The organism is Streptomyces sp. NPDC008317, assembly GCF_042955955.1.
In the GTDB taxonomy this organism is placed as follows: Bacteria; Actinomycetota; Actinomycetes; order Streptomycetales; family Streptomycetaceae; genus Actinacidiphila.
Genome location: NZ_JBIBFQ010000006.1, coordinates 341,782 through 398,546 on the forward strand (window position 1 = coordinate 341,782; position 56,765 = coordinate 398,546).

A 56,765-nucleotide genomic window follows, 5' to 3' on the forward strand; every position below is an offset into this window, starting at 1 on the left:
CTCCAGCGCTTTGGCCACCGCGCGGGGACGCGGTGTCGGTCGCGTAACGATTCGGTGATGGTCCGCTATGCGGCGTCCTGTTCCTCCAGACGGGCGCCGAACTCGCGGACCACGGGCTCGGCCGCGTAGGGCTCCAGGCGGCGGCGGAAGTCGTCCAGGTACTCCGCGCCGCGGTTGGAGCGCAGACCGGACAGAAGGGTGACGGCGCGGGTGCCCGTGTTGCATGCCTCTTCCAGTTCGCGCTGCTGCACCTGGGCGTCGGCGAGCAGCAGCATGTCGATGGCACGGCGCCTGGTGCGCGATTCGGGGTGCGCGGCGAGCGCTTCCTCCGCGCGGCGCGCGGCGGGCGCGGCCTGGCCGAGGTCGCGGTGACAGTGCGCCAGTTCGTCGGCGAGGTAGGCGTGGTCGAAGTGGGCGATCCAGGGCGGGTCGTCGTCGGGCCGGGAGTGTTCCATGGACTCGACCGCGAGGTTGGCCACGGTGGCGAAGGTGCGGGCGTCGCCGAGCAGCGCGTGGCCGCGGGCCTCCGCGGCGTAGAACATCGCCTCCGCCGTGGGTGTCACCTGGCCGCGGGCGCCTTCCTGTGCCGCGCGGGCGAGTTGGGCGATCTCGCGCGGGTTGCCGAGCGAGGCGGCGAGGTGGCTCATGCTGGCCGCGAGGATGTAGCCGCCGTAGCCGCGGTCGCCCGCCGCCTGGGCCAGGCGCAGCGCCTGGATGTAGTAGCGCTGGGCGAGTCCGGGCTGTCCGGTGTCGACGGCCATGTAGCCCGCCAGTTCGGTCAACCGCGCGACGGCGCCGAAGAGTTCCCTGCCGACCTGGTCGCGGTAGGTGCCCGCGAGTAACCCGGACACCACGCTGTTGAGGTAATGGACGACGACCGGGCGGACGTGTCCGCTGCCGAAGCGGTGGTCCAGGTCGGTGAGCGCCTGCGTCGTCGCCTTGACGGCCTCGACGTCCGACATGCCCACCCTGGCACCGCCGTTGCGGGCGACGCCCTGGTCGGGGCGGGTGATCAGCCAGTCGCGGCTGGGCTCGACGAGGGCGGAGGCGGCGACCGTGGAGCCGGTGAGGAAGTCGCGGCGGCCGACATCGCTGCGCCACAGCTCGCAGACCTGCTCGATCGCGCCGAGGACGGTCGGCGCGAAGTGCAGACCTATGCCGGTGGCCAGGTTCTTGCCGTTGGCCATGCCGATCTCGTCGATGGACACGGCGCGTCCCAGCTTGCGGCCGATCGCCTCGGCGATGATGGCCGGGGCCCGGCCGCGCGGCTGCTGACCCCGCAGCCAGCGGGCCACGGACGTCTTGTCGTACCGCAGGTCGAGGCCGTGTTCGGCGCCGCACATGTTGACCCTGCGGGCGAGCCCGGCGTTGGAGCAGCCGGCCTCCTGGATAAGTGCCTGAAGCCGTTCGTTCGGTTGCCGAGCCACGAGCGGTCGTGCGGCCATCAATTCCCCCACTTCGACGATGCGTACCTCGTCCTGGTGACAGGTGCCCATCTCATCACCGAAAAATGCCCTGTTAGAGCGGCATTTCGTGTCGTTTTCGCCTTTAGCGGAACGAGCGGAACGACACGCGGACCCCAAGTGACTACCCGAATACGGGCCCGGATCGCGCACGCGCCCCCGGGCGTGCACCAGTGCGCCCGCCATGAGCCGAGGGGCCGGCCCCCGTAACTCACGCTGACGAGGGAAGTTGTGCAGCGCGTGGAAGACACCATCGGAGCACCGCGGCAGCTCACCGCCCAACTTCTCGACACGGCCGTCCGATACGCGCAGGAGCGGCACTGGGACGTGCTCCCCGGCTCCTGGATCGAGGACGACACGGGCGGCCCCGCGCTGTGCTCCTGCGCGTCTCCCACCTGCCCTGCTCCCGGCGCCCACCCGACCCGGCCCGACTGGGCGGCGCACGCCAGCGGCAGCGCCGACGCGGTACGGCGCATGTGGGGCAAGCAGCCGCGCGCCTCGGTCCTGTTGCCGACGGGCCGTACGTTCGACGCGGTCGACGTGCCGGAGGTGGCGGGGTGCCTGGCGCTGGCCAGGATGGAGCGGATGGATCTGCCGCTGGGCCCGGTGATCTGCACGCCCGACCGCAGGCTGGTCTTCTTCGTCCTGCCCGGCGCCACCGTCAAGGTGCCCGATCTGCTGCGGAAGCTGGGCTGGGCGCCCGGCTCGCTCGACCTGCGGGTGCGCGGCGAGGGCGACTGGATCGCCGCGCCGCCGACGCGGACGGGGCCGGGCGCCTCGGTGCAGTGGGCGCGGCAGCCGACCGCCCTGAACCGGTGGCTGCCGGACGTCGAGGAGCTGCTGAGCCCGCTGGCGTACGCGTGCGGGCGGGAGTTGGCGGCGGCGAGGGGCCGCTGACCCCTGCGCGGAGGCTCACATTCCCGAGCCCTTCGGTCACTGTCAGTGGTCGCGTCTAGGGTTGTCGGACGTAGACCTTCGCGCGTCGTCCGACCAGCGGCGCGCCGGGGGCAGGGGCGCGAGACGGGGAGAGGTGCCGCCATGTCGGAGCCGCAGAGGTCGCAGGGGGAGCAGGAGTCGCAGCGGAAGCTGACGCCGTACCGGCCGGTGCCGTACGGGAGGACCGCCGAGGAGGTGTCCGAGGCGGCCGGAGACACCGATCCGGTCGCTGTGCGTGTGCGCGGGCTGTGGAAGCGGTTCGGTGAGCAAGTGGCCGTGGCCGGGATCGATCTGGAGCTGCCCGCGGGCCGCTTCATCGGCCTGGTGGGGCCGAACGGGGCGGGGAAGACGACCTCGCTGTCCATGATCACCGGCCTGCTGCGGCCGGACGACGGCAGTGTGCGGATCGTGGGCCACGACGTGTGGACGGACCCGGTCGGCGTGAAGTCCAGGATCGGCGTGCTGCCGGAGGGTCTGCGGCTGTTCGAGCGGCTGTCGGGGCGTGAACTGCTCGGTTACACGGGTCGGTTGCGCGGTCTGCCGGGCGCCGAGGTCGACAAGCGCGCCGGTCAGCTCCTCGACGTCCTGGACCTGTCGGCCGCGCAGAACAAGCTGGTCGTCGACTACTCCACCGGTATGCGGAAGAAGATCGGCCTGGCCGCCGCCCTGCTGCACAATCCCGAAGTCCTCTTCCTCGACGAGCCGTTCGAGGGCGTCGACCCGGTGTCCGCGCAGGTCATCCGCGGTGTGCTGGAGCGTTATACGGAGTCGGGCGGCACGGTCGTCTTCTCCTCGCACGTGATGGAGCTGGTGGAGAGCCTGTGCGACTGGGTCGCGGTCATGGCCGCGGGCAAGATCGTGGCGCGCGGCCCGCTCGCCGAGGTGCGCGGCACCGCTCCCTCGCTCCAGGACGCCTTCTTGTCGCTGGTGGGCGCCGACCGGCGCGACGGGCAGGCGCTCGACTGGCTGAGCGGCGGCAAGTGATGACCACCTCGGCCACCGCCCCGCTCGCCGCTCCCGCGCCGCCGCCCCCGCCCGGTCGCGGTTCCTCGCTCACGCCGGTCTTCGTACGGCTCAAGCTCACCCTCTTCCGCAACGGCCTGCGCCGGTCCACCGGCCGCACGGTCGGCTGGTCCCTCGGCGTCGCCTTCGCGATGCTGTACGCGCTCGGCATGGGCGCCGGAATGGTCGCGCTGCGGAACAACCACTACGCACCGTCCGCCGCCGTCACCGTGACCGTCGTCCTGGTCGTGGGCTGGGCGATCATGCCGCTGTTCTTCTTCGGCGGCGACGACACGCTCGACCCGACCCGGCTGGCGATGCTGCCGCTACGGCCGCGCCCCCTGATAACGGCGCTGTTGGTGTCGTCGCTGATCGGCGTCGGTCCGCTCTTCACACTGCTGGTGTCGACCGGTGCGGTCGTCGCGGTCGCGCACGGCGGGGCCGCGTGGGTCGTCGCGGTCGTGGCCGTGGCCCTGACGCTGCTGCTGTGCGTGGCGCTGTCGCGGGCGGTGGCCGCCGCCAACACCCGGCTGCTGACCAGCCGCAAGGGCCGCGACCTGGCCCTGCTCAGCGGTCTGTTCGTGGCGGTGGGTGCCCAGCTCGTCAACCTCGGCGTCAACTCGCTGTCGTCCGACGGCGGTCTGCACCGGGCGACCTCGGTGGCGTCCGTACTGCGCTGGATTCCGCCCGCGCCCGCCGTGGACGCGGTGCGTTCGACGGCGCGCGGGTCGTACGGCCTGGCCGTCGTGCAACTGGCCCTCACCGTCGCCGTGCTGGCGCTGGTCCTGCGCTGGTGGCACGCCAGCCTGCACCGGCTGATGGTCTCGCCCGACGCGTCCACGCTCCAGGCGGCGCCGGAGCGCGAGGGGTCGAAGGCGCGGGGCGGGGCGGCGGCGGGCCCTTCGCTGCCGGCCCGGCTGCTGCCCGGACGGCTGGTGGGCGGCCGGACGGCCACGGTGATGGAGCGGCAGTTCCGGTACCTGTGGCGCGACCCGAGGTCGAAGGCGGCGTGGGCGACAGGGCTGGCCGTCGGGCTGCTGCTGCCGCTGGTCGCGGTGGTGCAGCACGGCACCGTCTACCAGTGCCTGTGGGCGGCGGGGCTGCTCGGCATGCAGATGTACAACCAGTTCGGCATGGACGGCTCCGCCTTCTGGACGGTGTCGGCGACGATCACCACCCGCAGGGACGCGGCGCTCGAACTGCGCGGCCGGGCCCTGACGTTGGCCGCCATCGCCGTGCCGTACGTCACCGTCGTCACCACCGGCGCGGCGCTGCTGCTCCACCGGGTGTCGGCGCTGCCCGAGACGCTGGGGCTGTCCTTCGCCTTCCTGGGCGCGCTCATCGCGACCGGCAGTTACGCGAGCGTCCGCTACCCGTACGCGCTCCCGCAGGACAACCCGTTCGCCAACGCGGCGCCCGGCCAGGGCGGTCTCGTCGCGCTGAACGTCGTCGGCGGCACCTTCAGCGGCGCGGCCCTGTCGCTACCGGTGATCGCGCTGACCCTCGCCCTCCACTTCAACGATCTCCATTCGCTGCTGTGGGTGGTGCTCCCGGTGGGCGCGCTGTACGGGCTCGCGGTCGCGGCGGTCTCGCTGCGGTTCACCGCTCCGCGGCTGCTCGATCGTCTTCCGGAGATCCTGGGGGTGGTGGCGAAGGCGTGACGGACGGGGCCGGTGGCAGGTGGTCGTTGAGGGCGGTGCCGTCCTTGCCTGCCCGGCCTGTGCTGCCGTCCTTGCCTGCCCGGACTGTGCTGCTTTTCCTGTCGGCGGTGCCGGCCGTGTCGATGCCGTCCGCTCGGTCGGCGCGGCGCCGCGGGCCGCGCCATTCCGCGATCCAGTAGAGCAGCGCGAGGGCGGGCAGGGCGGCGCCGAGCAGGGCCACCGAGGTCCAGCCACCGGCGTGGTAGGCGTAGGAACCAGCCTGTGATCCGACCGCGCCGCCGACGAAGAAGGTGGCCATGAAGGCGCTGTTGAGCCGGGACCTGGCCTGGCCGTCGAGCCGGTAGATCACCTGCTGGCCGAGGATCAGGGTCGTCTGCACGGCCATGTCGAGGAGCACCGCGGCGGCACCGAGCGCGATGACGCTGTGCCGTCCCACCCCGGCGAGGCCGAAGGCCAGGGCCGCGGTGACGAAGGCGACGGCCGTCATCGGCCGGACCAGGCCGCGGTCGGCCCAGCGTCCGGCGAGCGGTGCCACCAGTGCGCCGCCCGCGCCCGCGAGCGCGAAGAGGCCGACCTGCCACTGGCTGTAGTTGAAGGGATCGCTGGTCAGAACGAAGGAGATGGTGGTCCAGAAGACGCTGAAGGCGCCGAACATCGCGGCCTGGTACAGCGCCCTGCGCCGCAGCGCCGGATGGACGCGCAGCAGGCGGGCGGTGGAGCGCAGCAGCAGCCCGTACGACAGCGTGGCGGCGTCGGCTCCGGGAGCGCGGCGCGGCAGGGACCTGCGCAGTACCAGGGTCAGTACGGTCATCAGCCCGGCCGAGGTCAGGTAGACGACCCGCCAACTGGTCGCGTCCGCCAGCAGGCTGCCGAAGGTACGGGACAGCAGGATGCCGGTCAGCAGGCCGCTCATCACCTGCCCGACGACCTTGCCGCGGCTCTCGTCCGGCGCGAGGTCGGCGGCGAAGGGCACGAGGATCTGGGCGACGACGAGCGTCGTGCCGACGATCAGCAGGGCGGCGAGCAGGACGGCGAAGCCCGGTGCGAGACCGGCCAGCACCAGACCGGCGATGGTGAGGGCGAGCAGGACGGTGGCGAGGCGGCGCTTCTCGATGACGTCGCCGAGCGGGACGATGAGCAGCAGGCCGGCGGCGTAACCGAGTTGGGAGACGGTGACGAGGCTGCCCGCGGCGACCGCGCCGATCCCGAACGCCTGGCGCAGCTCGCTGAGCAGCGGCTGCGCGTAGTAGAGGTTGGCGACGGTCAGGCCGCAGGCCACGGCGAGCAGGACGATGAGGCGGCGGGGCGGGCCCGGCACGGGGACCGGTGTGGCGCCGACTGCGTGTCCGGGCCCTGCGGCGGCGGGTCCGGACGCGGGTATGTGCACGGGTTCGGGCCCTGGGGACGGTGCGTCGGACGACGGCTGGGACATCGATACCTCGTCGAAGTGGAAACCGGTTTAACCAGTTCCGAAGGTACCAGTTAAACCGGTTCCCCGGTAGAGTGGCCCGTATGACCGCGAACGGCATCGACGCCTACGCCCCGGCCCTGGACGGCGGCCGTACTCAGCCGCGTTTCCGCGAGGGCGCCGGGCGGCTGTGCCTCGACTACCTGCGGACACTGCGCTACCGGGGCACGCCCGCGGTCACCGAGGAGCTGGCCGATCCGGAGGCGCTGATCGCCTGGGTACGGCAGTGCGGCCCCTGCTCCGACGTACCCGCCACCCCGCCCACACCCGCCCGGCTGCGCGAGGCCCGCGCCTTGCGCGAGGCGGTCCACGCGCTGGTCAGCGCCGCCATGGCCCCCGGCAGGGAACCCGGCGCGGCCCCCGGCTCCGGCCTCGGCGACACCGCCCGCGCCCGGCTCAACCGCGCCGCCGCCCACGCCGTCCCCGCCCCCCGCCTCGCCCCCTCCGGCGACCTCCAGTGGCACGCGGACGACCCCCTCACCGCGACCCTCGCCCTGATCGCCCGCGACGCCCTCGACCTCGCCGCCACCCCCGAACTGCTGCCGCGCCTGCGCCCCTGCGCCTCTCCGACCTGCGGCGCCGTCTTCCTCGACCAGTCCCGTCCGGGGACGCGGCGCTGGTGCTCCATGGACGTGTGCGGCAACCAGGCCAAGAAGACGGCGCTACGAGCGCGGAGCGCGTAGCCGGTGACGTCAGGGGCCGAAGTGCAGGGCCCGCGCGAAGGCGTCGATGTCGTCCATCGCCCGGAGCACCCGACCCGGATCGGGCGCCGCCGTCATCACCAGCACGTCCGCACCGTGCTCGGGCACGCGCCACGCGTAGCGGAGGCCGATGGTGATGCCGTTGTCGTCCGGGTCGACGAAGTAGCGCATCACGCGGATGCCGGTGCCCAAGTGCTCACTGCCGAAGTCCTCGACGATCGGCGGCTCCACGGCGTACTCCGCGTCCGCGTGGGTGAGCTCCCGCAATTCGCCGGGCAGTTCGCCCTCGATGTCGAACTCCGCCCAGTACACGGCCAGCGGATTCCCGCGCGGGCCGTCCAGGTGGAAGTGCAGCCCGTACCCCGGATAGACGCGCGGATACCGCTCCATCCCGTACGTCAGCGCCTCGGCCAACTCCCGTACCTCGCCGGGGCCCGGCGTCAAGGCGCTGTCCTCCCAGTGCGCCTCGGCCATCACCCGCGCGTACGCGGCGGCGTCCGGGAACTCCCCCTCGCTCCCCGGCACCGGCCACCGCGGCGGCACCCACACCCACCGCGAACCGTCCACCCGCCGGGCGTCCAGCCGGCTCCCGCTCACGCGTAGCTCCAACGGAACGTCGTCATCAGCGCGTCGAACAACTCGGCCAGCGCCCTGGTGAATTCGCTGCCCGGATCCCCGTCCCCCACCGTCGAGAACGCCACCGCGAGCCACCGCCCCGCGCCCTGCCTCGGCACGGGGACGACGTAGTCGACATGCCGCGCATACGTCTCCACCGGTTCGCTCTCGCGGAGGGCCGGCGGCTCCACGTACTCCCACCGCACGCCCAACGTCCCCGCGACCTCCCGCACTTCCCCCGGCGCCCCGCCCCGCTCCTCCCCCACCAGCCGCCCCAACACGGCCTCCGCCCCCGTCTCCTCCCCCGCCCACTCCCCCGCCACCTCGGCGACCACGAACGACGCCCCCACCACCAGCCCCGCCCGCGCCTTCACCGGCACATACAGATCCAGCCCACCCCCCGCCCTCGCCTCCCGCGCCATCCCCTCCACCCTCCGGCGCACCTCCGCCCGAAACGCCATCCCCTCATCCCTCGGCACCCCCGCCGGAATCCGCTCGATCCCCCGAAACACCTTCTCGTCCAACGCCGTCGCGGTGCCCGCGCGCAGAGGGATCCGGGCCCAGCCCGGGGGCAGCACGAGGGTGTACCCGACGGGGGTGGCCTCTGCGGTCACGGGGCCGCCTCCGCCGGGGGTTTGCGGCGAAGCCGCACTTTGGCAAGCCAGGCGGTGGCTGGAGCCAGCAAGGGGATGGGCGCGAGGTAGACGATGCCGGTCGACGCGACCGCCAAGGCGTTGAACATGGCTCCGAGCCAGATATAGGCGAGCACGCCGGAGGCCCAGCCGCGAATGCGGAACAGGCCGAACATGCCGCACCACACGAATAGTTGTCCGGTAGCCGACAGCGACAACGTCTCGACGGTGAAGGTGAACCTGCTCGGGCGAAGTAGCGGCGCTGTGACGGCTAACAGGCCAAGCCCAGCAAACGGCACCACGCCTCCAGTCCGAATCAACCTGTCGCTACGTGCCAGGACAGGATCGCCATTCGCGTTGCTCACGTAGAACACGTGGACCTCGTCATCCCGCGCGGCACAGTCACCATGCCGAGCCAACCTCTCTCGTATACCGATCCTTGAAGGCTCCGTACGGACCGTAGTCCGGCTTCTCCGGCAGGGCGTCGCTGTCACCAACGGCTTTATCCGCACCGTCCACGGCGGTGGCCGCAATCCACGTCCCCTGGAACGTGCCCTTGTAGCCCTCAGCCCCCTGGCTGGCCCGCTGCACAGCGGCACTCTCCGGATACGCGGCCCGCATCCGGACCACGTCTTTGTAGAGATTCGCCGTCTCGCGGTCGCCTCCGACAAGCACCGCCTCTCGTTGGGAAGCCTCAGCCATCGGGGTGGCAGCCTCCTCCACGGCCGCGTTGCGACCGGCCCGCTCGGCTGCGGCTTTGGCGATGTTGCGGACGTGGCGGGCCCTGGCACGCGCCGCTGCTGTGGAGCCGCGACGGTTGACGGTGGCGGACGAGCGGTCGAGAACGGACCGGGAGGCCCGCGTGGCGGTGACGGCGGCCCGCTCGTCGGCAGCGGCTTGAGCCGCGAGCTTCGTCGCGGCACGTACGTCTTTGAGACCGTTCAGGGCGGCGCCCCCGATGCCCATCGTCAGCAGGCCGAAGATGTCCATGCCGACGTCAAGCCAGGAGCAGTCGCCTGCGGCGGCGAGGGCGATGTGTCCCGCTAGGACGCCGACCGCGAGCCAGACGGCGAGACCTGCGATCCAACCGGCGGGAGTGGTGAAGATCGCGACGATCGCGATGACGGTGGCGACCCAGCTCATCACATCCGCGACAAGCGAAATCGCCCCCTTCACCCCGTCAATCTCGTTCTTGCGCCGCTCCCACCAACTGTCCTTGATCTTGTCGTTGATCTCGTGCCGGATGCGCGCCGCGTAGTGCGACGCCCGCTCGTCGCGGTGGGCCTCGACCCTGGTCAGGGAGCGGCGGTACTTGGCGAGCGGGTCGTCACCCGAGGCAGATTCGGTGTCCTCAGGGGGAGCCGCCTCGGCGTCGGCGCGCGCGCCTCGCAGGATGCGGTCGGCGTCGGACTGGATGGACTCCAATTCGGCGGCCCAGGCGGTGAGATGGCCGTGGACGCGTTCGTAGCGGCCGGCGGTCTCGCGGAGGTGGACTTCCAGTTCGCGGGCTTCGTCGCGCAGTTTGGTGGCGTAGCGGCCCTTGAGGTCGGCGGCCTCGGCTCTGAGCATGCCCGCGAGGTGCTTCATGTGGGCGACCTCGTCGCGGATGGACTCGGGGTCGCCGGGGGTGGGATCGGTGTCGGTGAGGGGGTGCCAGTCGCGCGGGCGCGGCCTGGTGGTCGTCGCCACGGGGGTCAGCCGCTCTTGGCGAGGTGTTCGTCGGTCTGCTTGAACGTCTCGCGGGCCGCGCCAACGAGTCCGCCGACGGACTCGATGCCGCCGACGAGCTTCTTGCGGTACCACGCCCAGTTGTTGACGAACGCGTCCATCGCGCCCGCTACCGCGCCCGACCCCCAGATGTGGTGCAGGTCGTCCCGATGAGCCTTGATGCTCTCGAACTCGAAGTGCAGCTTCGTCAACAGCCGCTCCGAATCGGCGAGCACCTGATCCGTCACCTTGAGGTCCGCCATCCTCGTACCCCGACCACCCTCGTTGTCGCCGTCATATGCCGTTACCTACGGACTGACAACGACCCCGATCCGCCTCGGGGTTACGGGTGAATCGGATTTGACGGCGCGCGGCGCGTAAGGGAGTGCCTTCCGAGGGTCAGTTGGCGATGCTGCCGCGCCAATCGGGGAGCAGTTCGTCCAGGAGGGCTTCGACGCGGGGCGGGAGGCCGCGGCTGGGGCCGCTGAGGGAGTCGCTGCGGGCGATGAGGGAGTTGGCGGCGGCCTGGAGGCGGGCGGGGTCGCCGGTGGCCTGGGTGGCGCGGAGGAGTTCGAGCCAGAGGCGCTCGTCGTTGGGGGAGACGACCAGGGCCGCCTCGATGGCCGCGACGGCCGCCTTCGGCTTGGCCGCGTCGAGGTGGAGGGCGGAGAGCGCGAGGGCGATCTCGGCGACGAGGACGGGGTGTTGGGCGTCGACTATCTCGTGGGAGAGCCAGCCGTAGCGGCCCGCGGTGCGGTCCTGGAGGAGCGGGCCGCGGGCCAGCGAGAGGGCCTGGGTGAGCAGGCGGCGGCGGGCGGTGGGGTCGGAGGCGGCGCTGCCCTCGGTGGCCTCGTGGTGGAGGGTCTGGAGGACGTCCCAGTCGGAGACGACGGAGGAGGCGAGGACGATCCGGCCGGTGTCGTCGATGGTGAGCCGGGCGATGCCGCCGGGGTCGGTGCCGAGCCAGTCGCGGAGGCGTTCGACGAGGGCGTCGCGTACGTCCTCGGTGACGCCGCGCGGCCAGAGCGCGGAGGCCAGGACGCGGGGGTGGACGCCTTCGCGGTGCAGGAGGAGCAGGGCCAGGGCCTCGTGGAGGAGCTGGCTGCGCTCGGCGGACGGCTCGTCGACGCCGACGAGTTCGAAGGAGCCGAGCAGGCGGGCGTACACGCCGGGCCGTCCCTGGTCGGAGAGGTCCACCATGAACGGCGGGGCGTCGGGGCCCGATCCGGGGCCGTCCTCGCCGCCCGCCTCGGCGAACAGCCGCAGCACGGCCTGGTACTGATCGGCGGGCAGCACCTGCGCTTCGAGGTCGAGGCCGAGCAGCGGGGCGAGCAGCCGTCCCGCGGAGGTGATCTCCAGCTCCCAGGCGGCGCCCGGCATGTCGGGACGGCTGGAGGCGACGAGGTAGCCGATGCCGAGCCGGCCCGCGTCGGAGGCGAGTTCGGCCAGCCGGTTCGCCTCCTCCTCGGTGGGCTCGGCGGCGAGCAGGACGAGGTGCGGTGCCCATTGGGTGTGCTGGGCGCGGCCGGTGCGGCCGGTGAGGACGCTGTCCTGGCCCGCCGTACGCAGGGCGCCCGCCCGCTGCGCGGTCTCCGCGGACATCGTCTCGATGACCTCGGGCACGTCGGCGAGGTGCCGGACGCGGGCGGGGGCGAGGGCCGTGAGGTCCTCGGCGAAGCCGACAAGGGTGACGGTCATCCGGTCCGACCAGCCGTTGGTGGCCAACTCCGAGGCGACGGAGGCCAGTACGGCCTCGCGGTCGGCGGCGGCTCCGGACAGCGAGACGATGCCGGGCACCGCTTCGAGGTTGAGCAGCAGCCGCGCGCCGTCGAGCGTGCCGAGCGCGACCAGGCCGGGGTACGGGGCCGCCGCCGACACGTCCGCGTCCTCGGTGAGGTCGGCGCGGTCGAGCCGCCAGAAGGTCTGGTCCTGGCCGAGCTGCCAGGGGGCCGGCGGCTGGCCCTCGGGCCAGGCCAGTTGCAGGTGCAGGGCCTCGTCGGTGAGCCACGCGGCGTAGACGGTCGGGAGCTTGAGGCCCTCGGCGTCCAGGCGGCCGGACAGCGCGCGCAGCGCGCGGTCGAGGAAGGCGACGGTGTCCTGGTCGGCGCCCACGCGCAGCGCGTCGGCGGCGTCGGCCTGCGGCCCGGTGGGGGTGCGCGGCGTGCGCAGGCCGCCCGCGGTGACCGACTGCCACAGGGCCGTACGACGGCGGCGGCCGAGCGCGGCGAGCAGGCCCGCGGCCAGCAGCGGGGCGGCGATCAGGGCTTCGGACAGGTCGAAGCCGTGCGAGTGGGAGGAGGAGTTCGCGGTGAAGGCGGCGGTGGGCCCGTGCTCGGGGGCCGTCTCGGCGTGGGCCGGGGTGGTGACGGCCGCGTGGCGACCGCCGGACCCGCCCGTACCGCCCGTACCCGTACCGCCCGTGCCCGTACCGCCGGGGCCGGTCTCGGCGGACGCGCTGTCGGTGGAGCCGGAACCGCCCGATCCGCCGCCCTGGGCGCCGGTCCCGCCGCCGCCCTGCTCGGCCGCCGCGTGCTGGGCGGAGGCGTGCGCGCCCTCGGCCGTGGTGTCCTTGGCGCCGCCGTGCTCGGCGTAATGCTGCACGTCGGGCGCGACGTGCGTGGCCGCGACGGGCATCTCCACGAGGTCGCCGCCGTGCGCGTCGGAGGGCATCTCCATCACCCAGCCGGGCCGGATGAGGCTGGCCTGCGACAGCTTGGAGCCGTCCGGCTGCACGCGGTCCTTGTTGAGCTGGTAGATCTCGTTGTACCTGCGGCCGTCGCCGAGGTGGCGCTGCGCGATCTCCCACAGCGAGTCGTGGTGCCGGCCCTCGGGCGGCTGGATCCGGTAGAACTTGGTGTCCTTGTGCGCCGACTGACCCGCGCTCTGGTGCGATCCCGCGGCGTGCTGGGCGGCCTGCTGATGCGGCACGGCGGCGCTGACGGTACGTGCCTGGTGCTGCTGGCCGGGGGTCTGCTGCGCGGTGGCGGCCACGCCCGGCCGCGCCTGGCTCTCGTGCTGGTTGCCCTGGCCGAGCTGGGACAGACCGGGGACGAGGCCCGCGGTGCTCACGCCGACGAGCAGCAGCGCCGCGATCAACTGCCGTGCCAGCAACTGGCTCGGGCCCGCGCCCGGCACCCGGCTCGGCATGCCCACGCCGGAGACCGCCGCCTTGGTCTCGACCAGCACGCACGCCGTGAACTGCGCCCAGGCCAGCCATACGATCACGGCCAGTGTGTTGACGAACGTCTCGCTGGTGATGGGCTGTTGCACCAGGTCGGAGTCGAAGTGGTGCGGGAACGGCGACCCGATGAAGTACAGGAGCGCGCCCGGCACCCCCACCACGAGCACGGCGAGCGCCAGGAACGCGCCGAGCGCGCGCACGAAGTCGCCGAACGTACGGTGCCTGCGCGGCGGGCGCGCCGCCGCCCCACCCTGCTGCGTACGGTTACGTCCCGTGGCGGTCGTGCGTGCCATGGCTGCTTCCTCTGCCTTCGGTTGGAGCGGCTGGTGCTTCGGCTGAACGGCTGATGCTGAACGACTGCTGCTGTACGGCTGGTGCTGTACGAATGCTGCTAAGGGCTGCTTGTCACGGACTAGTTGGCCGGTCCCGTGACGGACTCGGCCGCCGCCGTACCGTGGACGACGATGTTGTGGTCGTAGAAGAAACCGGTGAGCATCGGCTCATACGTGAGCTGGACGGTCACCTCCACCCGGTTGGGCAGGGCGGAGGTGCAGTAGGAGGCCATGACGTCGGCCGGGCTCAGCCCCGACTGCTCGGCGAAATTCCTGACCCTGCCGGTGCAGGCCCCGGTGTTGATCACGGGCTGGGTGCCCGCGGGAGCGTTGCGCAGCGCCTCGACGTCGATGTCCTGGGCCGCGTAACGGGCCGCCTGCTCGGCTATGTCGGCGGCGCGCTCGCGCTTGGAGATCGACAGTCCGCCGTCGACGACGAAGGCGGCGAGCGCCATGAACACCACGGCGAAGATGAGCATCGCGGCGGTGCCGGAGCCGCGGTCGGGGCGGCGTACCACCCTCCGCGCCACCCTTCCTACGAGGCGCCGTACGACATGCCGTGTCGCGTGCATCGGTCACTCCGCCCGTCGGTACGGGTCGAGCGGTGAGGCCGCCGTCGACGTGATCGTCTTGTTGATCTTGAGGCCGAGCGAGGCGAGGCCGCGGATGGTGCAGCTCACCTCGACCCTGAAGAGGGTGTCGGCCTCGAAGCCCTCGCTGGTCTTCTTCACCGACAAGGTGCCGGCCACGCAGGTGTCGCCGAGGTCCGCCCGGGCCGCCGCGATCGCCTCGGACATGGCGACGCCCTGACTGCGCTGGATCGACCCCGCGCGGGCGGCGTCCCTGGCGGCGCCGTCCACCGCGCCCCGGCCGTCGACGAGTTGGCCGAAGGCGACCAGGATCAGGATGAACAGGATCATGATCGGGGCGAGGATCACCACCTCGATGGTGGACAGCCCTCCGTCGGCCCGCTCCCCCACCCGTCTGGTGCGCAGTGCGGTTCGCAGTCGGGTACGCATCGGATCAGCCCCCGTTGTCCGGTACGAAGCGCTCCACCGGCCCCTGGGAACTCTCGTTCACCTTGAAGTGGAAGCCGGGGAAGATGGTCGGTACGTCGGCCGTGACGCGCACGCCGACCGTGGCCGCGTCCGGCTGCAAGGACGTCACCTTGCGGCCGTCCAGCAGATTCGGTCCGAGCTGGTCGATACGGTCCTCGGCCGCACTGGTCGCCTTGCCCGACCAGCCGCCGGGATCGGCGTCGGCCTCCGCCCGCGCCTTGCGGGCACCGGCGTGCGCTGCCGCCTGCGCGACATGGTCGGCGAAGGAGTACAGACCGAACTGCACCGTCGCGAAGATCATGAAGAACAGGACCGGGGTGAGGAAGACGAACTCGATCGCGGTCATCCCGCGGTCATCGCCGGTAGGCGCCCCCGCGCCGCTTACCGCTCTCGTGCTCGTACGGCTGCCCACGCCGCTGTCGCCGCGGGCGGCGTCCAGCCTGCGGCGTACGGCGTGGTGCAGCGCGTCGATTCGTCGTTCCATCACGGATATCGGTCCCGGCCTCAGCAGGTCTTGCTGTCCGTGGTGTTCGAGATGCAGTTGCCGACGTCCGATGCCTTGCCCTTGAGGGCGCCGTTGATGATGACGGCGACCACGCCGACGACGGTGACGACCACCGCGGAGATGATCACCCACTCGACGGCGGAGGCACCGCGGGACAGGCCCTCGGAACGGGCGCGCTCGACGCGCCCCTTGAGGAAGGTGAGAAGGAAGTCGACAGCCGGATGGCTGACCTTGGGCAAGCGGTTCATGGTTCAAGTCCTCTCGACTCGACGCTCGGCGTTTCGATGACAGTGGTGCTCAGGAGGGACGGTGACGATCGGAGACAGTGGTGCTCAGAGACGTTGGTGGTCAGACCTGGAACACGCGCATCGCGGCGGGAAAGATCAGGAAGACCAGGAAGCCCGCGCACAGCAGGAGTTGCGCGACGAGCATGGACTGGGACTTCTCGCCCGCGGATCCCTCGATCTCGGCGAGTTCCCGGTGCCGCATCGTCTCGGCGCGCGAGGCGAGCGACTCGCGGACCTTCGCGCCGTCGTCGGCCACCAGGCCGAGTGTGACGGACAGGTCCCTCAACTCCTCGACGCCCAGCTCGTCGCCGAGTCTGCCGAGGGCCACCCACTGGCTGGTGCCGGTGATTCGGGCATCGGCCAGGCAGTTGCGGATACGGGTCAGGGCCCAGCCGTCGCTGATCTCGGCGGCGGCCATCAGGGCCTCGGGCAGACCGCGGCCGCCCGCGAGGTTCATCGACACCAGGTCGAGGTAGGCGCCGATGACCCGGCGCAGGTCCTTGCGCTTGTCGGCGGCGTCGCGGCGCACTTCGAAGTCCGGCAGGAGGAAGAAGACGCCGCCGCAGATCAGGGCCATCCAGACCGGGATCACGGGGTTGCTGCCCATGCCGAGCTGCCAGATCACGGCGAAGAGGAACGGCCCGAAGATCACACCGGCCGCGGCCAGGATGATCTTCGTGGCCAGGAAGTTCTCCCAGCTCCGGTCGAGCACGGCGAGGTCGGCGCGGAGCGAGCGCTGCTCCCAGCCCTGCTGGAGGTAGAAGGTGGCGACCCGCTGGCCCACGCGGCCCTTGAAGTCGGTCGGTGCGGAGTGCGCCGGTCCGCTGCTGACCGGGCCCGCGGCGCGCATCGCGTCGATCTGCGCCACCGTGTGCACGGCGCTGCGCTTGCCGGGCATGAGCGCCCGGATGAGGACGAAGACGCCGAGGCCGACGGCCGCGCCGACCAGACAGGTGAAGAGGATGTTGTTCATCGTGCCGCCCCCTGACCCGGGATGGCCTGGCCCGGTACGCCGCCGTGGCCGGGCACACCGCCGCGGCCCGGTGCCGCCGCGTGGCCGGGTGCGGCGTGCCCCGGCGCTCCGTGACCCGGCAGCGGCTGGCCGGGGGTCGCCTGTGCGTGGGCGCCGTGGCCGGGCGGCACTCCGATGCGGTCGGCGGCCGAAACGCGCTCCGGCTCATGGACCAGGAACCGGTCCGGCGTCTCGATGTTGGACAGCTTCCGCAGCCACCAGAATCCGGCCGCGAACAGCGCGCACACCAAGGTGAGTACGGCCTGGCCGATCGCCGTGCCGTACGGCTCGACGAAGCTGCGGTTGAAGATGGCCAGGCCCAGCACGAAGGCCACGGACACCACGACGACGATCTGCACACTGCGCCGGGTGCTCGCGCGCTGCGCCATCACGCGCTGCCGCATGTCCACTTCCTCGCGGGCCGACTTGGCGAGCGCGCCGAGCACTTCGCGCAGACCGGGTCCGCGCAGGCGGGCGTTGAGGATGAGCGCGGCGATGATGATGTCGGCCGACGCGTCGTTGATCTCGTCGGCGAGGTGCTGGAGCGCTTCCGGCAGCGGGGTGCGCGACCTGAGGCGGTCGACGAGCGACGACAGGTGGCCGCGCAGTGCGGGTGCGGCGGCGCGGGCCGAGGCGGGTATGGCCTGTTCGAGGCCGACGGCGCCCGCGATGGTGTCGCGCAGCGACTCGGTCCAGGCCGCCAGCGCCTCGACGCGCTTCATCGCGGCGCGTTCCTCCGCCGCGCCGCCGAAGAGCTTGTCCCAGGTGAAGACCAGCACGGCGGTGGAGACACCGAGGACGGCCCAGCGGGTCAGGCCGAGGACGACGAGTCCCGCGACGATGGCGAGCGAGCCGCGCTGCGACAGGAAGCGCATGAACTCCGCCGCTTTGTCGCCGGACGACTCACCCGGCGCTGTCGCACCGGGCTTGGGCGCCCAGCCGCGCATCGCGAGGACGAACAGCGCGATACCGCCGCCGACGGCGGCTCCGGCGAGCAGTCCGTAGAGCACGGACAGGGAGAAGATCCCGGTCATTACCGCCACACCCCCGTGGGCTGGTAGCCGTTGGCGAGGAGTTCCTCGAGGCAGGAGATCGGGGCGTGCGGCAGTGCCACGCCCTCCCGCCCCTCGGCGAACACCTCGCTGGACAGTACGCGGCCGTCCACGCCGTTCACCTCACGGACGGAGGTGACCACACGGCGCAGGGTGCCGCCGCGCTGGAAGTCGTTGCGTCGCTGCACGAAGACGACGAAGTCGATGGCGCCCGCCACCAGCATCTGCGACGCCTCGACCGGCAGCCGCTCGCGCGCCTGGAGTGCGTAGGTGGAGATGCGGTTGAAGACCTCGGCGGAGCTGTTGGCGTGAATGGTGGACAGGGAGCCGTCGTTGCCCTGTGACATCGCGTTGAGCATGGTGACGATCTCGTCGCCGAGCACCTCACCGACGATGACGCGCGAGGGGTTCATGCGCAGCGAGCGGCGGACCAGCTCGGCCATCGAAATGGCGCCCTGTCCCTCGGAGTTGGGCAGCCGCTCCTCGAACGCCACGACGTTGGGGTGGATCTCGGGGAACTGGTCGAGGCCGAGTTCCAGCGCGCGCTCGACGGTGATCAGGCGCTCGTGCGGCGGGATGACGTTGGCCAGCGCGCGCAGCAGCGTCGTCTTTCCGGCGTTGGTGGCGCCGGCGATCATCACGTTCTTACGGGCGAGGACGGCGGCCGACAGGAAGGAGCCCAACTCCGGGGTGAGCGTGTAGTTGCCGACCAGGTCGGAGAGGAAGACCTTTCCGAGACGGGCGCGGCGGATGGACAGCGCGGGGCGGCGCGTGACGTCCATGACGGCGGAGAGCCGGGAGCCGTCCGGGAGCCGCAGGTCGAGTTGCGGGTTCGCGGAGTCGAAGGGGCGCGAGGACAGGCCGGAGTACGCGCCGAGCACCTGGATCAGCTCGATGAGTTCCTCGTCGGACTCGGCGACCGGCTCGACCTGGAGCTCGCGGCCGTCGGAGTAGCCGACGAAGACCTGGTCGCAGCCGTTGATGTCGATGTTCTCGACCTCGGTGTCGTCGAGCAGCGGCTGGAGCCTGCCGACGCCGAAGAGCGCGGCGTGCACGGCTGCCGCGTACGCCTCCTCGGCCTGCGCGTCGGGCGGGGTGCGGCCGAGGTTGATCTCGGCGCGGGCGTAGTCCTCCAGGATCTGCGCGATGATCGCCCGCGCGAACTGCCGCTCGTCCTCGGGTGACATGGCGGGTTCGCCGGTCACCTGGTCCAGTCGGCGCTGTTCCGAGATGCGGTCGCCCGCCTCCTGCCGGAACCGCTTGACCAACTGGTGGTCGACGGTGCTCATCGGAGCACTCCGTACCGGTGCGGTACGTCGGCGGTGATCTGCCGGGCCGAGCGGATCAGCAGGGACTTGTCCAGGCGGCCCCGGCGGCGGCCGTTGAGGGTGTCGGCGCCCGCCGTGTCGTGGGCGAGGGTGCCGACGACCCGTGCGGAGATCTGCGAGGCCACCAGCATCTCGTTGACCTGGCTGGCCTGTCGGGCGCTGTGGCTGGGGTCGGTGATGAGCACGATGCCGATCGGCGGGTGGCCGAGCGCGGCGGCGGCGCCGCGCTGCGAGCCGTGCAGTTTGGCCGACAGCGCACCGGCCCTGTCCCGTACCCGCGCGAGGTGTTCGGGTTCGGTGCGGGCCACCAGGAGGACGAGGGCGGCGTGCGAGAAGAGGTCGAGGGTGGGCGAGTCGGCGCCGATCCGGCCGCAGTCGGCGATCACGTCGGCGGCGCCGTTGGGCGACTCGGCGAGCGTGGCGAAGGCCTGGCCGAGCATCGGCCACAGTCCGGACAGACCGGCGGCCTGTTCGGCGCTGCCGATGCCGACGAGGACGTCGAGTCCGCCGGCCAGCGGCTGGGCGTGGTCCCACAACTGCTCGGCGGCCAGGCCGCGTCGGGCGGTGGCGGCCAGCGAGAGCAGGCCGGTGTTGGGGTCGAGCATGCCGCCGTGCGCGGCGGGTGAGCGGTAGACGAGGTCGCCGCCCGCCGGGTCGGCCTCCGCCAGCAGGACACGGCGCGGCCAGACGGCGGCGAGCGCGACGGCGCTGGTGGTGACGCCTGGTGAGCCCTTGTCCGCGGCGATTGCGATCAGTGCCATGACGTATTCGCCCGCTCGCTCAGTTCTTGCTGTCGGGCATGAGCACGAGCGCCACTTCGTTCGCCGCGGCGGCGAGGGTGAGTTTGCCCGCGACGGAGGAGTCGGCGATCACGGTGACCAGGGTGTCGCCGCCGCCGAGCCCGGAGGAGTCGGACTTCACGGACTTGATGATCAGGCTGTCGCTGATCAGCGTGTTGGCGCTCGCTCCGCCGCTGTCGCCCGAGGAGCCGTTCTGCCCCTTGGCCGCGTCGTTCCCCACCAGATACGCGGCGACGGTGTGGCCGTTGGCGAGACCGTCGGGGAACACGCCCTGCTTGAGGGAGAGTCCGACCAGCGACTTCCCGGCCGGGAGGGCGCTGCTGTTCGTCACCATCTCCTTGACCAGGACGGAGCCTTTGACGATGTTCGTGGACGCCCGATAGTTCTTCTCCAGGTCGCCGCGCTGCTTCCACAGCACGAAGTTGACCCCGGAGTCGTCGGAGACCATGACCTCGCGGAGCGCGGAGGCGGGAATCCGGTCCCCGACCGGGATGTCCTGGTCGATCTTCACGACCGAGATCTTGTTCCCCGCGCGCATGACCATCACGGTGGCACCGAGCGCGCCGACGAGAATGAGCAGCACGGCCAGTGCGGCCAGCGCGGGTTTGCGCTCCCGCGACACTGTCGGCAGCCGCTCTCCGCCCATCGGCGCCCCATGCATGGGCGCGGATCCGGACTGACGGCTGTTACTGCCGCCGCCCGCAGCGGAACGTTCCCTGGTCCTCACGTCACTGCCCCCGTCGAGCCGGCGTGCTTCTTCGAAATCGGTTGCGTGGGGAGAGACTGCCGCGCTCCTGTCCGGCGACAGCCCGCAGGCCGATGTCAAGTCACCGCACGCTATCAGCGCCTTACAAACACCCTCAAGGCGCATCCCGTGACAAGCGACTCACAGCCTTGCAACAGAACGGAACGGCTTCCGTGACATGCCCACGCTCGGGCCGCACGCTACCCCACCCGTCCCGTCCACCCCTCTTCCCTCCGGCCTGAGGACCACTGTCCCACCCGCGACGGGGGCCGTGTCCAGCCCTGTTCCCGGCCTGTGGATAAACCGGTGCAGGTTATCCACAGGCCGGGCACCTGAGGCCCCACGACCGGCCTCCAGCGGATATCGTCCTGAGAAACCAAGTCGAATCCGGGGGAACGAGGAACGTCGTGCGTCTGTCGTTGACCGTGGTCGACCCGCTCGGCGGGGACCGCGCCGATGTTGTGGTGGAGACCGAGTCCGCGTCGACCGTCGCGGATGTCGCGCGCGAGCTCGGACGGAAAGTCGGCGCAGGCGGCGCGGAGATCATCTCGATCTCCGGCGGCCCCTCGCGCGCGCCCGGCTCGCCCGCGGTGTACGTGGACGGGTACGCGGTGGACCCGAGTTGGTCGGTGGCCCAGTCACCGCTGCGCGAGGGCGCGGTGGTCAGCCTCTACGACCCGGCGGGCTGCCTGCCGGGCGAGCCCGCCGGTGTGGTCGAACTGCGGGTCGCGGGCGGCCCGGACGCGGGGGCGGTCCACCGTCTGGGCATCGGCAAGGTGGAGATCGGGCGCGGTGCCTCGTCCCGGATCCGCATCGACGACTCGGAGTTGGCGGAGCGCGCCGCGGTGCTGACCGTGGGCATGGGCGGCACGTGCCAGGTCACGGTCGGCGGCGACACGAAGGAATGGCCGCTCGGCGACCAGCTCTCCCTCGGCAACAGCCTTCTGGAGCTTGGCCCCTATATCCCGCCGAACGCGGCGCTGCATCCCGGCGAGGACGGGGCGACCTACGACTACAACCGTCCGCCGCGGCTGTCACCGCCCGAGCGGACCACCGTCTTCCGGCTGCCGACCCCGCCGAAAGAGCCGGCCGGACGGCCGCTGCCGTGGCTGATGGCGGTCATGCCGCTGCTCATGGCCGTGATGATGGCCTTCATGATGCACCGCATGATGTACCTGTTCATGGCGGTCGTCAGCCCGATGGTCATGGTCGGCAACCACTTCATGGACAAGAAGAACGGCCGTAAGTCGTACGCGAAGACGGTCACCGAGTTCCGCGAGCGCAAAGAACGCATCGAGCAGGACGCCAACAAGGCGCTCGACCTCGAACGCAAGGACCGGGCCGCGGCCTCGCCCGACCCGGCGACCGTGCTCAACACCGCGACGGGGCCGCGCACCCGGCTGTGGGAGCGGCGGCGCGGCGACGCCGACCACCTGCTGATCAGGGTCGGCACGGCGAAGCTGCCGTCCGAGGTGATCCTGGACGACCCGGAGCAGGAGGAGCACCGCCGCAAGGTCAACTGGGAGATCGACGACGCCCCGGTCGCGGTGGAGTTGCGCAGGCTCGGCGTGATCGGTTTCGCGGCGCCCGGCGACGACGCGCGGGCGATGGGCCGTTGGGCGGTGGCGCAGATGGCGACGCTGAGCAGCCCGATGGATGTGCAGTTCTATGTGCTCACCGAGCAGTCGGGGCAGCAGAGTTGGGACTGGGTGCGGTGGCTGCCGCACTCGCGGCCGACCGACGGGCAGGACGCCAGCGCGCTGCTGGGCACGGACGCCGAGACGGTCGCGGCGCGGGTCGCTGAGCTGACCTCCATTCTGGACGGACGGCAGAAGGCGAAGCAGAAGGCGGGCAGCGCGGCCAATCACGCGGCCTTCTTCAAGGACCCGGACATCGTGGTGATCCTCGACGGGTCGCGACGGATGCGGTCGCTGCCCGGCGTGGTGCAACTGCTGCGCGAGGGCCCCGGTGTCGGGATGTTCGCCATCTGTCTGGACTCCGAGGAGCGCTTCCTGCCCGGCGAGTGCCAGGCCGTGGTGATTGCGGAGTTCGAGGCGCCCGCCGTGGACGCGACCGTCGCTTCCGTTCCGGAGACCGCCGCGGCGGCCGCGCCCCGGCAGGGCGGCTTTCCCTCGGTGAACGCCTGGTACGCGGGCGCGCAGCAGGCCCAGGCGGTGGCGGCGGAACCGGCCTCCGGCGCCTTCCGGTTGCGCGTCGAGCAGGCGGGGGTGGCACGCATCCGCAAGGTGCGGCCCGACCTCGTCTCGCCCGCCTGGTGCTCCCGGCTGGCCCGCTGCCTGTCGCCGATCCGGGACATCAGCGGTGACGCCGAGGATTCCGCGATCCCGTCCGCCAGCCGCCTGTTGGACGTCCTGGAGATCGAGCCGCCGACGGCCGACGCCATCGCCTCGCGCTGGCGGCTGAGTCCGATCTCCACCCAGGCGGTGGTCGGCGAGTCCTACGACGGTCCGTTCGCGATCGACATCCGCAAGGACGGGCCGCACGGCCTGATCGCGGGTACGACCGGTTCGGGTAAGTCGGAGCTGTTGCAGACCATCGTGGCCTCGCTCGCGGTGGCGAACACCCCCGAGGCGATGACGTTCGTGCTCATCGACTACAAGGGCGGCTCGGCGTTCAAGGACTGTGTGCAACTCCCGCACACCGTCGGCATGGTGACCGACCTCGACGCCCACCTGGTGGAGCGCGCGCTGGAGTCGCTGGGCGCGGAGCTGAAGCGGCGCGAGCACATCCTGGCCGAGGCCGGGGCCAAGGACATCGAGGACTACACCGACCTGATGCGGCGCCAGCCCGAGCTGAAGCCGATGCCGCGGCTGCTGATCGTGATCGACGAGTTCGCCTCGATGGTCCGTGAGCTGCCCGACTTCGTCACCGGTCTGGTCAACATCGCCCAGCGAGGCCGTTCGCTGGGCATCCACCTCATCCTCGCCACGCAGCGGCCGAGCGGTGTCGTCTCGCCGGAGATCCGGGCCAACACCAACCTGCGGATAGCGCTGCGCGTCACCGACGGCAGCGAGTCCTCCGACGTCATCGACGCCCCGGACGCGGGCAACATCTCCAAGTCCACTCCGGGCCGCGCCTATGTGCGGCTCGGCGCGACCTCGCTGGTCCCCTTCCAGTCCGGCCGGGTCGGCGGACGGCGGCCGGGCGCGGTCGAGAACGTGACGGTGGCGCCCTGGGTGGGCATCGTCGACTGGTCGCAGCTCGGCCGTTCGGCCCCCCGCCGCCCCGCGGGCGCCAAGGGCGAGGAGGACGAGATCACCGACCTGAAGGTGCTCGTCGAGGCGATCTGCGAGGCCAACGAGCGGATGGCGATCCCACCGCAGCACAGCCCGTGGCTGCCCGCGCTGCCCGACAGTCTGCTGCTGGACGAGTTGCCGACGCCGGTCGCCGCGGGGGCGCTGCCGCCCGCCGCGTACGGCATCGAGGACCTGCCCGCGCTCCAGGCCCGGCGCCCGGTGGCCATCGACTTCCACACCTTCGGCCACCTGTTGGCGGCGGGTGCCCCGCGCTCCGGCCGCTCCCAGCTCCTGCGGACGATCGCGGGCTCGCTGGCCCGTACGCACTCCACCGCGGATCTGCACCTGTACGGCATCGACTGCGGCAACGGCGCGCTGAACGCGCTGACGAAGCTTCCGCACTGCGGCGCGGTCGTGGGCCGTGCGCAGTCGGAGCGGGCGATCCGGCTGATCGGGCGGCTCAAGGCGGAGATGACGCGCCGTCAGGAGCTACTGGCCGGTGACGGGTTCGCGGACATCGGCGAGCAGCGCGCGGCGGTGACCACCGAGGAGGAGCGGCTGCCGCACATCGTGATCCTGCTCGACCGCTGGGAGGGCTGGACGCCCTCGCTCGGCGAGCTGGACCACGGGGCGCTCAGCGACGAGCTGTTCATGTTCCTGCGGGAGGGCGCCTCGGTCGGCATCCACCTGATCATCACCGGTGACCGCACGTTGATGGCGGGCCGGATCTCCACGCTCACCGAGGACAAGATCGCCTTCCGGCTCGCGGACCGCTCGGACTTCTCGCTGATCTCGGTCAATCCGCGCAAGGTGCCGGACGAGATCCAGCCGGGCCGCGCGTACCGGGCGGAGTCCGGTATCGAGACGCAGGTCGCGCTGCTCACCGACGACTCCACCGGTCAGGGCCAGGCCGCGGCGCTGGCCGCGATCGGCGCCGCCGCCACCGAGCGGGACGCGGCGCTGCCCAGGGCGCGGCGGCCGTTCCGGGTGGACGTGCTGCCCTCGCGGCTGTCGTTCGCCGACGCGTGGGAGATGCGCGACACCGACGCGGCGCGCAATCCGCTGTGGGCGCTCGTCGGCGTCGGCGGCGATGAACTCACCGGCTACGGGCCGAACCTGTCCGACGGCCTGCCCGCGTTCGTCATCGGCGGCCCCGGCAAGTCGGGCCGCTCGACGCTGCTGCTCACCCTCGCGCGCAGCTATCAGCAGCAGGGCGTGAAGCTGGTCGTCGCGGCTCCCCGTCCGTCGCCGCTGCGTGAACTGGCGGGCGCCGAAGGGGTGTTGCGGATGTACACCGACAGCGACATACCCGCCGACGACCTGGGCAAGGCGCTGGAGGAGGCCGAGGGCGGCCCGGTGGTCGTCATGGCCGACGACGCGGAGCTGCTGCGCGACTGCGACGCCAAGGATGTACTGAAGGAGATCATCGCCCGCGGTTCCGACCACGGCCGGGCCGTGGTCATCGCGGGCGGCGAAGAGGACATCTGCTCGGGCTTCTCCGGCTGGCAGGTCGACGCCAAGAAGGCGCGCCGCGGTGTGCTGCTCTCGCCGCAGCAGACCATGAGCGGTGAACTGATCGGTACTCGGCTGAGCCGCAGCAGCGTCGGCGGGCAGGTCACGCCGGGCCGGGCTCTGCTCCACCTCGGCGACGGTGAGCCGCTGACGGTGACGGTGCCGCTGACCACCTGAGCGACCGCCGTGGGGACCGGCGGCCTGACGGGCCGCCGGTCAGCTGCTCGGCAGTCCCGTGCGGGAGAAGGTGTCGGTCGGGCCACCGGTCCAGCGCACGGTGAGGGTCTTGCCGTCACCGGTCAGTTCGCCGCGGCCGGAGGTGCGTTCCTTGTCGCCGTCCATGCAGGTCAGCGTCAGGCCGAGGCCGTCGCGGTCGGTGTAGGTGCCGCCGCACAGGTGGCTGCTGGTCAGCCCGGCCTTGCCCTTGCCGAGGACGAGTTGGACCTTCGTCGAGCCCTGCGTCGCCAGCCAGACGCCCTCGACGCCCTGCGTCGAGTCGCCGCCGACGACGGAGGAGGCGGTGGGACTGCCCGACGCGCCCGGCTCGGCCGACATGCTCGCCGCCGTGCCCGGAGTGCCGGCCGCGGACGCGCTCGCGCTCGCGGGCGGCGCCTTCTTCGCCTCGTTCCCGCCGCCACTGCCGCACCCGCTCACAGCGAGTGCGGTGACGACCGCCACCGCGGCGATTCCCGCTCCCGTGGACGTACGACGAAGCACCTGAACTCCCCCATGTCGCTGTCTGGACCCGGCGTCGGCAAGCTACCAGCAGGTCCCCGAAGCAGGCGTGGGTGAATCCGCGCACACACGCGACTGCCACAGGACCGTGACCCGTGGGCCATCGACGGCCCGCATACGCCTAATAGAGTAGGGGCCCTGAGATCCGCACGCGGCCCGCGGAATCTTACGTAATGCCGAGAAAGGGTTGATTTTCCATGGGGGACTTGCAGATCAACGGGACGGTGATGGGGGACTTGCGAAAGACGTTCTCCACCATTGCGGACCGAATGGACACGGTGAGCCGGGCGATGGGCAATGCCAACGGCGAGTCGGTCGGCGCGCCCAAGCTGATAGACGACGTCCACGACTTCGCCGACGACTGGCACTACGGCATCAAGCAGATCGGCCAGCACGCCGACACCGCGGTCCACATGATCGACCAGATCGGCAAGACCTTCGACGACGCCGACCTGCAACTCGCCAACTCCCTCAAGACCGGCGGGAAGTGACGGGCGTGACGCGCAGCTTTCCGCATCTGGGCTTCGACCCCACGCCCGGGGACGTCGAGCGCACCCGCTCACTGGCCCGGCAGATCGGTGATGTGCACACCGAGTTGAGCACCACGGTCTCCGAACTGGGCCGGCTCGACTGCGGTTACTGGAAGGGCGAGGCCGCCAGGGCCTTCATTTCTCACATCGACAGCGATGTCACCCCGTTGATCAAGAAGGCGCACGACTCCTTCGGCCGCGCGTCCAGCGCGCTGGGCCGCTGGGCCGAGCAGCTCCACGGCTTCCAGGCGGAGGCCGACACGCTGGAGCGGGAGGCCGCCACCAAGCAGGGCACGCTCGACCACGCGAAGACCGCGGCGGGCATCCCCACGGACAACAGCGTTCCGCACCCGCAGCCTCAGGCGTCCCCCGACCCGGACCCGGCTGCCGCCGCCGACGCGAAGAAGAAGCAGCAGGCCGTCACCGACGCGAACAACGCGCTGGACGGCGTGCGCCACCGCGCGGAAGAGCTGCACAACCGTTTCACCAGCGCCGCCAACGCGATCAGCCACGACCTGGACAAGGCCGGTGACATCGCCCCGGACAAGCCGGGCCTGTTCAGCCGTATGGTGCACGGCATCGAGGACGCCTGGAACGACACGATCCAGTGGGTCAAGGACCACGCCGACATGATCAAACTCATCGGCGACCTGCTCAGCGACCTCAGCGGCCTCCTCGGCGTGCTGGCCATCATCACCGCGCCCTTCGAGCCGTTGGGCGCGATCTTCGCCGCCGCGGCCGTCGTCACCAGCGCCGCCGCGCTGATCACCCACCTGATCGCCATGGCCGCGGGCGCCGACGTGAGCTGGATCAGCATCGGCTTCGACGCGCTGGGCGCGATACCCGGAATCGGCGCCTTCGCCAAGGGCGCCAAGGTCGCCGACGGAGCCATCGCCGCCACCCGCGCCGCCGAACTCGGCGAGGGATTCCGCGGAGTCACCACCATCAGCCGGAACTTCGTCGGCAAAGCGGGCGATTTCATCGCCGGCGGCAAGCAGATAAAGCTGTTCAAGAACGTCACGCTGGAGTTCGGCGGCCTCAAGACCGCCGGGCAGGTCATCTCCGACGGCAAGATCATCAATCGTATGCAGGCGGTTTCCGAGCAGCTTTACCACGGTGGCCAGTTGATCGGTACGAAGGGCATCAAGATGGTCACCGGCGGCCGGGTGGCGATCGACGCGATGGGCAACGTGGGCCGCTCCATCGACGTGGGGCTCAAGCTCGCGCCGAAGCTCTACTCGATCCCGCAGCACATCGGCGAGGCCGTCCACCTCGGCGACCGCTTCGACCGGGCGGCCACCGCCAACTGACGACCGGCGCCGACCGGCGACCGCGTACGGTCGTATCCGCACGGCCGCCGCACGAGGACTCCACGGCGACGTCGACAGCGACCCCGCACAGTGACCCCGCTCAGCGACTCAGCACAGCGACTCCGCTCAGAGCCGACCGAAAGGCGCACGACGATGGACTGGTTCCCGGATCAGGACGAATCCACGCTGGTACGTACGCCGATTCGTTTCGCCACCGGTTACGCGCATCCGGTGGCGGGCTCGCGGTGGTTCCGGGACACCGAGCGGCGCGACATCCAGGCGGAGCTGCCGGGCTGGCCCGCCGGGCCGGAGTACACCCTGCACTCCAAGACGACGCAGAAGGTCGACCGGGTCGGCGGCGGGCTGCTCGGCGGCATCGTGACCGCGCTGCATGTCGCCGTCGAGGCGGTGACCGGCGGCAACTCGGTGCAGGTCGGCGGGGCGTCGCGGTCGGCGCCGCAGGACCCGGCGAACGAGTCCGAGGACTTCCCGGTGATGTGGGCCGCGCCGGGGACCGTCGCGCGTACCGTGCCGTGGCAGTTGGACCCCGCGCGCAGCGCGGAGCGCACCCGCGTGGACGCGGTCGTCACCGAACGCCGCTTCCTGCTGCTGGGCGTCGGGCCCGACCTCACGGCGTCCGCCACCGTCCTGTGGGAGACGCCCCGCGAGTCGGTGGGCGGCGCCGAGCAGTTGGCGTTCAGCGAGGGCGGGCACGATGTGCGCGTCACCTTCACCGACGGGTCGTGGGTACGGCTGTCCACCGGAGCGGCCGACAAATTCGCCGGGGTGCTGGCCGAGCGGCGCAAGCCGCTGCCCGAGTCCGAACTGACCGCGGGACAGCGCGAGCGGCTGGCCCGTTTCGTCGGCGAACTGCCCGCCACGGCGCAGCCGCCACGCGCCTTCCGGCTGGCCAGCGGCGCCGTCCTCGTCGAGTCCCAGGTCCCGGCGAAGGTCGGCAAGGGGCTGTTCGAGACCCACTCCGTCATCATGGGCGAGTCCGGCGAACCGGCCCGCCCGCAGCCTGGCGACCTCTGACCCCGACGGTCCTCGGCCGCCGTCCGAAGCCCCACCGTCCGAAGCCCAGCCGTCCAACGCCCCGCTGTCCAAGGCCCCGACGCCCGACGCCCCGACTCCCCTTGACGACCTCTGCCGTCCAGAACCTCTAGGCGAGACCACCATGACGACTCCCCCTCCGGACGCCACCACCCCGGAAACCCCCGCCGCGGCGGGCCCGACAGCCGCGGCGGACGACACCGGCCTCGAACTCCAGGCCGTCGAGATGTCGGACGTCCCCCCGCTGTCCTTCGTCGTCCCCGAGTCCTTCCACGGACTGCCGATCGCGGCCACCCCCGAGGAGCGCGCCGCGCTCGCCGAGGAGTTCGTACGGGAGATGTACCCGGAGGGCAACGACGACCTGTGGACGCCGGCCGCCCCGTACTACGCGGCGCTCGGCGAGGCGATGGGCGACCGGGGACTCGCGTACTCCGCGATGGGCCTGTTCTCCATCGACGAGGGCATAGCCCACTGCTCCTTCACGGTCGCCGCGATCGCCTCCGACCACCCCTCCCCCGAGGTCGCCGCGCTCGGCATCCGGGAGATCCTGGTCCGCGAGGAGACCAACGACGCCCGCTGGCTCGACCTGCCCTGCGGCCCCGCCGTCTCCTGCGTGACCCTGCGCGAATACGTCATCGGCGCCGAACTCACCGCCAGCGGCGAAGAGGTCAAGCTCCAGATGGGCCAGGTGCAGGTGTACGTGCCCTTCCCCACCGGCCCCTACACCGCGGTCTTCACCCTGGACACCGCGGCCGTCAACTACTGGGGCGAGTTCAGCGAGCTGACGATGGCCATCCTGCGCAGTGTCAGCTTCGCGGACGACGACGGCACCGTCGGCGACGGCACCGCAACGGCATCCGCGGCCGAGGACGGACCCGCAAGCGGGAACGGGAACGGCCAGACCGTGACGCCGACCGGCCCCGGCGCGAGCACGGGCGCCGACACGGGCACGGGCCCCGGCACCGGCACAGCCACCGGCACGACCTCACCGCAGGCCGACCGATGACGGCGCCGCTTCCCGGCACGCCCCAGGACCCGGAAGCGGCCGGACCCCCCACCGGACCCCCCACCGGACTCGCGGCCGGACCCCCCACCGGCTTCGCCCGCGTGTGGGAAGCGGGCCGGATCGGCTCCCCGACCCGCGGCGCCGCCTGGGCACGCTGCGCCGTCACCCTGCTGTTCACCGTGCTCGCCACCGTCGCGGTCGCGATCGGCTGGTCGCACGCCACCTACGCGGGCTCCTTCGCCGTGGCAGGCGTCGCCCTGATCGTGGTGACCGCCTCGGTCACCATGGTGCTGACGCTGTACTGGCTGCACGGCTCCATCGGTCAGGTCATGTGCGGTTTCCTCCTTCTGCTCTTCTGCATGTTCGTCGGTGGTTACGCCGTCTCCAGCGCGCTGTTCGCGGCGCGCGGTGAGGTGTCCGCCGGTGTGATCACCGAGTACACGAACCGCACCACGCTGCGTACGTCCTGGGAGTCGTGCCGGGTCCGGCTGGACAGCGGCGCCATGGTGGACCGGGAGATCCGCTGCGACCGGGCGTCGGTCGGCAAGCACGTCACCGTGACGCAGGACCCCTCCGGCATCGCCGCCCCCGCGTTCGGCGACCGCACGGACGGCTCGCCGGTCCTCTCCGGCTTCGTCGGCGGCGCCTTCCTCCTGCTCGTCCTCACGATCGTGCGCGCCACCGCCGTCGGTGAGCGCTACCGGCTGACCGGCGCCGCCAGCCCCGCCGAGGGCCCGAATCCCGGCTACTACCCGCGTCGGCTGGCCTCCCCCGACTACGGCTCCCGCGCCTCCGCCTGACCGACCGCCGACGCCTGCCCCACCGGCTGGGAGGCCGGGCGGCACCGCGGCCACCACCGCCTCCCGACCGGCACCCGCGACCCGCCGCCGGACGAACGCCCCCCGTACGCCCCGGCCTCAGCGGCTCTCCGCAGTCTGCGGCTCCGCCAGCGCGCCCCGCAGGAAGCCCTCGACCGCCTCGCACCACGCGTCGGGCTGGTCCCACGGGACGAGGTGACCGGCGTCCGGGATCTCCGCGTAACTGCCCCGGGGCAGCACCCGGACCATCTCCTGGGCCTCCGCGCGGCCCAGCTCGCCGTCGAGACCGCGGACGACGAGGGCGGGGCAGCCGACCCGCGCCAGCTCGTCCCAGTGGGCGTCACGTATCCAGGGGTCGCGGGAGCGCAGCAGATGGCGGGGCGCGTAGAGCGGGCGCCAGCCGTCGCCCCGCTCCTCCATGACCTCGGCGAAGAAGTCACCCCTGGCCGGATTCGGCGGATCGGCCCACGGGTCCTCCACGCCGAACCACCGGCGCGCGTCGGCGAGCGTGTCGAAGGGCAGCGGCCAGGACCGCGTCCAGTCCTCCCACTCGCGCTGCCCGGCCTCGCCGAGCGCCGCCGCGCGCATGTCGCAGATGACCACCGCGGCCACGAGGTCGGGACGGCTCGCGGCGACCTGCCAGGCGGTGAGCGCCCCCATGGAGTGGCCGACCAGGGTGACCGGGCCGAGGTCGAGCTGTTCGACGGCGGCGACGGCGTCCGCCACGTACGCCTCCGGGGTGTACGGGCCCTCCGGCTTCGCGCTGCGTCCGTGGCCGCGCTGGTCGAGGGCGACGGCCCGGTAGCGCGAGGAGAGACGGCGGGCGGTCGGCGCCCAGTGCGAGGCGCGGCCGAGCAGGCCGTGCAGGAGGAGCACGCCGGGACGCCGGGCACCGGATTCGGGACCGGGCCCGGGACCCGCTCCGGAACGGGAAGGGGTAGCGCCACCGGAACGGGAAGCGGAACCGGCCCCGGAATTCACCTCGGCCGCGTACTCCCAGGCTGCGAGCCGGGCCCCGTCGGCCCCGATCACCTCGGTGCGCCGGGTCGTATGCCGCGTCGTGTGCCGAGCCGCCTGCCGCGTCGCGTGGCCGGCCATGTGCCCCACCCCCTTCCGTCGATCTCGTCCGTCCGGCCGCACGCTCGCGGCCGGCTCGTCCAGGACCCCCACGCTATCGAACTTTTATTCGAACAAGCTCGTCCCGCGCCCAACACCGCTCTTTCGAGTGACAACGCTCAAGGATTGGCGGCTCAGGCCGAGGGGAGGACTTCTGCGGGGCGCGGCGCGCAGGGGAAGCGGGCCGCGGGAGGCACTCGGGAGGCTCGGGGTCCCGGGTCCTTCGAGGGGGTCCCAAGGGGAGGGACAAGGGGAGGAGGGGCCCCGACGCCGTTCGACGGCGCCGGGGCCCTCACCCTTCAGGAAGGCACGAAGCCGTGGGGCTACCGCTTGGCCACGAAGACGTGCGAGGCGATCTCGGCGTCCAGTTCGGCCGCCTCGCCGCCGCTGCCGACGAGCACTCCGCCCGCCGACGACGTGACGCTGACCACGGCGCCCGGCTGCACACCGGCCCGCCGCAGCGTGTACATCACCTGCGCGTCGGTCTGGATCGGCTCACCGATCCTGCGCACCACGACGCTCGCCCCGGCGGCGCCCGGCTGCAACTCGTTGAGACTGACCATGCCGTCCTCCAGGAACGGATCGGCCTCGCCCTTCTCGCCCAGCTCCTCGAGTCCGGGAATCGGGTTCCCGTACGGCGACTCGGTCGGGTGGCGCAGCAGTTCGAGCACGCGCCGCTCCACCGCCTCGCTCATCACGTGCTCCCAGCGGCACGCCTCCGCGTGCACCTGCTCCCACTCCAGGCCGATCACATCGACCAGCAGGCACTCGGCGATGCGGTGCTTGCGCATCACGCGGGTGGCGGTGCGGCGCCCCTCGTCGGTCAGCTCCAGATGCCGGTCGTTGGCGACGTGCAGCAGCCCGTCGCGCTCCATCCGCGCCACCGTCTGGGAGACCGTCGGGCCGCTCTGGTCGAGCCGCTCGGCGATTCGGGCGCGCATGGGGACCACACCCTCCTCCTCCAGCTCCAGGATGGTGCGGAGATACATCTCCGTCGTGTCGATCAATCCGGACATGCGCGCCCCTCGTTTGTTCGTGCGTGGCCCTCAACCAATTCTGACCCATAGCGCCGACAACGGTCCCCGATCCGGTCGTCGCCCTTTCTTGACACCGGCCCGCGGGGGCCGCACGGTGATCCGCATGAGTGAGCCTCGCGAGTCCCTGGCCGACCGATACTTCGACGCCGCGATCACCCTTCTGCACCGGATCAGGGACGAGGAGGCCGCCGGGATCCAGGCCGCCGCGGACGCCGTCGCCGACGCCATCGCCGCGGACGGGCGGGTCTTCGTCTTCGGTGCCGGCCACTCCTCACTGCCCGCCCAGGACGTGGTCTACCGGGCGGGCGGCCTCGCCCTCATCAATCTACTGGCTGTTCCCGGCGTCGTCGGCGTGGACGTGATGCCCGCCACCTTGGGCAGCGCCCTGGAGCGGGTCGACGGCCTCGCGGGCGCCGTCCTGGACACCAGCCCCGTACGGCCGGGCGACGTCCTGTTCGTGATCTCCCTGTCCGGGCGCAACGCGCTGCCGGTCGAGATGGCGCAGAACGCCCGCGCCCTGGGCCTCACCGTGATCGGCGTCACCTCGGTCGCGTACGCCAAGGAGACGCGTTCCCGGCACGCCTCGGGCACCTTCCTCAAGGACCACTGCGACATCGTCCTCGACTCCAAGATCGCGGTCGGCGACGCGGAGCTGACCGACGACGCCATCCCCGCGCCCTTCGCCCCCGCCTCCACGGTCGTCATCAGCGCCCTGATGCAGGCCGTCGTCGCGACCGCCGCCACCGGGCTCGCCGCCCGCGGTGTCACCCCGCCCATGCTGCGCTCGGGCAACGTGGACGGCGGCCACGACTGGAACGGCCGGATCTTCGAGGAGTACCGGGAGCGGATCTTCTTCCGGCACTGACCGGCGACGGGCCGCGCCCGCACCGGCCTTCCCGCATCACCGACCGGCGGCAGGCCGCCCGCACCGGCGTTCCGGCACCGACCGGCGGCAGGCCCGCCCGCACCGGCCTTCGTCCGCTGCCCGCCGACGTCCCGCGAGGGGCGTCGGCGCTCAGCGGTCCCCCGTCAGCCCGGCCAGGTCCAGCGCCATGGCGACCCGCGCCGCGACGTCCTCCGCGTACGCCGCGTCCGCCCGGTCGAAGAGCCTGCGGCCCGAGCCGCGCAGGAAGGTGAGCGCGCCGACCGTACGGCCCCTGCTGCGCAGCACCGTGGCCAGCCCGTGCACGGTCCCGGAGGGCCAGCGCCTGGCCGCCGCCCACTCGTCGATCCGTTCACCGGTCGCCGGTTCGTCCGCCGTCAGCGCGCCGAAGCTGGCGCGTACGGTGCCGATCCGCTCCAGCGCCTGGAGGACGGGGTGGGCGACGCCGTAGCCGACCGGGATGGAGTTGTCCTCGGTGGCGTCGGCAGGACCGGGCTCGCCCGCCGGGGTCGCCGCGATCCGGATCAGGCGGCCCGCGTCGTCGGTGATGTCGACCAGGGCGTGGTCGGCGAATCCGGCCAGTGCGAAGTCGAGCTGCAAGGTCGCGGCCTCAAGGGCGCTCTCGCACTCGGCGGCGGCGCGGTCGGCGCGGTGGAGCTGCTGGTAGCGGAACCGCACCTGGGCCCCGTCCTTCTCCAGCGCCTTCTGCCGGGTGATGTCCAGGAAGAGCCAGCCCACGCCCAGCGGTACAGGTTCCTCGCCCAGCGGCGAACCGAGGCGGACGAATCCGCTGCGCCAGCAGTAGCGCCCGCCGGTCTCGTCGCCGCGCACGGTCACCCACAGGTCGGTGGTGGCGGGCGGCGCGCCCTCGGAGAGCACGTGCTGGAGTACGTTCTCCAACTCCTCGACGCCCTGGGCCAGCAGGTCGCCCAGCGGCCTGCCGAGCAGCGAGTCGCGGCCGGTGCGCAGCAGGCGGGCGGCGTGCGCGTTGACCACGGCGGGGCGCAGATCGGCGTCGATCAGTACCACACCCCATGAGGCGTCGGTGAAGAGCACTTCGCTGAGAGCGATCGACCGTTCCAGGTCGATCTGCGCGTGCACCTCGGAGAAGGCGCAATAGACGCCGCTCGGCTGCCCGTCGGCGCCCTGCACGGCCGCCGACTGGGTGCGGACGAGCACCCGGCGGCCGTCCTTGGTGACGAGCGCGAATTCGTGCACCTGGCGGCCGGGGCCGTCCATGGCGCCGAGCAGGCGTTCCTCGGTCTCGCGGGCGTCGGCCGTACGCGCCGCCCAGCCGGCGAATCCGTGCCGCCCGATCGCGTCCTGCGCGGTCCAGCCCAGGATGCGGACGGCTTCGGAGTTCCAGTGGGTGATCACGCCATGGCGGTCGAAGGCGCACAGGCCCGCTTCCATGCCGTCGAGGAGCGCGGCGAGCAAGTGCTCGTCGCCCTCGTGCCCGTCATGGGCCCCGTCCGGGGCAATGCCGTCGCCACCCCCCTGGCTCCCGTGGACTTCGCCACCGCTGTTGTCGCCACTGCCGCCGTCATCGAGCGGCTTTGATTGCGCGTCGAAAGGCTGCACGTCGCAACATTGAACTCTGGTGTGGGCTGCGTCACACGAGATTTCCATAAATAGGTTGTGCGGTTCCGGCCGGCTTCTTACTGTTGCGGGACACACGAAGGGAGGTGGTCTGACGCATGAAGTGCACTCGGACACGTGAGGTGGCTGCGGGCTAGCTCCGCGCACTGGGCGTGCGCGAAGCGCGCCAATCCCACGCAGTTCACCCGACCCGCGGGCTCGTCGGACTTGTCCGGCCGGTGCCCGGAGCCTCCTGGCTCCGGGGAGCAGCCCGCGGGTCGTTCGCGTTCCGGCAGGACCAGCGCTCCAGGACCGGCCCTCAAGGACCGGCCTTCCGGGACCCCCGCTCCGGCACCGGCCTTCCGGGACCCGCGCTCCAGCACCCGCGTTTTACGGCGCCAGGCGCTCGATTCCCCATCCGCCGTCCGCACCGCGCGTATAGCGCAGCCGATCGTGCAGCCGGTTCTCCCGGCCCTGCCAGAATTCGACGGTGCGCGGCTCGACCCTGAAGCCGCCCCAGAACGGCGGTACGGGCACGTCCGTCCCTTCCGGCCAGCGCGCGCACAGCTCCGCGTAGCGCGCCTCCAGCACCTCGCGCGAGGCCACCACGGCCGACTGCTCGCTCGCCCAGGCGCCGATCCGCGAACCGTACGGGCGGCTGCGGAAATACGCCGCCGTCTCGTCCCGCGGCACGCGCGCCGCCGAGCCCCCGACGATCACCTGGCGGGCGATCGGATGCCAGGGGAAGAGCAGCGCCAGGTGCGGGTTGGCGGCCAGCTCGCGGCCCTTGCGCGACGCGTAATTGCTGAAGAAAACGAACCCGCGCTGGTCGTAGCCCTTGAGCAGGACCGTACGGGAGCTGGGTACGCCGTCGGCGTCGGCCGTGGACACCACCATGGCGTTGGGTTCGGCGAGCGCGCCGTCGTCCCGTGCCCGTACGGCGTCGGCGAACCAGCGGGCGAACTGCTCGTAGGGGTCGGACGCCAGCTCCGGCTCGGTCAGTCCCGCGGCCCGGTACTGCTCGCGCATCGCCGCCGGGTCCGCGGCCGGGAGGGGCCGCACCTGGCGCTCTTCATGTGGTTGTCGCACGGGCACATCTTGCAGGACGGCGGGTCCCGGCGCCGACGTCCGCGAATGTGCCGGAACTCACGCTGTCCGGCGCGTCCGGCAGCAAGGAGAATGACCGGCCGGGGCCAGGTCCTGTCCGGCGGATCGTGGGACGGTCCAGGCTGATCCGGATGGAGCAGGGTGAGAGCCCCTCGGGCGGGGCATGACCGTGGGGTCGGCCCGTCCGGCACACTCCCGCCCGCACACCCCCGGGCACCGTCGTCGTCTCATTCATCAGGCACTGCCGCACCACCGCACTGTCGTGATCATCAAGAGGAGCCGCCTCATGTCCGACTTCGTACCCGGACTCGAGGGAGTCATCGCGTTCGAAACGGAGATCGCCGAGCCCGACAAGGAAGGCGGTTCGCTGCGCTATCGCGGTGTCGACATCGAGGACCTGGTCGGCCATGTGTCCTTCGGGAACGTGTGGGGCCTGCTGGTCGACGGGAAGTTCAACCCCGGTCTGCCGCCCGCCGAGCCCTTCCCCATCCCGGTGCACTCCGGCGACATCCGGGTGGACGTGCAGTCCGCGCTCGCCATGCTCGCCCCGGTGTGGGGTCTCAGGCCGCTGCTGGACATCGACGAGGCGGAGGCGCGCGACGACCTCGCGCGCGCCGCGGTGATGGCGCTGTCGTACGTCGCCCAGTCCGCCCGCGGCCAGGGGCTGCCCATGGTGCCGCAGAAGGAGATCGACAAGGCGCACTCCATCGCCGAGCGGTTCATGATCCGCTGGCGCGGCGAGCCCGACCCCAAGCACGTCGCGGCGGTGGACGCGTACTGGACGTCGGCGGCCGAACACGGCATGAACGCCTCCACCTTCACCGCCCGGGTCATCGCCTCGACCGGCGCGGACGTCGCCGCCGCGCTGTCCGGCGCGGTCGGCGCCATGTCGGGCCCGCTGCACGGCGGCGCGCCGTCCCGCGTCCTCGGCATGATCGAGGAGATCGAGCGGACCGGGGACGCGGAGGCGTACGTGAAGGCCGCCCTCGACAAGGGTGAGCGCCTGATGGGCTTCGGCCACCGCGTCTACCGCGCGGAGGACCCGCGGGCGCGCGTGCTGCGGCGTACGGCGCGCGAGCTGGGCGCGCCGCGCTACGAGGTCGCGGAGGCGCTGGAGAAGGCGGCACTCGCCGAGCTGCACGCCCGCCGCCCCGACCGGGTGCTCGCCACGAACGTCGAGTTCTGGGCGGCGATCATGCTGGACTTCGCGGAGGTCCCGGCGCACATGTTCACCTCGATGTTCACCTGCGCCCGTACGGCCGGCTGGTCCGCGCACATCCTGGAGCAGAAACGTACCGGCCGCCTTGTCAGGCCCTCGGCGCGCTACGTGGGGCCCGGTGTCCGCGGACCGCGGGACATCGAGGGTTTCGCGAGCATCGCGCACTGAACCGCGGCGCATTTCGGCGCAGGGCGCGGGAGGGCCGTCGGGCCGGTCCTCGCGCGCCCCTTCGCCGTTTCGCGCGCCGGTGCGCGACGCGGGGCCAGGTGCCCGGCCGGCCGGGGCGCACACCCTGTGTGACACCGTCTCACCCGATGGAACGCTCCCGGAAACACGCCCGTGACGGACTACGCTGCGACCGTGGCCGATATCGAGATTCCCGCTGACATCAAGCCCGCCGACGGACGATTCGGGGCGGGCCCCTCCAAGGTGCGGACGGAAGCGCTCGAAGCGCTGGCCGCGACCGGGACGTCCCTGCTCGGTACCTCCCACCGGCAGGCGCCGGTGAAGAACCTGGTGGGCCAGGTCCGCCAGGGAGTCAAGGAGCTCTTCTCGCTGCCCGACGGCTACGAGGTGGTGCTCGGGAACGGCGGCTCGACCGCGTTCTGGGACATCGCCACGCACGGGCTGATCGACAGCAAGTCGCAGCACCTGTCCTTCGGCGAGTTCTCGTCGAAGTTCGCGAAGGCGGCGCAGCTCGCGCCGTGGCTCCAGGAGCCGACGATCGTGAAGTCGGAGCCGGGTACGCACCCGGAGCCGGTCGCCGAGGCGGGCGTCGACGTATACGCCTTCACGCACAATGAGACGTCCACGGGTGTCGCGGCGCCGCTGCGCCGGGTCGCGGGCGCGGACGCCGGGGCCCTGGTCCTGGTGGACGCCACCTCGGGCGCGGGCGGTCTGCCCGTCGACATCACCGAGACGGACGTCTACTACTTCGCGCCGCAGAAGAACTTCGCGGCCGACGGCGGCCTGTGGGTCGCCGCCTTCTCCCCCGCCGCGCTGGAGCGGGCGGCCTCGGTCGCCGCGTCCGGGCGGCACATCCCGGCGTTCTTCGACCTGCCGACGGCGATCGACAACTCGGTGAAGAACCAGACGTACAACACCCCGGCGCTGTCGACGCTCTTCCTGCTCAAGGAGCAGCTCGAGTGGATCAACGGCCAGGGCGGTCTGGAGTGGGCGGTCAAGCGCACCGCCGACTCCGCGTCGCGGCTGTACGGCTGGGCGGAGAAGTCCTCCTTCGCGACGCCGTTCGTGGCGGACCCCGCGCAGCGCTCGCAGGTCATCGGCACCATCGACTTCGAGGACGGCGTCGACGCGGCGGCCGTCGCGAAGGTGCTGCGGGCCAACGGGATCGTGGACACCGAGCCGTACCGCAAGCTGGGCCGCAACCAGCTCCGGGTCGCGATGTTCACGGCCGTCGACCCGGCCGACGTCGAGGCGCTGACCGCCTGCATCGACTACGTCATCGGTCAGCTCTGACCGCTGCCGCACATACGGCAACCGCGACCCCGGCCAGGCAGGACGGCCGGGGTCGCGGCGTACCGTCGTATTGTCGGCCCGCCCGTACCGCCCGTACGCCCGTACGCCCGTACCGCCGCGCCCAGTCGGCGTCAGTCGCGGTGGCGTTCCCGGTTGCGGCGCAGCAGCTTGCGGGCGCCCACGCCGATGGCGCCGATCACGGCGAGCACCCCGATGCCCACGACCCTGCTGCCGGTGCCCGTGGTGCCGGTGTCCTTGGCCGTGCCCGGTGAGGCCCCGGGAGAGGCCGCGGAAGAGGTCTGGGCGCCCTTGTGGTCGTCCGCCGACGCGCTCGCCGAGGCGGCCACGCTGTCGGGCAGCTCGTCGCCGCTGAGCGGCGCGCGCCACACGTCGCTGTTCTTGCCCTCGCTGCCGAACATCAGATTCCGGCCGTCGGTGGTGAAGGTGACGGACTCGCCCTGCCGTTGCATGGGGACGTCGAGGCTGCCGATCTTGTGCGGGGCCCCGTCGGCCCAGCGGTAGCCGGTCGCCCCGAGGTAGCCGCGCAGCACCAGGCGGGTGCCGTCGGGCGAGAAGGCGCCGTCGGTCACCCAGGGGACGTCGGCTATGCGGTGGAAGGTGTTGACGCCGCCCGCGCTGAGCTCGGCCGGACCGGCGTAAAGCGCCCCGCCGTCCTGATTCTTGCTGGCGATGTACACCCGGCCCGTCTTCGGATGCACCATCAGGGCCTCGGCGTTACGGGGTCCCGCGTCGTAACGGACGGTGTAGCGGGTGACGCCGACGGTGCGGTCGCCGAGCTGCTTCGGCTCGGGGAAGCGGTAGATCCAGACCTCGGGCCAGGTGCCGCCCAGATTGTCGCCGATGTCGCCCACGTAGAGGTCGCCGTCGGGGCCCAGGGAGATCGCCTCCACGTCCCGCGCGTGGATGCCGCGCATGGTCACCCTGGCCACGGTCTTGCCGGTGGCCGAGTCGACGGCGTAGACGTACGGGCCGTCGTCGCTGTCGTTGTGCGTCCAGTACACGCCGGGGTGGAGGCGGCTGGCGGCCAGGCCGCTGGACTCGGTGATCCGCGGGTCGCTGAGGGAGAAGGCGACCGAGGGGCCGCTGTCGGCGACGGCGGGTACGGCGGTGCCGCAGGCCAGGGCCACGGCGGCGCACGCGGCGGCCGTCAGGAGATACGCACGCATGCACCCCAGTGTCCCTGGTCGGCGGGCGGTCGGGGATGATGCCCGGCATGCGTTACCTATTCGTCGGCGACTCCATGACCGTGGGCGCCGCGGGCGACTACACGTGGCGCTACCGCATGTGGCAGCACCTGAACGAGCTGGGCGAGCCGTTCACGGTGGTGGGGCCGCGCACCACGCTGTACGACACGGCGGCCGGCGCGGCCGTCTCCTCCGACTACGCCGACCCGTTGTTCCCGGAGCGGGCCAGGCGGCATCTGGCGGGCTGGGGCGAGGGCTGGCACCACATGGTGCCGATGATCGGCGACGTCGTACGGGAGCACCGCCCGGACGTGCTGCTGATATCGCTCGGCCTGATCGACCTCGGCTTCTACACGGACGCCGAGCAGACCGCGCGCAATGTGGAGCGGTTCATCGCGGCGGCCCGCGCGGCGGGCCCCGCGCTGCGGATGGTGCTGTTGCCGGTTATCCCCAACACCAGGGCCGATCTGGATCCGGGCTTCGCGGACCAGTGCGCGGAGCTGAACACCCGCATGGCGAAGGCGGTCGCCGAGCACGACTCGCCCGCCTCGCCGCTGCTGCTGGCCTCCCGCCCCGAGGGGTACGACATCCTGCTCCACACCTACGACGGCACCCATCCCAACGCGGCGGGCGAGCACAAATTGGCGGCGGCTTTCGCGGACGCGATGTACCAGGCGTGGGACATCGGGGCGCCCTACAACGAGTACTGAGCCGAACGGCGCCAGGACCGCGGGCCGAACGGCGGACGACGCCGCGGATGCCCCCCGGATTGCCCCTTGATTCGAGCGCACTCCAAGAGCTTGGCTGAACGCCATGGAGTACACACAGCTCGGACGTACCGGCCTCAAGGTCAGCCGTCTGGTTCTCGGCACGATGAACTTCGGCCCGGAGACGGATGAGGCGGACAGCCACTCGATCATGGACGCGGCCCTCGCGGCGGGCGTCAACTACTTCGACACCGCCAACGTCTACGGCTGGGGTGAGAACAAGGGCCGCACCGAGAAGATCATCGGCACCTGGTTCGCCAAGGGCGGCGACCGCCGCGACAAGACGGTGCTGGCCACCAAGGTGAACGGCTACATGGGCACCGCGGACGAGCCCTGGCCGAACCACGACAAGCTCAGCGCGCTCAACATCCGGCGCGCCGTCGAGGCCAGCCTCAAGCGGCTGAACACCGACTACATCGACGTCTACCAGTTCCACCACGTCGACCGGGACACTCCGTGGGAGGAGATCTGGCAGGCGATCGACGTCCTGATCCAGCAGGGCAAGATCCTCTACGCCGGGTCGAGCAACTTCGCGGGCTGGCACATCGCGCAGGCCAACGAGGCGGCGGCGCGGCGCGGTTCGCTCGGTCTGATCACCGAGCAGTGCCTGTACAACCTGGCGGAGCGGCGGGCGGAGATGGAGGTCATCCCGGCGGCGCGGCACTACGGCCTCGGCGTGATCCCCTGGTCGCCGCTGAACGGCGGTCTGCTCGGCGGCGCGCTGCGCAAGCAGCGCGAGGGCGGCGGCGCGCGTTCCACCAGCGGGCACACCGCGAAGGCGCTCCAGGACGGCAAGCTGCGCGACCAGGTCCAGGCGTACGAGGACCTGTGCGACAAGCACGGCCTCCAGCCCGGTGACGTCGGTCTCGCCTGGCTCCTCACCCGTCCGGGTGTGACCGGTCCGATCGTCGGCCCGCGCACCCAGGACCAGCTCGACTCGGCGCTGCGCGCGCTGGAGCTGGAGCTGTCGGAGGAGTTCCTGGCGGCGCTCGACGAGATCTTCCCCGGCCCTGGGCCGTCCCCGGAAGCCTTCGCCTGGTAGGTCCCGGCACCGAGGGAACCCAGAGGAACCCTGAGGAACACGGCGGAGCCCGGAGGAACACGGCGGGTACGGCGGGCGCGGCGGGCGGAACAGCCGCGGCGGCCGTGCCCGCCGAGCCGTGATCCGGCCCGGACGGCCGGATGGCCGGATGGCCAGGCGGTTGTGCGGCCCGCGCAGCCGGGTGGTGTGGACGGACGGTCCGGGGTGCCGCCGCGGGTCAGCCCAGCGCGGCGGCGACGACCACCACCACGAGCATCAGGAAGAAGGCGGCGGTCATCACACGAGTACGGGTCTTGGGGTCCACACCCCGAGGTTAACCGGCCCCGGTCACCCCTCCGGCCGGTGGGCCGCCGGGCGGCCCAGCGGCCAGGACTCCTGCGTCGTGTAGCGGGGCTGCTCGCCGGGGACCCCGGAGCGCGGCAGGGCGCTGCTGACCAGGTGGAGGGTGTCGGCGCTCCAGGCCGCCCCGTGGAGGGCGGCGAGGGCGTCGGCGAAGGGCCGCAGGCTCACCGCGTGGCCGCGCTGGGTGCGGGCCAGGGTGAGATGGGGCCGGAAGGCGTGCTCCGCGTCGGGTGGCGCGCCCGCCCGCCGGGCCGCGGCCCGTACGGAGCCCGCCAGCGCGGCGAGACCGGTCAGGTCGCCGTCGGCGCCCGCCCACAGCGCGCGGTCGCCGAACCGGCCGCCGCCGGACAGCCGCAGTGCGCAGGGTCCGTGACGGGCGGCGGCCCGGCCGAGGCGTTCCGCCAGCTCGGGTCTGACGGGGTCGGCCACCTCGCCGAGGAAGGCGAGGGTGAAGTGCCAGCTCTCCCGGGCGGTCCAGCGCAGCGCCGAGGCGTCGGGCAGACGCCTCAACGGGCCGACCGCGTCGGCCAGTTCGTCGGCGACGGACGGTGGCGGCAGCAGCGCGACGAAGAGCCTCACGGCACCGGCCGTACCGGGACCGGGCGAGCCGTGACCGGGCGGCGGCCCGGAACACGCCGGGCCGGAGCGAGGCGTGCCACAAGCAGACGTGCCGTAACCAGCCGTGCCCGAACCGACCGGGCCGGAGCGAGGCATGCCGTAGGCAGACGTGCCCGAACCGACCGGGACGGAACTGACCGTGCCGGAACCGACCCGGCGGGGGCCGCCGCCTGCACCGGTCCCGTGAGCCCGCGCGGGCTCATACGGGCCGCGCCTGGGACCGGGTCCGGGACTGAGCCTGGGACCGGTCCCGCGCCTGGGCCGCCACCCGCACCGGCTCCGTGAACCCGCGCGGGCTCATACGGGCCGCGCCTGGGACCGGGTCTGGGACTGAGCCTGGGACCGGTCCCGCGCCTGGGCCGCCGCCCGCACCGGTCCCGTGAGCCCGCGCGGTCATACGGCCGGGGTGAGCCGGGGCGCCGACTCGTCGTCCTGAGGCTGGGTCTGAGGCCGCGCCTGGGACTGAGCCTGAGCCTGGGCTTGGGACCGGGTCTGAGCCTGGGCCTGGGACCGGTCCCGCGCCTGGCCCTGAGGCGTCGGCGTCTTCGCGTCCGGGCCGGGCGCCGGAGCGCCCTCCCCCGCCGCCTCCGGCGCGTCCTCGGCGTCCACGTCGCCGGTGACCGGCTCGCGGGGCACGAAGGAGAGCAGGGGCCGGCCCTTGGCCCTGCCGCGGCGCAGGTTCAGACGGGGCCGGAGGCCCCCGATCCGCGCCAGGACGACGGCGACGGCCACCGCGGCCGCCGCGGAGATCAGGCCGCCGGACAGGAAGCCGACGCGGGCGCCGTAGGTGTCGGTCACCCAGCCCATCACCGGACCGCCGATCGGGGTGCCGCCGACGAAGACCATCATGTACAGGCTCATCACCCGGCCGCGCATGACGGGTTCGGTGGCGAGCTGGACGGTGGCGTTGGCCGTCGTGTTGAAGGTCAGGCCGAAGATGCCGATCGGGACCAGCAGGACGGCGAAGATCCAGAAGGCGGGCGCCACGGCCGCGGCGGCCTCCAGCAGCCCGAAGACGCAGGCCGCGGCGACCAGCATGCGCAGCCGGGTACGGGTGCGGCGGGCGGCGAGCAGCGCGCCGAGCAGGGAACCGGCCGCCATCAGGGTGTTGAGCAGGCCGTAGGTGCTGGCGCCGCTGTGGAAGACCTGGTTGACGAAGGCGGAGAGCCAGATCGGGAAGTTGAAGCCGAAGGTGCCGATGAAGCCGACCAGGACGATCGGCCAGATGAGGTCCGGCTTGCCCGCCACGTAGCGCAGGCCCTCGCGGAGCTGGCCCTTGCCGCGGGGCACGCGGTCGACCCGGTGCAGCTCGGAGGTGCGCATCAGCAGCAGGCCGACGAGCGGGGCCATGAAGGACAGGCCGTTGAAGAGGAAGGCCCAGCCGCTGCCGACGGCCGTGATCATCACACCGGCGACGGCGGGGCCGATCAGGCGCGCGGACTGGAAGTTCGCGGAGTTGAGCGAGACCGCGTTGCGCACATGGCTCGGGCCGACCATCTCCATGACGAAGGTCTGCCGCGCGGGGTTGTCGATCACGGTGACCATGCCGAGCAGGAAGGCGATCGTGTAGACGTGCCAGACCTGGACGACACCGCTGAGGGTGAGGACGGCCAGCAGGAGTCCCAGGAGGCCGAGTACGGCCTGGGTGAGGATCAGGATCTGCCGCTTGGGGTAGCGGTCGGCGATGACGCCGCCCCAGAGGCCGAAGAGCAGCATCGGCAGGAATTGCAGCGCGGTGGTGATGCCCACCGCGAAGGACGAGCCGGTGATGCTGAGCACCAGCCAGTCCTGGGCGATCCGCGACATCCAGGTGCCGGTGTTGGACACCACGGCGCCGGTCGCGAAAAGCCGGTAGTTGCGGACCTTGAGCGAGCTGAAGGTGCTCGTCCTGCCGTCCGCGGGTCGGTCAGGTTCGGTTGCGGTGCCTGGTCCGGCTGCCGAACTCAATCGGGTCTCGCCTCCCCTTCAACAGGTGGTCGGTCATGCTGTCCGATGGCTCGCGCGGCACAGGTGTCGTACGGGTCATACAGCTCGTGCGGTGCATACGGTCGTGCGGTTCGTGCTGGTCATACGGTCCTACGGTTCGTTCAGGTCATACGGTTCACGCAGGTCATACGGTCATACGGTTCGCGCAGGTCATACGGTCATACGGTTCGCGCAGGTCATACGGTTCGTGCGGGTCATGCGGTCATACGGTTCACGCGCGTCGTACGACGTCGTACCGGTCACAGGTGAGCGAGCTTCTCCAGGACGGGAGCCGCCTCGCGGAGCACCGCGCGCTCCTCGTCGGTCAGCCCCTCGGTGAGCCGGGCCAGCCAGGCGTTCCGCGTGTCGCGGGCGTCGGCGAGGATCGCCTCGGCCTGCTCGGTCTGGCTCACCACCACCTGGCGCCGGTCGTCGGGGTGGGGTTCCCGGCGGACCAGCCCCTTGGCCTCGAGCATCGCCACGATGCGGGTCATCGACGGCGGCTGCACGTGTTCCCTGCGGGCCAGTTCGCCAGGGGTGGCGGACCCGCAGCGGGCCAGGGTGCCCAGCACCGCCATCTCGGTCGGGCTGAGCGTCTCGTCGACACGCTGGTGGCGCAGTCGGCGGGACAGGCGCATCACCGCGGAGCGCAGCGAATTCACCGCGGCGCGGTCGTCCTCGGACAGTTCGGTCACGTTCATTAGGTTAGCTCATTAGCTAATCTAAGTAAAACTTGGCCAAGCGGGACCCCACTCAACCCTCATGTGCCCTTATCTCACCCATACGGGTGAGATGGCCGCCGAAAGTCCCCCGCGGCGGCCCCCCGTCCGGGGACCTTTGGGCGTATGGCATCGAGAGTGCTCAGCCTCCGCATAGACGCAGACCTGTGGGACCGGATCCGCGACCATGCCGCCAAACGCGGAATGAGCGCCCAGGACTATGTGGTCCAGGCGCTCATCCGTGACGACTTCGACGAACGGTTCAAGACGGCCGTCGACGAGACGGAGCGGTTCTACGGGCAGGACGGGCCGCTGAGCGGACCCGCCCCCACCCCTCAGGCACCGGCTCAGAGCAGGCCGAGCGCGGGCATCAGGTAGTAGAAGGCGAAGACCGCGGCCACGGCGTAGAGCGCGACCGGCACCTCGCGCCAGCGGCCGGCGGCCAGCCGCAGCAGGCAGAAGCTCAGGAAGCCGATGCCGATGCCGTTGGTGATCGAGTACGTGAACGGCATCATCACCATGGTCAGGAACGCCGGCACCGCGATGGTGAAGTCGCTCCAGTCGATCTCCCGGACCGAGCCCGCCAGGATCAGGAAGCCGACCGCGACCAGGGCGGGCGTGGCCGCCTGGGCCGGGACCATGGTGGCCAGCGGTGTGAAGAACAGCGCGAGCACGAACATCAGGCCGGTCACGATGCTGGAGAGACCTGTCCTGGCGCCCTCGCCGACGCCCGCCGTGGACTCCACGAAGCAGGTGTTGGCGGACGAGGAGGAGGCGCCGCCGACGGCGGTGGCGATGCCGTCGATCATCAGCACCTTGTTGATGCCGGGCAGGTCGCCCTTCTCGTCGAGCAGGTCCGCCTCGTCGCTGACGCCGAGGATGGTGCCCATCGCGTCGAAGAAGCAGGACAGCAGCACGGTGAAGACGAAGAGCACGCCGGTCAGGATGCCGACCTGGTGGAAGCCGCCGAAGAGGCTGACCTTGCCGACGAGGCCGAAGTCGGGGCTGGCGACCGGGTTGCCGGGCCACTTGGGAACGGTGAGGCCCCAGTTGGCGGCGGGGATGTCGGCGACGGCGTCCACGATCACCGCGAGGACCGTCATCGCGACGATGGAGATCAGGATCGCGCCCGCGACCTTGCGGATGATCAGCGCCAGGGTGAGCAGCGTGCCGAGGATGAAGATCAGCACGGGCCAGCCGTTGAGGTGGCCGTCGGAGCCGAGCTGGAGCGGCACGGTGGTGTGAGCGGCGTCCGGGATACGGGTGACGAAGCCGGAGTCGACCAGGCCGATCAGCATGATGAACAGGCCGATGCCGATCGCGATGCCCTTGCGCAGGCCGAGCGGCACCGCGCTCATCACGCGCTCCCGCAGCCCGGTGGCGACCATGATCATGATCGCGAAACCGGCGAGCACGACCATGCCCATCGCGTCCGGCCAGCTCATCTTGGGCGCGAGCTGGAGGGCGACGACGGTGTTCACACCGAGCCCGGCGGCGAGCGCGATCGGCACATTGCCGACCACGCCCATCAGCAGGGTGGTGAAGGCGGCGGTGATCACGGTCGCGGTGACGAGCTGGCCGCCGACCAGGTGGTGGCCGTACTTGTCCACGGCGGAGCCGAGGATGATCGGGTTGAGCACGATGATGTACGCCATCGCGAAGAACGTGGCGAGACCGCCGCGAATCTCCCTCGGGATGCTGGACCCGCGCTCGGAGATCCGGAAATAGCGGTCAAGGCCGGGGGCGGCGGGCGGCATACGGGTCCTCAAGGTGCTCAGCTTGGATGATCATACGAACAAATTCGGCCAGCGCGTGGCTGCTTCAGTATGAATAAACAACTTGTCAAACGCCATCTGCGCGCGTAGATCCTTGAACCGCAGGGCCGCCACCACCTCGCGGGCACCGCGACCGGCCCCCTTACGATGGGCGCATGAGCAGCAACCGGACCCCCCTGCGCGAGGCCCCAGAGCCGCTGGAGGCCAACGATGTGGCCACTGTCACAGTCGGCACGATCATCTGGGCCGTGCTGTTCGTCGTGCAGCTCCCCTTCTACGGCTGGTACGCGGATCACGGCCATACGTGGCTGATCTGGACCTGTCTGGCGGGTGCGGGGCTCGGGCTGATCGGCCTGAAATACGTCACCGCGCGGCGGGCCGCGATCCGTCGCGCCGCCGCGGCGCGCGGTCAGGAAGGGACCTCCGCCGGGTAGAAGCGCCGGGCGCCACGTACCGTCGGACCCATGACGGAACGCACGGACACGGAGGTCGTCACCCGGAAACCGGGACTGACCGGCGGCGAGGTCGCGGAACGCGTCGCGCGCGGCGAGGTCAATGACGTACCGGTACGCTCCTCCCGCTCAACTTCCGAGATCGTCCGGGCGAATGTCTTCACCCGGTTCAACGCGATCATCGGCTTCCTTTTTCTGATCATTTTGGTGGTCGGTCCGATCCAGGACGGCCTCTTCGGCTTCGTGATCGTCGCCAACACCGCGATCGGCATCATCCAGGAGCTGCGCGCCAAGCGGACCCTGGACAGCCTCGCCGTGATCGGCGAGTCCAAGCCCTCGGTGCGCCGTGACGGTGCGTCGGCCGAGATCCACACCTCGGAGATCGTCCTCGGCGACCTCATCGAGTTGGGCCCCGGTGACAAGGTCGTCGTGGACGGCGTCATCGAGGAGGCCGACGGCCTGGAGATCGACGAGTCGCTGCTGACCGGTGAGGCCGACCCCGTGCTCAAGCACGCCGGGGACCAGGCGATGTCGGGCAGCTTCGTGGTGGCGGGCGGCGGCGCCTTCACCGCCACCAAGGTCGGCCGGGAGGCGTACGCGGCGCAGCTCGCCGACGAGGCGTCCCGCTTCACGCTGGTCAACTCCGAGCTGCGCAACGGCATCAGCCAGATCCTCAAGTACGTGATGTGGATGATGGTGCCGACCGCGGTCGGCCTGATCATCAGCCAGTTCACGGTGGAGAGCCACGACGGCAGCGAGGCCGTCCGCCGTACGGTCGGCGGCATCGTGCCGATGGTGCCGGAGGGCCTGGTGCTGCTGACCTCGGTGGCCTTCGCGATCGGCGTGATCCGGCTGGGCCGCAAGCAGTGCCTGGTCCAGGAACTGCCCGCGATCGAGGGCCTGGCCCGGGTGGACATCGTCTGCCTGGACAAGACCGGCACCCTGACCGAGGGCGGCATGGACGTCTCGGACCTGCGCCCGCTGGACGGCGCGGACCGCGACTACGTCGCCCGCGTCCTGTCCGCGCTCGGCGCCTCCGACCCGCGCCCCAACGCCAGCCTCCAGGCCATCATCGACGCCTACCCCCGGCCGGGCGGCAGCGCTTCGAAGGACGGCTCCAAGGCAGGCTCCGAGGACGGCGACCAGGACAGCGCCCAGGACAGCGACCAAGTCGGCGACCGGGACGACAGCGCCGCCAAGGACACCGCCGCGGACGGCGGTTGGCGCTGCACCGAGGCACTGCCCTTCAGCTCGGCCCGCAAGTACAGCGGCGCCGCCTTCAACGAGCCCGACGGCACCAGCAGTACGTGGCTGCTCGGCGCGCCCGACGTGCTGCTGCCCACCGGGCACGGCTCGCTCGCCGAGATCGACCAGCTCAACAACGAGGGCCTGCGGGTGCTGCTGCTGGCCCGCACCGACCGCCCGCTCGACGACCCGCGGGTGGCCGAGACCGTCACCCCGTACGCGCTGGTCGTCCTCGAACAGCGGCTGCGGCCCGACGCCGGTGACACGCTGCGGTACTTCGCCGAGCAGAATGTGCAGACCAAGGTCATCTCCGGCGACAACGCGGTGTCGGTCGGCGCGGTCGCCGGCAAGCTCGGGCTGCCGGGCGCGGACGCCCCGGTGGACGCCCGCCAACTGCCCACCGACCAGGACGAGATGGCGCAAGTGCTGGAGGACGGCGCCGTCTTCGGGCGGGTCACGCCGCAGCAGAAGCGGGACATGGTCGGCGCCCTCCAGTCCCGCGGGCACAACGTGGCGATGACCGGCGACGGCGTCAACGACGTACTCGCCCTCAAGGACGCCGACATCGGCGTCTCCATGGGGTCGGGTTCCGAGGCCACCCGCGCCGTCGCGCAGATCGTGCTGCTCAACAACAGCTTCGCGACGCTGCCTTCGGTGGTCGCCGAGGGCCGGCGGGTGATCGGCAACATCACCCGGGTCGCCACGCTGTTCCTCACCAAGACGGTCTACTCCGTGCTGCTCGCGGTGCTCGTGGTGTGCTGGCAGGTGCCGTACCCCTTCCTGCCGCGGCACCTCACGCTGCTGTCCACGCTCACCATCGGCGTGCCCGCCTTCTTCCTGGCGCTCGCGCCCAACAAGGAGCGGGCCAAGCCGCATTTCGTCCGGCGGGTCATGCGGTACTCGACCCCCGCGGGGATCATCTGCGGGCTCGCGGCGATGCTGTCGTACCTGCTGGCCCGGCACCACTACTCCGGCAGCGGGGCGCTGGACGCCGAGACCAGCGCGGCCACGCTCACGCTGTTCCTGCTGGAGGTGTGGGTGCTGGCGATCGTGGCCAGGCCCTACACCTGGTGGCGGATCGCGCTGGTGCTGGCGATGGGCGTCGGCTTCCTGATCGTGCTGGTCGTCCCGTGGCTCCAGTCCTTCTTCGCGCTGAAGCTGGTGGGCGCGCAGATGCCGTGGACGGCCGTCGGTATCGCGGTGGCGGGCGGACTGGTGCTCGAAGTGGTGTGGGGGTGGGTGCGCAGGCGCGACACGGCGTGAGCCCCCACGCCTGAGGGCCCGTCAGTCGAACCAGCGGTCCATGGCCAACTCTTCGGTACGGGTGGGGTCTTCGAGGAGTGCGGCCAGTTCGAAGCGGCGGTGCCAGTGGGTCGTGGCCCACGCCAGGCCCGCGGCCACGCCCTCGACCGTGGAGGCGTGCAGGGTGCCGTCGACGTAGCGCCAGGAGAGTTCGACGTCCCCGGTGACGAGCAGTTCCTCGTGCTCGATGTACGTGGCGGGGGCGCCGGGGAGCAGGTCGTGGACGGCGGGCAGCACGTCGTGGATCTCGCCCTCGGAGACGACACGGGCCTCGACGGCGTCGCTGAGGCGGCGGACCTGGAAGAGGTCGGCGAGGTCCGCGGCCAGCCGGGGCGGCACGGGCAGCAGGGCGCGGCCCGCGGCGAGCGGCAGCAGGTCGGGGGCGTCGGCGACCAACGCGTCGGCGGCGGCGACCACGCGGGGCACGCCGTCCACGACGGCCCGCAGGTCGTCGGGGAGCGTGACCTGCTCGGGGTCGAGTTCGGCCAGCGCCGCGTAGAGGTGGTGGAGCTGGGCGGGGGTGACCCGCCGCTCGGGGTCGGCCAGCCGCGCGAGGAGTTCGGCGGCCCCGCCCGGTTCGTCCAGCAGCGCGCGTACGGAGGTGCGGACGCCCAGCGCCCGCAGCACCTGCTCGTCCACGGCCGTGCCGGTGGCGGCCTCGTCGTAGAGCCCGGCGAGCAGCGGGTCGCCGCCCGCCGCGCGCAGGCCGACCGGGCGGCGGCCGTCGAGCACGGGGTGGTCGCGGAGCCACCAAGCGGCGTAGGGGCGTACGGAGTCGGTGGTGCCGTCGGGGAGCAGGACGCGTACGGGCGCGGTGATCGCGTCGCGCAGCGGGGGGCGGGAGAGCAGCGCCAGCGCCTGCGGCCAGGCGTCGTCGTCCACCAGGTCGAGGTCGCGGACGCCGATCACCTCGGTGGCGACCGGCGGCACGTCGGTCTCGGGGAGGCGGTCCAGGACGTCCTCGCACCACACGTCGACGGCGTCGAGCAGGCCGATGTCGTCGGGCTCGGCCCAGTCGCTGTCGCGCGGTTCGAGGTCGTCGGGGTCGAGGACGACGTCGGCGGCGCGGACCAGCGCGAAGGTGGCGAGCACCCCGACCGCGGCGAGCGGCTGTTCGCCCCAGCGCTCGGCCAACTCGGCGTCCACCGCGGCCAGTTCACCCTCGCGCAGGACGGATTCCAGGGCACTGCCGGGGAAGACCAGCTCGCCGGCCGGGGCGAGTTCACCCTCCTCGTCGGGCAGCGCGAGGGCGGCGAGCCACGGCTCCTCGCCGGGCGCGAGCCCCGCGGCGCGGGCCAGAGCGAGGACGTTGTCGGCCAACTCCTCGGTGTCCAGGGCGTTCTCGTCGTCCCAGGCGGCGCCCTCGTCGTCCAGCGAGGCGGCCACGGCGGCCCTGACCTGAGGGGTGGTCAGGACGGCGCGCGGGGTGGCGGGGGACGCGCCGAGCTTTTCGAGCAGCGGGTGCACGGCGTCGGCGTGGGCGACGCGCAGGCCGAGGCGGGCCAGCGCGGCGGGGTCCACCGCGCCCGTGTCGCCGTCGTCCCCCTCCCCCGGCACCGGCAGCAGCACCTGGCGCGGGCCGACGACCGTACGGCCGTCGGCGAGCGGCACCGGGAGACCGCTGAGGACATCGGCGTCGGTTCCGGCCAGCGCGTCGTACAGGCGCCACCACCAGCCCGCGGGGCGTTCGGTGCCCGCGAGGCGGTCCACGGCGTCGGCGAGGGTCAGCCGGGCGACGCCCAACTGGCGCAGCGCGGGCCGCCGTTCGAGCGTGGAGGGGACCAGCGTCGGCAGCACCTCGGCCAGGACGCGTACGGCCTGCGCGGTGGCGCCCTCCACGACCTCGGCCTCGACCGGGCGCAGCGCGGGCGCCTCACCGGCCAGCGGGCCGCCGCCGTCCCAGGAGCCGTCGTCCGCGGCCTTCTCCGCCGCCTCGGGGCCGTCGGGGCCGCCGTCGGGGCGCGGCTCGGCGGCGCGCGGCAGGAAGGCGGTACGGGGCAGCTCGGCGAGGATTCTGCGGCGCAGCTCGGCGTCGAGTTCGCCCTTGCCCAGCGGTCCCGGCACCAGGTCGACCACGCCGGTGCCGACCGGCCGCCAGTTGGCCAGCAGCGCCACGTACGACTCGGCGGCGCGGGCCAGCAGGAAGTCGGTGAGCGGGCCGAGGGCGGCGTGGCGGCGGGTCGGGTCGAGCGGGAAGGAGGCGAGCAGCAGCGCGGGCAGGCCGAGCGGTTCGTCGGTGGGCGTGGGCGCGTGGACGACGGGCGCGGTGCGGGGCGCGGCCGGGGCGCCCTCCTCGTCCACGGGGACCGCCCAGGTCACCGACCAGACGGGGCGCAGCCGTTCCTCGACGGGGCGGTCGGCCAGCAGGTCGGGGGTGAGGGCGCCGGAGGCGGACGACACCCGCCAGCGGGCGGCGCCGTCGCGGTCGCTGTCCTCGATGACCACGTCGCCGTCGTCGGTCTGACGGCGGGTCAGGGTCCGTACCCCGTCCGGGGTTTCCACCACGACCTCGGACAGGCCCGGCAGCGCGAGCAGCAGCGCGTCGTCCACGGCCGCCAGCAGCCGGGCCGCGAGGTCGCCCGCGGCGCCGTCGCGCAGCGGCAGCAGCACGACGGTGTCGTACGTGTCGGGCGCGCGGCCCTCCGCGGGGAACGGCAGGCGCAGCAGGGGGACATGGCCGTCGCGGCGCCGCAACTCATCGGTCAGGCCGGGGACTTCGGCGGCCAGCGCGCGGGCCTCGGCCAGCGACCAGCGAACGCCGCCGGTGCGGCCCACCACGGCCGGTTCGTCGCTGACGGCCAGCACCGCCGCGAAGCCGACGCCGAAGCGGCCGACGGCGGCCGGGCCGTCGTCGCGCTTGGCGGAGGCGCGGAGCGTGGACAGCGACTCGACGGCGGCGGCGTCGAGCGGCGCGCCGGTGTTGGCGGCGGCCAGCAGGGCGGGGTCGTCATCGCCCTCACCGGCCCCGTGGAGGGTCAGCCGCAGGCGGCCGGGGACACCGGCCCGTACCGCCGCGTCGGCGGCGTTCTGGGCCAGTTCCACGACGAGGCGGTCGCGGTAGCCGCCGAGGGCCAGGTCCTCCTCGGCGTTCGCGTCCTCACGGAAGCGGGCGGCCGACGCGGACCAGGCGGTGGTCACGCCCGCGCGGAGCGCGGCGGTGCCGAAGGGGTCGCTGGTGGCTTCCGTGACGACCGTCGGTCGGGTCCCTGCGCGGCTCACGTGGCCCTCCGGTTGTTGCTGCGGCCCGCGGCCGGGCCCCTGTCGGGGCGACCGTACCGCCAATGGCGCCGCGCCCGCGCGGCGCGGTCGCCCGCACGGGGTTCACCGCCGCCCCCGGCCCACCGGCCGGGGGTACCGCGGCTACGAGCCGCGCGGCCCGTCCGCCGCGGCGGCGTCGTCGTCCGCCGGGGACACGCGGCCGGGGTGCAGGGAGACCTGCTCGGTCTCCTCCATGTCGTCCAGGACCATCGGCGGCGGGGTGGGGGTCTTGGGCATCACGGCGGCCTCGGAGTGGCCGCCGCAGCCGTAGGACAGGGAGACCAGGCGGCCGTCGGCGGGCGAGAACTCGTTGGCGCAGATCCCGAACGCCTGGCTGAGGGAGCCCTTGATCGCGACGAGGAAGCCGCAGCTCACGCAGTTGGCGGGCGCGGCCTGGGCCATGGGCGTCTTGGCGCCGAACTGCTCCTCCCAGCGGTCGGCGGCGGCGTGCAGACCGTAGCGGGAGAGCACCCGCGGCCGTCCCATGCCGATCTCGGCGGCGACCGCGGTGATCGTCGCGGGCGTGGGCACCACGAAGTCGGCGTCGGAGGCGTCCGCGGCGCTCTCGGGACCCGCGGAGCCGTCCGGGGCGTCGGCCGACCCGTCGGGGAAGCCCGGGAAGCGCTCGTCGTCCTCGCCGGTCCACCCCGGCTCCAGGCGCAGGTCGTCGGCCTCGGTGGGCAGCAGGTCGCCGGGGCCCATGTCGCCGGGCCGCAGCCGCTCGCTCCACGGCACCCATTCGGGCGCGAGAATCGCGTCGTCGCCCGGCAGCAGCACCGTCTCGTCGATGGTCACGACCTTGGCGCGGGAGGCCCGCGTGAGGGTGGTGGCCCAGCGCCAGCCGCGGTAGGCGGGCTCTTTACAGGCGAAGTAGTGGGTGACGACGCGGTCCCCCTCGGCGACGACGCCGAGGTGCTCGCCGACGGACTGCGGCCCCGCCGCCTCCTCCGTCACAGCCAGCGCGACATCGACCGCCTCGGCGCACAGGCGGTCAGGGGTACGGCTTCGCATCGCAGCACTCACAGAAATCGTTTCTCTCTCTACGCCGTCTCACGTGTGCGCCGCGACGCGACGGACCCGACGCGGAAAACCGGGGCGGAGCGGACCTGCGGACCGCTTCGACGCCTTGGTTTTCTGCCTTCGTGGCCCTGCCCGAGCGTCTTCGGGCGCACCTGTTGTCACCCATTCTGCGCGATCGCACGCTACCTGTGCGCACCACGTGCGCAAAGGAGGGGGTGCGTGGTCTTCCGATTGGGGCAGGATTGCTGTCGTGGCACGAACGGTGACTGCGGGCCCAGGGCCCGTGCGCAGGGCCGGACGCGCCCTCGCTAACGGCGTGGGGCGGTCCGGCGGTGCCTTGCGCCGTCGTATCAGGCGTACGACACACGCGGGCGGCGCGGGCGAGTCGGGGCTGGCGAAGCTGATCGAACTGCACGCCGTGAACTCGGCGGGCGACATGTTGATCACGATCGCGCTCGCGAGTTCGGTGTTCTTCTCGGTCCCGACCGGACAGGCCCGCGGCCGGGTCGCGCTCTATCTGCTCGTGACGATGGCGCCGTTCGCGCTCCTGGCCCCGGTGATCGGTCCGCTGCTCGACCGGCTCCAGCACGGCCGCCGGGCGGCCATAGCGATGGCGATGATGGCGCGCGGCGTGCTGGCCTGGACGATGGCCGGGGTGATCAGCACCGCGGGCCTCGGCCTGTATCCGATGGCGCTGGGCGTCCTGGTGGCGTCGAAGGCGTACGGCGTGGTGCGAAGCGCGGTGGTGCCACGGCTTCTGCCGGACAGAACGACACTCGTGAAGGCCAATTCACGGGTGACGCTGGCGGGTCTGCTCGCGACGGCCATCGCCGCGCCGGTCGGCGCGGGGCTGCACGCCTTCGGCCCGCAGTGGCCGCTCTACGGCGCCTTCGTGATCTTCATCGTCGGCGCGCTGCTGTCGATGTCGCTGCCCTCGAAGGTCGACTCCTCGCGCGGCGAGGGCAAGGTCCGGCTGTCGGCCGACGAGGAGGCGCCGCCGGAGCCGTCGGGGATTCCGGGCAAGCGCCCGAGCCTGCTGGGCGTCGGCTCCTCGGTGCTGCACGCCCTCCAGGGCAACGCGGGGCTGCGCTCGCTGTCCGGCTTCCTGACGATGTTCCTGGCGTTCATGCTGCGCGAGCATCCGCTGGGCGGCCTCACCGCGGCGACCTCCCTGGGCGTCGTGGTCGTCTCCGCCGGCGCGGGCAACGCGCTGGGCACGGCGCTCGGCGCGTGGCTGAAGGCGCGCGGCCCCGAGATCATCATCGGCAGCGTCCTGATCTGCTCGCTGACGGCGACGATCGCCGCGGCCACCTGGTACGGCCTGGTCACCGTCGCCGCCGCGGCGGCCGTCGCGGGCATCTCGCAGGCCCTGGCGAAGCTGTCCCTGGACGCGCTGATCCAGCGCGACGTGCCGGAGTTGGTGCGCACCTCCGCCTTCGCCCGCTCCGAGACCGCCCTCCAGCTCTCCTGGGTGGTCGGCGGCGGCCTGGGCATAGTGCTCCCGCTCAACGGCCAGCTCGGCATGTCGGTCGCGGCCTGTCTGGTGCTGGTGGCGTTCGTGGTGTCGGTACGCGGCCTGTTCGGCTCGGCGCGGCGCGGCGGCAACACGGCGTCGGCACGGGTGGCGTAAGGACACCGGCCGTACGCGGTACGGGCCCTGGCGTACGCGGCGGGGGTCCGGCCGTAACCGGCACGGGTGTACGGCGGCGGTGATCGCCGGGCCGTCGCGGGACACGTCCCACCCCCGCGCAGCCTGGGGGCAACAGCCCGGTAGCCTCCTGCCATGAGCATTCGCCGCGCTGCCACCACCATCGGTGCCGTCTCCCTCGGGCTCGTCGCCCTGACCGCCTGCGACAAGCCGACCCCCCTGGCAACCGTGACCGTGGGCACCCGGTCCGTGACCGCGGAAGCCGTGGACAAGTGCTACGCC

The 56,765-nt window shown here is 72.1% G+C and carries 49 protein-coding genes (1 of these 49 running past the window's edge); 20 read left to right on the forward strand and 29 right to left on the reverse strand.

Annotated features, from left to right (window positions below; all coding sequences use genetic code 11):
• Positions 1-65: 65 nt before the first annotated feature.
• The gene (locus ACFY9V_RS21685) at positions 66-1,445 is read right to left on the reverse strand and encodes a transcriptional regulator (RefSeq protein WP_188279929.1); all 1,380 of its coding nucleotides are present in this window, start codon (positions 1,443-1,445) and stop codon (positions 66-68) included.
• Between the two features lie 258 nt (positions 1,446-1,703).
• On the opposite strand from ACFY9V_RS21685, the gene ACFY9V_RS21690 reads away from it, so the two are divergent.
• From ACFY9V_RS21690 to ACFY9V_RS21700, 3 genes are all read left to right on the forward strand, one after another.
• On the forward strand, positions 1,704-2,360 hold the full coding sequence (locus ACFY9V_RS21690; RefSeq protein ID WP_391043148.1) for a bifunctional DNA primase/polymerase: 657 nt from the start codon (positions 1,704-1,706) through the stop codon (positions 2,358-2,360).
• Positions 2,361-2,501: 141 nt separating this feature from the next.
• The gene (locus tag ACFY9V_RS21695) at positions 2,502-3,383 is read left to right on the forward strand and encodes an ATP-binding cassette domain-containing protein (protein ID WP_391043145.1); all 882 of its coding nucleotides are present in this window, start codon (positions 2,502-2,504) and stop codon (positions 3,381-3,383) included.
• Positions 3,383-5,062, forward strand: a complete 1,680-nt coding sequence (locus tag ACFY9V_RS21700) for a transporter (RefSeq protein ID WP_391162455.1) — start codon at positions 3,383-3,385, stop codon at positions 5,060-5,062. Before ACFY9V_RS21695 ends, ACFY9V_RS21700 begins: the two co-directional genes overlap by 1 nt.
• On the opposite strand, the gene ACFY9V_RS21705 is transcribed toward ACFY9V_RS21700, so the two are convergent.
• Positions 5,001-6,380, reverse strand: coding sequence for an MFS transporter (locus tag ACFY9V_RS21705; RefSeq protein WP_391162456.1), 1,380 nt, complete (start codon positions 6,378-6,380; stop codon positions 5,001-5,003). The genes ACFY9V_RS21700 and ACFY9V_RS21705 overlap by 62 nt on opposite strands.
• Before the next feature lie 194 nt (positions 6,381-6,574).
• Here ACFY9V_RS21705 and ACFY9V_RS21710 point away from each other — a divergent pair, with 194 nt between their 5' ends.
• Positions 6,575-7,213 carry an ABATE domain-containing protein gene (locus ACFY9V_RS21710; RefSeq protein ID WP_391162457.1) on the forward strand — a complete coding sequence of 213 codons (639 nt, stop codon included), beginning with the start codon at positions 6,575-6,577 and terminating at the stop codon, positions 7,211-7,213.
• 9 nt (positions 7,214-7,222) lie between these two features.
• On the opposite strand, the gene ACFY9V_RS21715 is transcribed toward ACFY9V_RS21710, so the two are convergent.
• The 15 genes from ACFY9V_RS21715 to ACFY9V_RS21785 all read right to left on the reverse strand — a co-directional run bounded on the left by ACFY9V_RS21715 (position 7,223) and on the right by ACFY9V_RS21785 (position 20,386).
• Positions 7,223-7,828 (reverse strand): hypothetical protein, encoded by a 606-nt coding sequence (locus tag ACFY9V_RS21715; RefSeq protein ID WP_355337526.1) that lies wholly within the window; start codon positions 7,826-7,828, stop codon positions 7,223-7,225.
• A complete protein-coding gene (locus tag ACFY9V_RS21720) occupies positions 7,825-8,460 on the reverse strand; it encodes a hypothetical protein (RefSeq protein ID WP_391162458.1) in 636 nt (211 codons plus the stop codon). Before ACFY9V_RS21720 ends, ACFY9V_RS21715 begins: the two co-directional genes overlap by 4 nt.
• On the reverse strand, positions 8,457-8,852 hold the full coding sequence (locus ACFY9V_RS21725) for a hypothetical protein (protein ID WP_391162459.1): 396 nt from the start codon (positions 8,850-8,852) through the stop codon (positions 8,457-8,459). Before ACFY9V_RS21725 ends, ACFY9V_RS21720 begins: the two co-directional genes overlap by 4 nt.
• A gap of 28 nt (positions 8,853-8,880) precedes the next feature.
• The gene (locus ACFY9V_RS21730) at positions 8,881-10,167 is read right to left on the reverse strand and encodes a hypothetical protein (RefSeq protein WP_391162460.1); all 1,287 of its coding nucleotides are present in this window, start codon (positions 10,165-10,167) and stop codon (positions 8,881-8,883) included.
• Positions 10,168-10,172: 5 nt separating this feature from the next.
• Positions 10,173-10,448 carry a hypothetical protein gene (locus ACFY9V_RS21735; RefSeq protein ID WP_391162461.1) on the reverse strand — a complete coding sequence of 92 codons (276 nt, stop codon included), beginning with the start codon at positions 10,446-10,448 and terminating at the stop codon, positions 10,173-10,175.
• A 136-nt stretch (positions 10,449-10,584) separates the two neighbouring features.
• The gene (locus ACFY9V_RS21740) at positions 10,585-13,659 is read right to left on the reverse strand and encodes a BTAD domain-containing putative transcriptional regulator (RefSeq protein ID WP_391162463.1); all 3,075 of its coding nucleotides are present in this window, start codon (positions 13,657-13,659) and stop codon (positions 10,585-10,587) included.
• 119 nt (positions 13,660-13,778) lie between these two features.
• On the reverse strand, positions 13,779-14,270 hold the full coding sequence (locus tag ACFY9V_RS21745; RefSeq protein WP_391043130.1) for a pilus assembly protein TadG-related protein: 492 nt from the start codon (positions 14,268-14,270) through the stop codon (positions 13,779-13,781).
• Between the two features lie 3 nt (positions 14,271-14,273).
• Positions 14,274-14,717, reverse strand: coding sequence for a TadE/TadG family type IV pilus assembly protein (locus ACFY9V_RS21750; RefSeq protein ID WP_355337501.1), 444 nt, complete (start codon positions 14,715-14,717; stop codon positions 14,274-14,276).
• Positions 14,718-14,721: 4 nt separating this feature from the next.
• Complete coding sequence (locus tag ACFY9V_RS21755) at positions 14,722-15,240, reverse strand: TadE family protein (RefSeq protein ID WP_355337498.1); 519 nt, start codon at positions 15,238-15,240, stop codon at positions 14,722-14,724.
• Positions 15,241-15,260: 20 nt separating this feature from the next.
• Positions 15,261-15,509, reverse strand: coding sequence for a hypothetical protein (locus tag ACFY9V_RS21760; protein ID WP_355337495.1), 249 nt, complete (start codon positions 15,507-15,509; stop codon positions 15,261-15,263).
• A 100-nt stretch (positions 15,510-15,609) separates the two neighbouring features.
• A complete protein-coding gene (locus tag ACFY9V_RS21765) occupies positions 15,610-16,521 on the reverse strand; it encodes a type II secretion system F family protein (protein WP_391162464.1) in 912 nt (303 codons plus the stop codon).
• Positions 16,518-17,594 carry a type II secretion system F family protein gene (locus ACFY9V_RS21770; RefSeq protein WP_355337489.1) on the reverse strand — a complete coding sequence of 359 codons (1,077 nt, stop codon included), beginning with the start codon at positions 17,592-17,594 and terminating at the stop codon, positions 16,518-16,520. The genes ACFY9V_RS21765 and ACFY9V_RS21770 overlap by 4 nt, the downstream gene beginning before the upstream one ends.
• Positions 17,594-18,901 (reverse strand): ATPase, T2SS/T4P/T4SS family, encoded by a 1,308-nt coding sequence (locus ACFY9V_RS21775; protein WP_391162465.1) that lies wholly within the window; start codon positions 18,899-18,901, stop codon positions 17,594-17,596. Before ACFY9V_RS21775 ends, ACFY9V_RS21770 begins: the two co-directional genes overlap by 1 nt.
• The gene (locus tag ACFY9V_RS21780; protein WP_391162466.1) at positions 18,898-19,701 is read right to left on the reverse strand and encodes a hypothetical protein; all 804 of its coding nucleotides are present in this window, start codon (positions 19,699-19,701) and stop codon (positions 18,898-18,900) included. Before ACFY9V_RS21780 ends, ACFY9V_RS21775 begins: the two co-directional genes overlap by 4 nt.
• Before the next feature lie 19 nt (positions 19,702-19,720).
• Complete coding sequence (locus ACFY9V_RS21785) at positions 19,721-20,386, reverse strand: hypothetical protein (RefSeq protein WP_355337480.1); 666 nt, start codon at positions 20,384-20,386, stop codon at positions 19,721-19,723.
• A gap of 506 nt (positions 20,387-20,892) precedes the next feature.
• Between ACFY9V_RS21785 and ACFY9V_RS21790 the strand changes: the two genes are divergently transcribed.
• Positions 20,893-25,431, forward strand: a complete 4,539-nt coding sequence (locus tag ACFY9V_RS21790; RefSeq protein WP_391162467.1) for an FtsK/SpoIIIE domain-containing protein — start codon at positions 20,893-20,895, stop codon at positions 25,429-25,431.
• A 39-nt stretch (positions 25,432-25,470) separates the two neighbouring features.
• Here the strand turns inward: ACFY9V_RS21790 and ACFY9V_RS21795 are convergent, their stop codons facing one another.
• Entirely contained in the window at positions 25,471-25,971 is a 501-nt protein-coding gene (locus ACFY9V_RS21795; protein WP_391162469.1) for a hypothetical protein, read from the reverse strand.
• A 287-nt stretch (positions 25,972-26,258) separates the two neighbouring features.
• On the opposite strand from ACFY9V_RS21795, the gene ACFY9V_RS21800 reads away from it, so the two are divergent.
• The 5 genes from ACFY9V_RS21800 to ACFY9V_RS21820 all read left to right on the forward strand — a co-directional run bounded on the left by ACFY9V_RS21800 (position 26,259) and on the right by ACFY9V_RS21820 (position 30,688).
• Entirely contained in the window at positions 26,259-26,480 is a 222-nt protein-coding gene (locus ACFY9V_RS21800; RefSeq protein WP_317452509.1) for a hypothetical protein, read from the forward strand.
• Positions 26,481-26,485: 5 nt separating this feature from the next.
• Complete coding sequence (locus tag ACFY9V_RS21805; protein ID WP_391162471.1) at positions 26,486-27,829, forward strand: putative T7SS-secreted protein; 1,344 nt, start codon at positions 26,486-26,488, stop codon at positions 27,827-27,829.
• Positions 27,830-27,982: 153 nt separating this feature from the next.
• On the forward strand, positions 27,983-28,864 hold the full coding sequence (locus tag ACFY9V_RS21810) for a hypothetical protein (RefSeq protein WP_391043117.1): 882 nt from the start codon (positions 27,983-27,985) through the stop codon (positions 28,862-28,864).
• 142 nt (positions 28,865-29,006) lie between these two features.
• Entirely contained in the window at positions 29,007-29,888 is an 882-nt protein-coding gene (locus tag ACFY9V_RS21815) for a hypothetical protein (protein ID WP_391162472.1), read from the forward strand.
• Positions 29,885-30,688 carry a hypothetical protein gene (locus ACFY9V_RS21820; RefSeq protein ID WP_391162473.1) on the forward strand — a complete coding sequence of 268 codons (804 nt, stop codon included), beginning with the start codon at positions 29,885-29,887 and terminating at the stop codon, positions 30,686-30,688. Before ACFY9V_RS21815 ends, ACFY9V_RS21820 begins: the two co-directional genes overlap by 4 nt.
• A 117-nt stretch (positions 30,689-30,805) precedes the next feature.
• Here the strand turns inward: ACFY9V_RS21820 and ACFY9V_RS21825 are convergent, their stop codons facing one another.
• A complete protein-coding gene (locus tag ACFY9V_RS21825; protein WP_391162474.1) occupies positions 30,806-31,804 on the reverse strand; it encodes an alpha/beta fold hydrolase in 999 nt (332 codons plus the stop codon).
• A 341-nt stretch (positions 31,805-32,145) separates the two neighbouring features.
• Positions 32,146-32,838 carry a metal-dependent transcriptional regulator gene (locus ACFY9V_RS21830; protein ID WP_188279958.1) on the reverse strand — a complete coding sequence of 231 codons (693 nt, stop codon included), beginning with the start codon at positions 32,836-32,838 and terminating at the stop codon, positions 32,146-32,148.
• Between the two features lie 124 nt (positions 32,839-32,962).
• On the opposite strand from ACFY9V_RS21830, the gene ACFY9V_RS21835 reads away from it, so the two are divergent.
• Positions 32,963-33,724 carry an SIS domain-containing protein gene (locus ACFY9V_RS21835; RefSeq protein ID WP_355337455.1) on the forward strand — a complete coding sequence of 254 codons (762 nt, stop codon included), beginning with the start codon at positions 32,963-32,965 and terminating at the stop codon, positions 33,722-33,724.
• 150 nt (positions 33,725-33,874) lie between these two features.
• On the opposite strand, the gene ACFY9V_RS21840 is transcribed toward ACFY9V_RS21835, so the two are convergent.
• Both ACFY9V_RS21840 and pdxH read right to left on the reverse strand, forming a co-directional pair.
• Entirely contained in the window at positions 33,875-35,371 is a 1,497-nt protein-coding gene (locus ACFY9V_RS21840) for a PAS domain-containing protein (protein ID WP_391162475.1), read from the reverse strand.
• Between the two features lie 339 nt (positions 35,372-35,710).
• The gene (gene pdxH / locus ACFY9V_RS21845; protein WP_391162570.1) at positions 35,711-36,349 is read right to left on the reverse strand and encodes a pyridoxamine 5'-phosphate oxidase; all 639 of its coding nucleotides are present in this window, start codon (positions 36,347-36,349) and stop codon (positions 35,711-35,713) included.
• 364 nt (positions 36,350-36,713) lie between these two features.
• On the opposite strand from pdxH, the gene ACFY9V_RS21850 reads away from it, so the two are divergent.
• Together ACFY9V_RS21850 and serC are read left to right on the forward strand one after the other, a co-directional pair.
• Positions 36,714-37,814, forward strand: coding sequence for a citrate synthase 2 (locus ACFY9V_RS21850; RefSeq protein ID WP_355337452.1), 1,101 nt, complete (start codon positions 36,714-36,716; stop codon positions 37,812-37,814).
• A gap of 192 nt (positions 37,815-38,006) precedes the next feature.
• On the forward strand, positions 38,007-39,125 hold the full coding sequence (gene serC, locus ACFY9V_RS21855; RefSeq protein ID WP_355337449.1) for a phosphoserine transaminase: 1,119 nt from the start codon (positions 38,007-38,009) through the stop codon (positions 39,123-39,125).
• 131 nt (positions 39,126-39,256) lie between these two features.
• Here serC and ACFY9V_RS21860 read toward each other — a convergent pair whose 3' ends face one another.
• Entirely contained in the window at positions 39,257-40,312 is a 1,056-nt protein-coding gene (locus ACFY9V_RS21860) for a hypothetical protein (RefSeq protein WP_391162476.1), read from the reverse strand.
• Positions 40,313-40,359: 47 nt separating this feature from the next.
• Between ACFY9V_RS21860 and ACFY9V_RS21865 the strand changes: the two genes are divergently transcribed.
• Together ACFY9V_RS21865 and ACFY9V_RS21870 are read left to right on the forward strand one after the other, a co-directional pair.
• A complete protein-coding gene (locus ACFY9V_RS21865) occupies positions 40,360-41,040 on the forward strand; it encodes a GDSL-type esterase/lipase family protein (RefSeq protein WP_391043103.1) in 681 nt (226 codons plus the stop codon).
• A gap of 103 nt (positions 41,041-41,143) precedes the next feature.
• Positions 41,144-42,139, forward strand: coding sequence for an aldo/keto reductase (locus ACFY9V_RS21870; RefSeq protein ID WP_391043100.1), 996 nt, complete (start codon positions 41,144-41,146; stop codon positions 42,137-42,139).
• Positions 42,140-42,466: 327 nt separating this feature from the next.
• Here the strand turns inward: ACFY9V_RS21870 and thpR are convergent, their stop codons facing one another.
• From thpR to ACFY9V_RS21885, 3 genes are all read right to left on the reverse strand, one after another.
• The gene (gene thpR, locus ACFY9V_RS21875; RefSeq protein WP_391162477.1) at positions 42,467-43,060 is read right to left on the reverse strand and encodes an RNA 2',3'-cyclic phosphodiesterase; all 594 of its coding nucleotides are present in this window, start codon (positions 43,058-43,060) and stop codon (positions 42,467-42,469) included.
• 432 nt (positions 43,061-43,492) lie between these two features.
• On the reverse strand, positions 43,493-45,046 hold the full coding sequence (locus ACFY9V_RS21880) for an MFS transporter (protein WP_391162479.1): 1,554 nt from the start codon (positions 45,044-45,046) through the stop codon (positions 43,493-43,495).
• A gap of 278 nt (positions 45,047-45,324) precedes the next feature.
• Complete coding sequence (locus ACFY9V_RS21885; RefSeq protein ID WP_355337431.1) at positions 45,325-45,765, reverse strand: MarR family transcriptional regulator; 441 nt, start codon at positions 45,763-45,765, stop codon at positions 45,325-45,327.
• A 144-nt stretch (positions 45,766-45,909) separates the two neighbouring features.
• Here ACFY9V_RS21885 and ACFY9V_RS21890 point away from each other — a divergent pair, with 144 nt between their 5' ends.
• Positions 45,910-46,161, forward strand: coding sequence for a ribbon-helix-helix protein, CopG family (locus tag ACFY9V_RS21890; RefSeq protein WP_355337428.1), 252 nt, complete (start codon positions 45,910-45,912; stop codon positions 46,159-46,161).
• Here the strand turns inward: ACFY9V_RS21890 and ACFY9V_RS21895 are convergent.
• A complete protein-coding gene (locus ACFY9V_RS21895; protein WP_391162572.1) occupies positions 46,131-47,540 on the reverse strand; it encodes a solute carrier family 23 protein in 1,410 nt (469 codons plus the stop codon). The two genes, ACFY9V_RS21890 and ACFY9V_RS21895, sit on opposite strands and share 31 nt — an antisense overlap.
• A gap of 173 nt (positions 47,541-47,713) precedes the next feature.
• On the opposite strand from ACFY9V_RS21895, the gene ACFY9V_RS21900 reads away from it, so the two are divergent.
• Together ACFY9V_RS21900 and ACFY9V_RS21905 are read left to right on the forward strand one after the other, a co-directional pair.
• Entirely contained in the window at positions 47,714-47,992 is a 279-nt protein-coding gene (locus tag ACFY9V_RS21900; protein ID WP_355337425.1) for a DUF2530 domain-containing protein, read from the forward strand.
• A gap of 30 nt (positions 47,993-48,022) precedes the next feature.
• Positions 48,023-50,518, forward strand: coding sequence for an HAD-IC family P-type ATPase (locus tag ACFY9V_RS21905; RefSeq protein WP_391162480.1), 2,496 nt, complete (start codon positions 48,023-48,025; stop codon positions 50,516-50,518).
• Between the two features lie 21 nt (positions 50,519-50,539).
• Here the strand turns inward: ACFY9V_RS21905 and ACFY9V_RS21910 are convergent, their stop codons facing one another.
• Both ACFY9V_RS21910 and ACFY9V_RS21915 read right to left on the reverse strand, forming a co-directional pair.
• Positions 50,540-53,776 (reverse strand): sacsin N-terminal ATP-binding-like domain-containing protein, encoded by a 3,237-nt coding sequence (locus ACFY9V_RS21910; RefSeq protein WP_391162481.1) that lies wholly within the window; start codon positions 53,774-53,776, stop codon positions 50,540-50,542.
• A gap of 141 nt (positions 53,777-53,917) precedes the next feature.
• Positions 53,918-54,826, reverse strand: coding sequence for a DUF3027 domain-containing protein (locus ACFY9V_RS21915; protein ID WP_391162482.1), 909 nt, complete (start codon positions 54,824-54,826; stop codon positions 53,918-53,920).
• Positions 54,827-55,085: 259 nt separating this feature from the next.
• On the opposite strand from ACFY9V_RS21915, the gene ACFY9V_RS21920 reads away from it, so the two are divergent.
• Entirely contained in the window at positions 55,086-56,465 is a 1,380-nt protein-coding gene (locus tag ACFY9V_RS21920) for an MFS transporter (protein WP_391043088.1), read from the forward strand.
• A 153-nt stretch (positions 56,466-56,618) separates the two neighbouring features.
• Positions 56,619-56,765 carry the 5' end (the start) of a hypothetical protein gene (locus tag ACFY9V_RS21925; RefSeq protein WP_355337414.1) on the forward strand. The gene runs 345 nt beyond the window's last position, so only the first 147 of its 492 coding nucleotides appear in the window; it begins with the start codon at positions 56,619-56,621; its stop codon lies beyond the right edge, outside the window.

Bases quoted from the DNA above. Each gene is read 5' to 3' on its own strand.
- ACFY9V_RS21810 (WP_391043117.1), top strand. From the start codon at position 27,983: ATGGACTGGTTCCCGGATCAGGACGAATCCACGCTGGTACGTACGCCG.
- ACFY9V_RS21900 (WP_355337425.1), top strand. From the start codon at position 47,714: ATGAGCAGCAACCGGACCCCCCTGCGCGAGGCCCCAGAGCCGCTGGAG.
- ACFY9V_RS21710 (WP_391162457.1), top strand. From the start codon at position 6,575: ATGACCGCGAACGGCATCGACGCCTACGCCCCGGCCCTGGACGGCGGC.
- ACFY9V_RS21785 (WP_355337480.1), bottom strand. From the start codon at position 20,386: ATGGGCGGAGAGCGGCTGCCGACAGTGTCGCGGGAGCGCAAACCCGCG.
- ACFY9V_RS21775 (WP_391162465.1), bottom strand. From the start codon at position 18,901: ATGAGCACCGTCGACCACCAGTTGGTCAAGCGGTTCCGGCAGGAGGCG.
- ACFY9V_RS21870 (WP_391043100.1), top strand. From the start codon at position 41,144: ATGGAGTACACACAGCTCGGACGTACCGGCCTCAAGGTCAGCCGTCTG.
- ACFY9V_RS21700 (WP_391162455.1), top strand. From the start codon at position 3,383: ATGACCACCTCGGCCACCGCCCCGCTCGCCGCTCCCGCGCCGCCGCCC.
- ACFY9V_RS21750 (WP_355337501.1), bottom strand. From the start codon at position 14,717: ATGCGTACCCGACTGCGAACCGCACTGCGCACCAGACGGGTGGGGGAG.
- ACFY9V_RS21890 (WP_355337428.1), top strand. From the start codon at position 45,910: ATGGCATCGAGAGTGCTCAGCCTCCGCATAGACGCAGACCTGTGGGAC.
- ACFY9V_RS21840 (WP_391162475.1), bottom strand. From the start codon at position 35,371: ATGGAAATCTCGTGTGACGCAGCCCACACCAGAGTTCAATGTTGCGAC.
- ACFY9V_RS21740 (WP_391162463.1), bottom strand. From the start codon at position 13,659: ATGGCACGCACGACCGCCACGGGACGTAACCGTACGCAGCAGGGTGGG.
- ACFY9V_RS21760 (WP_355337495.1), bottom strand. From the start codon at position 15,509: ATGAACCGCTTGCCCAAGGTCAGCCATCCGGCTGTCGACTTCCTTCTC.
- ACFY9V_RS21865 (WP_391043103.1), top strand. From the start codon at position 40,360: ATGCGTTACCTATTCGTCGGCGACTCCATGACCGTGGGCGCCGCGGGC.
- ACFY9V_RS21905 (WP_391162480.1), top strand. From the start codon at position 48,023: ATGACGGAACGCACGGACACGGAGGTCGTCACCCGGAAACCGGGACTG.
- ACFY9V_RS21815 (WP_391162472.1), top strand. From the start codon at position 29,007: ATGACGACTCCCCCTCCGGACGCCACCACCCCGGAAACCCCCGCCGCG.
- ACFY9V_RS21825 (WP_391162474.1), bottom strand. From the start codon at position 31,804: ATGGCCGGCCACGCGACGCGGCAGGCGGCTCGGCACACGACGCGGCAT.
- ACFY9V_RS21915 (WP_391162482.1), bottom strand. From the start codon at position 54,826: ATGCGAAGCCGTACCCCTGACCGCCTGTGCGCCGAGGCGGTCGATGTC.
- pdxH (WP_391162570.1), bottom strand. From the start codon at position 36,349: ATGCGCGAGCAGTACCGGGCCGCGGGACTGACCGAGCCGGAGCTGGCG.
- ACFY9V_RS21780 (WP_391162466.1), bottom strand. From the start codon at position 19,701: ATGGCACTGATCGCAATCGCCGCGGACAAGGGCTCACCAGGCGTCACC.
- ACFY9V_RS21850 (WP_355337452.1), top strand. From the start codon at position 36,714: ATGTCCGACTTCGTACCCGGACTCGAGGGAGTCATCGCGTTCGAAACG.
- ACFY9V_RS21830 (WP_188279958.1), bottom strand. From the start codon at position 32,838: ATGTCCGGATTGATCGACACGACGGAGATGTATCTCCGCACCATCCTG.
- ACFY9V_RS21755 (WP_355337498.1), bottom strand. From the start codon at position 15,240: ATGGAACGACGAATCGACGCGCTGCACCACGCCGTACGCCGCAGGCTG.
- ACFY9V_RS21765 (WP_391162464.1), bottom strand. From the start codon at position 16,521: ATGAACAACATCCTCTTCACCTGTCTGGTCGGCGCGGCCGTCGGCCTC.
- ACFY9V_RS21735 (WP_391162461.1), bottom strand. From the start codon at position 10,448: ATGGCGGACCTCAAGGTGACGGATCAGGTGCTCGCCGATTCGGAGCGG.
- ACFY9V_RS21835 (WP_355337455.1), top strand. From the start codon at position 32,963: ATGAGTGAGCCTCGCGAGTCCCTGGCCGACCGATACTTCGACGCCGCG.
- ACFY9V_RS21885 (WP_355337431.1), bottom strand. From the start codon at position 45,765: ATGAACGTGACCGAACTGTCCGAGGACGACCGCGCCGCGGTGAATTCG.
- ACFY9V_RS21800 (WP_317452509.1), top strand. From the start codon at position 26,259: ATGGACACGGTGAGCCGGGCGATGGGCAATGCCAACGGCGAGTCGGTC.
- ACFY9V_RS21820 (WP_391162473.1), top strand. From the start codon at position 29,885: ATGACGGCGCCGCTTCCCGGCACGCCCCAGGACCCGGAAGCGGCCGGA.
- ACFY9V_RS21695 (WP_391043145.1), top strand. From the start codon at position 2,502: ATGTCGGAGCCGCAGAGGTCGCAGGGGGAGCAGGAGTCGCAGCGGAAG.
- ACFY9V_RS21685 (WP_188279929.1), bottom strand. From the start codon at position 1,445: ATGGCCGCACGACCGCTCGTGGCTCGGCAACCGAACGAACGGCTTCAG.
- ACFY9V_RS21770 (WP_355337489.1), bottom strand. From the start codon at position 17,594: ATGACCGGGATCTTCTCCCTGTCCGTGCTCTACGGACTGCTCGCCGGA.
- ACFY9V_RS21745 (WP_391043130.1), bottom strand. From the start codon at position 14,270: ATGCACGCGACACGGCATGTCGTACGGCGCCTCGTAGGAAGGGTGGCG.
- ACFY9V_RS21895 (WP_391162572.1), bottom strand. From the start codon at position 47,540: ATGCCGCCCGCCGCCCCCGGCCTTGACCGCTATTTCCGGATCTCCGAG.
- ACFY9V_RS21860 (WP_391162476.1), bottom strand. From the start codon at position 40,312: ATGCGTGCGTATCTCCTGACGGCCGCCGCGTGCGCCGCCGTGGCCCTG.